The sequence below is a fragment of the Pseudomonas sp. MAG002Y genome (assembly GCF_019400845.1).
Classification (GTDB): Bacteria; Pseudomonadota; Gammaproteobacteria; order Pseudomonadales; family Pseudomonadaceae; genus Chryseomonas; species Chryseomonas luteola.
In genome coordinates, this window is record NZ_WOEJ01000013.1 from 57,306 (window position 1) to 114,029 (window position 56,724).

The 56,724-nt window shown below is 53.8% G+C and carries 58 protein-coding genes (2 of these 58 running past the window's edge); 48 read left to right on the forward strand and 10 right to left on the reverse strand.

The features are described 5' to 3' along the window. The 6 genes from fadB to GM154_RS18185 all read left to right on the forward strand — a co-directional run. Positions 1-841, forward strand: the 3' portion of a protein-coding gene (fadB, locus tag GM154_RS18160) for a fatty acid oxidation complex subunit alpha FadB (RefSeq protein WP_219652985.1). The gene continues 1,307 nt to the left of window position 1, outside the view; 841 of the gene's 2,148 nt are visible here — the last part of the coding sequence; its start codon lies beyond the left edge, outside the window; its stop codon occupies positions 839-841. 27 nt (positions 842-868) lie between these two features. Further along, positions 869-2,044 (forward strand): acetyl-CoA C-acyltransferase FadA, encoded by a 1,176-nt coding sequence (fadA, locus tag GM154_RS18165; protein WP_219652986.1) that lies wholly within the window; start codon positions 869-871, stop codon positions 2,042-2,044. Positions 2,045-2,104: 60 nt separating this feature from the next. Continuing rightward, positions 2,105-2,356, forward strand: coding sequence for a DUF1653 domain-containing protein (locus GM154_RS18170; RefSeq protein ID WP_010797696.1), 252 nt, complete (start codon positions 2,105-2,107; stop codon positions 2,354-2,356). A 144-nt stretch (positions 2,357-2,500) separates the two neighbouring features. Beyond that, on the forward strand, positions 2,501-5,113 hold the full coding sequence (topA, locus tag GM154_RS18175; protein WP_219652987.1) for a type I DNA topoisomerase: 2,613 nt from the start codon (positions 2,501-2,503) through the stop codon (positions 5,111-5,113). A 93-nt stretch (positions 5,114-5,206) separates the two neighbouring features. Beyond that, positions 5,207-5,725, forward strand: coding sequence for a DUF6586 family protein (locus GM154_RS18180; RefSeq protein ID WP_125888970.1), 519 nt, complete (start codon positions 5,207-5,209; stop codon positions 5,723-5,725). Positions 5,726-5,871: 146 nt separating this feature from the next. Next, positions 5,872-6,108, forward strand: coding sequence for a hypothetical protein (locus GM154_RS18185; RefSeq protein ID WP_010797699.1), 237 nt, complete (start codon positions 5,872-5,874; stop codon positions 6,106-6,108). Here the strand turns inward: GM154_RS18185 and sulA are convergent, their stop codons facing one another. Continuing rightward, on the reverse strand, positions 6,109-6,579 hold the full coding sequence (gene sulA, locus GM154_RS18190) for an SOS-induced cell division inhibitor SulA (RefSeq protein ID WP_010797700.1): 471 nt from the start codon (positions 6,577-6,579) through the stop codon (positions 6,109-6,111). A gap of 30 nt (positions 6,580-6,609) precedes the next feature. After that, a complete protein-coding gene (gene lexA / locus GM154_RS18195) occupies positions 6,610-7,221 on the reverse strand; it encodes a transcriptional repressor LexA (protein WP_010797701.1) in 612 nt (203 codons plus the stop codon). A 170-nt stretch (positions 7,222-7,391) separates the two neighbouring features. Here lexA and GM154_RS18200 point away from each other — a divergent pair, with 170 nt between their 5' ends. The 3 genes from GM154_RS18200 to GM154_RS18210 all read left to right on the forward strand — a co-directional run bounded on the left by GM154_RS18200 (position 7,392) and on the right by GM154_RS18210 (position 9,950). After that, the gene (locus GM154_RS18200; protein ID WP_019365906.1) at positions 7,392-8,099 is read left to right on the forward strand and encodes a TetR/AcrR family transcriptional regulator; all 708 of its coding nucleotides are present in this window, start codon (positions 7,392-7,394) and stop codon (positions 8,097-8,099) included. A gap of 105 nt (positions 8,100-8,204) precedes the next feature. After that, positions 8,205-9,203, forward strand: a complete 999-nt coding sequence (nagZ, locus tag GM154_RS18205; protein WP_219652988.1) for a beta-N-acetylhexosaminidase — start codon at positions 8,205-8,207, stop codon at positions 9,201-9,203. 9 nt (positions 9,204-9,212) lie between these two features. Further along, entirely contained in the window at positions 9,213-9,950 is a 738-nt protein-coding gene (locus tag GM154_RS18210) for an S-methyl-5'-thioinosine phosphorylase (protein ID WP_010797704.1), read from the forward strand. A gap of 46 nt (positions 9,951-9,996) precedes the next feature. Here GM154_RS18210 and mfd read toward each other — a convergent pair whose 3' ends face one another. Continuing rightward, entirely contained in the window at positions 9,997-13,446 is a 3,450-nt protein-coding gene (gene mfd, locus GM154_RS18215; RefSeq protein ID WP_219652989.1) for a transcription-repair coupling factor, read from the reverse strand. Between the two features lie 139 nt (positions 13,447-13,585). Here mfd and GM154_RS18220 point away from each other — a divergent pair, with 139 nt between their 5' ends. Beyond that, positions 13,586-15,046: a glyceraldehyde-3-phosphate dehydrogenase gene (locus tag GM154_RS18220; protein WP_181123845.1), complete on the forward strand. Its 1,461-nt coding sequence runs from the start codon at positions 13,586-13,588 to the stop codon at positions 15,044-15,046. 206 nt (positions 15,047-15,252) lie between these two features. Beyond that, positions 15,253-16,647: a Si-specific NAD(P)(+) transhydrogenase gene (gene sthA, locus GM154_RS18225; protein ID WP_010797707.1), complete on the forward strand. Its 1,395-nt coding sequence runs from the start codon at positions 15,253-15,255 to the stop codon at positions 16,645-16,647. Here sthA and GM154_RS18230 read toward each other — a convergent pair. From GM154_RS18230 to GM154_RS18240, 3 genes are read right to left on the reverse strand one after another with little or no spacing between them, the layout of a single operon-like run. Then, a complete protein-coding gene (locus tag GM154_RS18230; protein ID WP_219652990.1) occupies positions 16,644-17,387 on the reverse strand; it encodes a glycerophosphodiester phosphodiesterase in 744 nt (247 codons plus the stop codon). The genes sthA and GM154_RS18230 overlap by 4 nt on opposite strands. Next, complete coding sequence (locus GM154_RS18235) at positions 17,384-17,677, reverse strand: phosphodiesterase (protein WP_219652991.1); 294 nt, start codon at positions 17,675-17,677, stop codon at positions 17,384-17,386. Before GM154_RS18235 ends, GM154_RS18230 begins: the two co-directional genes overlap by 4 nt. Further along, the gene (locus GM154_RS18240; protein WP_219652992.1) at positions 17,677-18,252 is read right to left on the reverse strand and encodes a PilZ domain-containing protein; all 576 of its coding nucleotides are present in this window, start codon (positions 18,250-18,252) and stop codon (positions 17,677-17,679) included. The genes GM154_RS18235 and GM154_RS18240 overlap by 1 nt, the downstream gene beginning before the upstream one ends. Positions 18,253-18,493: 241 nt before the next feature. Here GM154_RS18240 and GM154_RS18245 point away from each other — a divergent pair, with 241 nt between their 5' ends. Genes GM154_RS18245 through murB form a run of 12 tightly spaced genes read left to right on the forward strand, consistent with a single transcriptional unit; the run spans position 18,494 to position 29,249 of the window. Next, a complete protein-coding gene (locus tag GM154_RS18245) occupies positions 18,494-19,750 on the forward strand; it encodes a lipoprotein-releasing ABC transporter permease subunit (RefSeq protein WP_037030120.1) in 1,257 nt (418 codons plus the stop codon). Then, on the forward strand, positions 19,743-20,426 hold the full coding sequence (gene lolD, locus GM154_RS18250; protein WP_219652993.1) for a lipoprotein-releasing ABC transporter ATP-binding protein LolD: 684 nt from the start codon (positions 19,743-19,745) through the stop codon (positions 20,424-20,426). Before GM154_RS18245 ends, lolD (GM154_RS18250) begins: the two co-directional genes overlap by 8 nt. Positions 20,427-20,460: 34 nt before the next feature. Next, entirely contained in the window at positions 20,461-21,705 is a 1,245-nt protein-coding gene (locus tag GM154_RS18255; protein ID WP_219652994.1) for a lipoprotein-releasing ABC transporter permease subunit, read from the forward strand. Further along, a complete protein-coding gene (lolD, locus tag GM154_RS18260) occupies positions 21,698-22,381 on the forward strand; it encodes a lipoprotein-releasing ABC transporter ATP-binding protein LolD (RefSeq protein ID WP_219652995.1) in 684 nt (227 codons plus the stop codon). Before GM154_RS18255 ends, lolD (GM154_RS18260) begins: the two co-directional genes overlap by 8 nt. Before the next feature lie 56 nt (positions 22,382-22,437). Beyond that, a complete protein-coding gene (locus tag GM154_RS18265; RefSeq protein ID WP_219652996.1) occupies positions 22,438-24,669 on the forward strand; it encodes a DNA internalization-related competence protein ComEC/Rec2 in 2,232 nt (743 codons plus the stop codon). A 49-nt stretch (positions 24,670-24,718) separates the two neighbouring features. After that, positions 24,719-25,357 (forward strand): MotA/TolQ/ExbB proton channel family protein, encoded by a 639-nt coding sequence (locus GM154_RS18270; protein WP_019365918.1) that lies wholly within the window; start codon positions 24,719-24,721, stop codon positions 25,355-25,357. After that, complete coding sequence (locus GM154_RS18275) at positions 25,354-25,794, forward strand: biopolymer transporter ExbD (protein ID WP_010797717.1); 441 nt, start codon at positions 25,354-25,356, stop codon at positions 25,792-25,794. The genes GM154_RS18270 and GM154_RS18275 overlap by 4 nt, the downstream gene beginning before the upstream one ends. Beyond that, positions 25,791-26,789, forward strand: coding sequence for a tetraacyldisaccharide 4'-kinase (gene lpxK / locus GM154_RS18280; protein ID WP_219652997.1), 999 nt, complete (start codon positions 25,791-25,793; stop codon positions 26,787-26,789). Before GM154_RS18275 ends, lpxK begins: the two co-directional genes overlap by 4 nt. A 25-nt stretch (positions 26,790-26,814) precedes the next feature. Continuing rightward, on the forward strand, positions 26,815-27,000 hold the full coding sequence (locus GM154_RS18285; RefSeq protein WP_010797719.1) for a Trm112 family protein: 186 nt from the start codon (positions 26,815-26,817) through the stop codon (positions 26,998-27,000). After that, entirely contained in the window at positions 26,997-27,764 is a 768-nt protein-coding gene (gene kdsB, locus GM154_RS18290; RefSeq protein ID WP_010797720.1) for a 3-deoxy-manno-octulosonate cytidylyltransferase, read from the forward strand. The genes GM154_RS18285 and kdsB overlap by 4 nt, the downstream gene beginning before the upstream one ends. Beyond that, positions 27,764-28,243 (forward strand): low molecular weight protein-tyrosine-phosphatase, encoded by a 480-nt coding sequence (locus GM154_RS18295; RefSeq protein ID WP_010797721.1) that lies wholly within the window; start codon positions 27,764-27,766, stop codon positions 28,241-28,243. Before kdsB ends, GM154_RS18295 begins: the two co-directional genes overlap by 1 nt. Continuing rightward, positions 28,224-29,249 (forward strand): UDP-N-acetylmuramate dehydrogenase, encoded by a 1,026-nt coding sequence (gene murB / locus GM154_RS18300; protein WP_219652998.1) that lies wholly within the window; start codon positions 28,224-28,226, stop codon positions 29,247-29,249. The genes GM154_RS18295 and murB overlap by 20 nt, the downstream gene beginning before the upstream one ends. A gap of 56 nt (positions 29,250-29,305) precedes the next feature. Here murB and rne read toward each other — a convergent pair whose 3' ends face one another. After that, positions 29,306-32,632, reverse strand: coding sequence for a ribonuclease E (gene rne, locus GM154_RS18305; protein WP_219652999.1), 3,327 nt, complete (start codon positions 32,630-32,632; stop codon positions 29,306-29,308). A gap of 566 nt (positions 32,633-33,198) precedes the next feature. Here rne and rluC point away from each other — a divergent pair. The 3 genes from rluC to GM154_RS18320 are packed head-to-tail and all read left to right on the forward strand — an operon-like array spanning position 33,199 to position 35,801. Continuing rightward, complete coding sequence (gene rluC / locus GM154_RS18310) at positions 33,199-34,152, forward strand: 23S rRNA pseudouridine(955/2504/2580) synthase RluC (protein ID WP_010797724.1); 954 nt, start codon at positions 33,199-33,201, stop codon at positions 34,150-34,152. Further along, positions 34,145-34,795: an HAD-IA family hydrolase gene (locus tag GM154_RS18315; protein ID WP_219653000.1), complete on the forward strand. Its 651-nt coding sequence runs from the start codon at positions 34,145-34,147 to the stop codon at positions 34,793-34,795. Before rluC ends, GM154_RS18315 begins: the two co-directional genes overlap by 8 nt. A 28-nt stretch (positions 34,796-34,823) precedes the next feature. Next, entirely contained in the window at positions 34,824-35,801 is a 978-nt protein-coding gene (locus GM154_RS18320) for a S49 family peptidase (protein ID WP_219653001.1), read from the forward strand. Between the two features lie 15 nt (positions 35,802-35,816). On the opposite strand, the gene GM154_RS18325 is transcribed toward GM154_RS18320, so the two are convergent. Next, entirely contained in the window at positions 35,817-36,395 is a 579-nt protein-coding gene (locus tag GM154_RS18325; RefSeq protein ID WP_219653002.1) for a nucleoside triphosphate pyrophosphatase, read from the reverse strand. Between the two features lie 120 nt (positions 36,396-36,515). Between GM154_RS18325 and GM154_RS18330 the strand changes: the two genes are divergently transcribed. The 13 genes from GM154_RS18330 (at position 36,516) to GM154_RS18390 (ending at position 46,517) form a co-directional block, all read left to right on the forward strand. Then, positions 36,516-37,052, forward strand: coding sequence for a YceD family protein (locus GM154_RS18330; protein WP_010797728.1), 537 nt, complete (start codon positions 36,516-36,518; stop codon positions 37,050-37,052). A gap of 13 nt (positions 37,053-37,065) precedes the next feature. Next, on the forward strand, positions 37,066-37,248 hold the full coding sequence (gene rpmF / locus GM154_RS18335; RefSeq protein ID WP_010797729.1) for a 50S ribosomal protein L32: 183 nt from the start codon (positions 37,066-37,068) through the stop codon (positions 37,246-37,248). Between the two features lie 3 nt (positions 37,249-37,251). After that, a complete protein-coding gene (gene plsX / locus GM154_RS18340) occupies positions 37,252-38,262 on the forward strand; it encodes a phosphate acyltransferase PlsX (RefSeq protein WP_219653003.1) in 1,011 nt (336 codons plus the stop codon). An 85-nt stretch (positions 38,263-38,347) separates the two neighbouring features. After that, entirely contained in the window at positions 38,348-39,286 is a 939-nt protein-coding gene (gene fabD / locus GM154_RS18345; RefSeq protein ID WP_219653004.1) for an ACP S-malonyltransferase, read from the forward strand. 14 nt (positions 39,287-39,300) lie between these two features. Next, a complete protein-coding gene (gene fabG, locus GM154_RS18350; RefSeq protein ID WP_074827461.1) occupies positions 39,301-40,044 on the forward strand; it encodes a 3-oxoacyl-ACP reductase FabG in 744 nt (247 codons plus the stop codon). 163 nt (positions 40,045-40,207) lie between these two features. Beyond that, positions 40,208-40,444 (forward strand): acyl carrier protein, encoded by a 237-nt coding sequence (gene acpP / locus GM154_RS18355; protein WP_007160597.1) that lies wholly within the window; start codon positions 40,208-40,210, stop codon positions 40,442-40,444. A 120-nt stretch (positions 40,445-40,564) separates the two neighbouring features. Continuing rightward, positions 40,565-41,809 (forward strand): beta-ketoacyl-ACP synthase II, encoded by a 1,245-nt coding sequence (fabF, locus tag GM154_RS18360; RefSeq protein ID WP_074827562.1) that lies wholly within the window; start codon positions 40,565-40,567, stop codon positions 41,807-41,809. Beyond that, a complete protein-coding gene (pabC, locus tag GM154_RS18365) occupies positions 41,809-42,627 on the forward strand; it encodes an aminodeoxychorismate lyase (protein ID WP_219653005.1) in 819 nt (272 codons plus the stop codon). The genes fabF and pabC overlap by 1 nt, the downstream gene beginning before the upstream one ends. Beyond that, entirely contained in the window at positions 42,627-43,676 is a 1,050-nt protein-coding gene (gene mltG / locus GM154_RS18370) for an endolytic transglycosylase MltG (protein WP_219653006.1), read from the forward strand. The genes pabC and mltG overlap by 1 nt, the downstream gene beginning before the upstream one ends. Beyond that, positions 43,673-44,305: a dTMP kinase gene (tmk, locus tag GM154_RS18375; protein ID WP_219653007.1), complete on the forward strand. Its 633-nt coding sequence runs from the start codon at positions 43,673-43,675 to the stop codon at positions 44,303-44,305. The genes mltG and tmk overlap by 4 nt, the downstream gene beginning before the upstream one ends. Beyond that, positions 44,298-45,284: a DNA polymerase III subunit delta' gene (locus GM154_RS18380; RefSeq protein WP_219653008.1), complete on the forward strand. Its 987-nt coding sequence runs from the start codon at positions 44,298-44,300 to the stop codon at positions 45,282-45,284. The genes tmk and GM154_RS18380 overlap by 8 nt, the downstream gene beginning before the upstream one ends. 31 nt (positions 45,285-45,315) lie before the next feature. Beyond that, positions 45,316-45,672 (forward strand): PilZ domain-containing protein, encoded by a 357-nt coding sequence (locus tag GM154_RS18385; RefSeq protein WP_010797738.1) that lies wholly within the window; start codon positions 45,316-45,318, stop codon positions 45,670-45,672. A gap of 59 nt (positions 45,673-45,731) precedes the next feature. Then, positions 45,732-46,517 carry a TatD family hydrolase gene (locus GM154_RS18390; RefSeq protein ID WP_219653009.1) on the forward strand — a complete coding sequence of 262 codons (786 nt, stop codon included), beginning with the start codon at positions 45,732-45,734 and terminating at the stop codon, positions 46,515-46,517. 212 nt (positions 46,518-46,729) lie between these two features. On the opposite strand, the gene GM154_RS18395 is transcribed toward GM154_RS18390, so the two are convergent. Further along, positions 46,730-47,860 carry an aminotransferase class V-fold PLP-dependent enzyme gene (locus GM154_RS18395; RefSeq protein ID WP_219653010.1) on the reverse strand — a complete coding sequence of 377 codons (1,131 nt, stop codon included), beginning with the start codon at positions 47,858-47,860 and terminating at the stop codon, positions 46,730-46,732. A 166-nt stretch (positions 47,861-48,026) separates the two neighbouring features. Here GM154_RS18395 and GM154_RS18400 point away from each other — a divergent pair, with 166 nt between their 5' ends. The 4 genes from GM154_RS18400 (at position 48,027) to GM154_RS18415 (ending at position 50,966) form a co-directional block, all read left to right on the forward strand. Beyond that, positions 48,027-48,668: a TetR/AcrR family transcriptional regulator gene (locus tag GM154_RS18400; protein ID WP_010797741.1), complete on the forward strand. Its 642-nt coding sequence runs from the start codon at positions 48,027-48,029 to the stop codon at positions 48,666-48,668. 78 nt (positions 48,669-48,746) lie between these two features. Next, positions 48,747-49,715 carry a GTP 3',8-cyclase MoaA gene (locus GM154_RS18405; RefSeq protein WP_010797742.1) on the forward strand — a complete coding sequence of 323 codons (969 nt, stop codon included), beginning with the start codon at positions 48,747-48,749 and terminating at the stop codon, positions 49,713-49,715. 72 nt (positions 49,716-49,787) lie between these two features. Further along, the gene (locus tag GM154_RS18410; RefSeq protein ID WP_074827447.1) at positions 49,788-50,390 is read left to right on the forward strand and encodes a DUF4823 domain-containing protein; all 603 of its coding nucleotides are present in this window, start codon (positions 49,788-49,790) and stop codon (positions 50,388-50,390) included. A 9-nt stretch (positions 50,391-50,399) separates the two neighbouring features. After that, positions 50,400-50,966: a DUF1285 domain-containing protein gene (locus GM154_RS18415; protein WP_122043044.1), complete on the forward strand. Its 567-nt coding sequence runs from the start codon at positions 50,400-50,402 to the stop codon at positions 50,964-50,966. A 33-nt stretch (positions 50,967-50,999) separates the two neighbouring features. Here the strand turns inward: GM154_RS18415 and GM154_RS18420 are convergent, their stop codons facing one another. Further along, positions 51,000-52,652 (reverse strand): electron transfer flavoprotein-ubiquinone oxidoreductase, encoded by a 1,653-nt coding sequence (locus GM154_RS18420; protein ID WP_219653011.1) that lies wholly within the window; start codon positions 52,650-52,652, stop codon positions 51,000-51,002. A gap of 440 nt (positions 52,653-53,092) precedes the next feature. Between GM154_RS18420 and GM154_RS18425 the strand changes: the two genes are divergently transcribed. The 5 genes from GM154_RS18425 to GM154_RS18445 form a co-directional block, all read left to right on the forward strand. Next, positions 53,093-53,842 carry an electron transfer flavoprotein subunit beta/FixA family protein gene (locus GM154_RS18425; protein ID WP_010797746.1) on the forward strand — a complete coding sequence of 250 codons (750 nt, stop codon included), beginning with the start codon at positions 53,093-53,095 and terminating at the stop codon, positions 53,840-53,842. Further along, positions 53,842-54,777: an electron transfer flavoprotein subunit alpha/FixB family protein gene (locus GM154_RS18430; protein ID WP_010797747.1), complete on the forward strand. Its 936-nt coding sequence runs from the start codon at positions 53,842-53,844 to the stop codon at positions 54,775-54,777. The genes GM154_RS18425 and GM154_RS18430 overlap by 1 nt, the downstream gene beginning before the upstream one ends. Before the next feature lie 146 nt (positions 54,778-54,923). Continuing rightward, positions 54,924-55,280 (forward strand): DUF4398 domain-containing protein, encoded by a 357-nt coding sequence (locus tag GM154_RS18435; RefSeq protein ID WP_010797748.1) that lies wholly within the window; start codon positions 54,924-54,926, stop codon positions 55,278-55,280. Next, the gene (locus GM154_RS18440) at positions 55,277-56,089 is read left to right on the forward strand and encodes an OmpA family protein (RefSeq protein ID WP_219653012.1); all 813 of its coding nucleotides are present in this window, start codon (positions 55,277-55,279) and stop codon (positions 56,087-56,089) included. The genes GM154_RS18435 and GM154_RS18440 overlap by 4 nt, the downstream gene beginning before the upstream one ends. Positions 56,090-56,274: 185 nt before the next feature. Then, positions 56,275-56,724: the start of a PLP-dependent aminotransferase family protein gene (locus GM154_RS18445; protein ID WP_010797750.1), read on the forward strand. It continues 990 nt past the right edge of the window; 450 of the gene's 1,440 nt are visible here — the first part of the coding sequence; the start codon lies at positions 56,275-56,277; its stop codon lies off the right edge, out of view.

Consider the following 56,724-nt stretch of genomic DNA (forward strand, 5'->3'; position numbering starts at 1 on the left):
GCTTGCACAAGCCCTGAAGCGTCCTGAAAATTTCTGCGGTATGCACTTCTTCAATCCGGTGCACATGATGCCTCTGGTTGAAGTAATCCGCGGCGAAAAGACCAGCGAAAAAACGATTGCGACCACTGTGGCCTATGCCAAAAAAATGGGTAAGAACCCTATCGTGGTCAATGATTGTCCGGGCTTTCTGGTCAATCGGGTGCTGTTCCCTTATTTCGGTGGTTTTGCTGGCCTGATCGGGCAGGGCGCTGATTTCCAGCGTATCGACAAACTCATGGAAAAGTTTGGCTGGCCTATGGGGCCGGCTTACTTGATGGATGTTGTAGGGATGGATACGGCGCATCATGCCCGTGATGTGATGGCGGAAGGCTTCCCTGACCGGATGAAAGAGTCCCGCAAGACCGCTGTTGATGCGCTGTACGAGGCTAAACGTCTTGGACAGAAGAACGGCAAAGGGTTCTATGTGTACGAGACCGATAAAAAGGGCAAGCCAAAGAAAGTCGCTGATGCAGAAACCTACGCCTTGCTCAAGCCTGTCGTGTATGAGCAGCGCGATTTCACGGATGATGAAATCGTTCAGCGCATGATGATTCCGCTGTGCCTGGAAACGGTTCGTTGCCTGGAAGATGGCATTGTCGAGTCGGCTGCAGAGGCGGACATGGGATTGATCTATGGCATTGGCTTCCCTCCCTTCCGAGGCGGTGCGCTGCGTTATATCGATTCCCTGGGCGTTGCCGAGTTCGTGGCACTGGCCGACCAGTATGCAGACCTGGGGCCGCTGTATCACCCGACTGAAAAGCTGCGCGAAATGGCCCGTAACGGCCAGTCCTTCTTTGGTTAACGCAGACAGTACAGAGCGAGAATTCTTATGAGCCTGAATCCAAGAGACGTTGTTATCGTCGACTTTGGCCGCACACCGATGGGTCGCTCCAAGGGTGGCATGCACCGTAATACCCGGGCAGAAAACATGTCTGCCCATCTGATTACCCAGCTTCTGGCACGCAATCCGCAAATCAACCCGGCAGAAGTGGAAGATGTGATCTGGGGGTGCGTAAACCAGACGCTCGAGCAAGGCTGGAACATTGCGCGAATGGCGTCCTTGATGACGCCCATCCCTCATACTAGCGCAGGGCAGACCGTAAGCCGGCTCTGCGGGTCTTCGATGAGCGCACTGCATACAGCGGCGCAGGCCATCATGACCGGTAATGGGGATGTGTTCGTGGTAGGTGGCGTCGAGCATATGGGACATGTCAGCATGATGCATGGCGTTGACCCTAACCCGCATCTGTCGCTTTATGCTGCAAAGGCCTCTGGCATGATGGGGCTCACAGCAGAGCTGCTGGGCAAGATGCACGGCATTACCCGGGAGGCACAGGATAAGTTCGGCTACCGTTCGCACCAGTTGGCTTGGAAGGCCACTCAGGAGGGTGCGTTCAAGGACGAAATCATCCCCATGGAAGGACATGATGAAAATGGCTTCCTGAAGATGTTTAACTATGACGAGACCATCCGTCCTGATACAACAGTGGAAGGCTTGGCTGAGCTCAGACCTGCGTTTAATCCAAAGGATGGTACAGTAACTGCAGGTACGTCATCCCAGATCACCGACGGCGCCTCCTGTATGATTGTGATGTCCGGCCAGCGGGCAATGGACCTTGGCCTGCAGCCACTGGCGCGTATTCGAGCCATGGCGGTTGCTGGTGTAGACCCTGCGATCATGGGTTATGGTCCTGTTCCGGCTACCCAGAAGGCCCTCAAGCGTGCAGGGCTGTCGATGGGCGACATTGACTATGTCGAACTCAATGAGGCTTTCGCAGCCCAAGCATTACCGGTGCTGAAAGACCTCAAGCTCCTCGATAAGATGGACGAAAAGGTCAATCTTCATGGTGGGGCCATCGCGTTAGGTCATCCCTTTGGTTGCTCTGGAGCCCGTATTTCCGGCACGCTATTAAATGTCATGAAACAAAAGGGTGGTGCACTGGGCGTAGCAACCATGTGTATCGGCCTGGGTCAAGGCATTACGACGGTGTTCGAACGCGTCTGAGAATGGCGTTTATGCTACCGAAACCGGGGCCTGGCCCCGGTTTTTCTTTCTGGAGGGAACATGTCCTTACAACCTGGGCTCTATCGGCATTACAAGGGGCAGGAGTACCGTGTCCTGGGCGTAGCCAAACATTCTGAAACGGAAGAGGAGCTTGTTTTTTACCAGGCGTTGTATGGTGAATACGGCCTTTGGGCGCGTCCGCTCAGCATGTTTCTGGAAAGCGTCGAGGTGGACAGCGAGCGTGTTCCCCGCTTTGCTTTAGTAAAGGTTGAGGAGAATCCGTTAGGGCTTGCCGATAACGCGCAGCCTTGACCTTGCTCCAACAGCCACTATATATAGCGGGGCCGTACAGCCACGCTGTCATGGTTCGTCAGTCACTGCCTCACTGCCAAATGTCTGTCAGACTGTCTCGCCTTTCTCTTTACATCTTTTAATAACGCAGGAATCAACCGATACATGGGCAAATCGCTGGTCATCGTGGAATCCCCGGCCAAGGCCAAGACCATCAACAAGTATTTGGGCAACCAGTACGTGGTGAAGTCGAGTATCGGCCATATCCGTGACCTGCCTACCAGTGGGTCGGCAGGCGCGTCAAAAGAGTCCGCCACGAAAGGACGCAAGTCTGCTGCCGAAGCTCCAGCCCTTTCTCCAAAGGAAAAGGCCAAGCGCCAGCTTATCGCTCGCATGGGGGTCGACCCTGAGCATGGCTGGAAGGCGCACTACGAGATCCTGCCTGGAAAGGAAAAGGTGATCGAAGAGCTCAAGCGTCTGGCTAAGGAAGCTGACACTGTTTATCTCGCAACCGACTTGGACCGCGAAGGGGAAGCCATTGCCTGGCATCTTCGTGAGGCCATCGGCGGAGACGAAAGCCGATTCAAGCGGGTCGTCTTCAACGAAATCACTAAAAAAGCGATTCAGGATGCGTTCTCCAAGCCGGGCGAGCTGGATATCAATCGAGTCAATGCTCAGCAGGCCAGGCGCTTTCTGGACCGTGTAGTAGGCTACATGGTCTCGCCTCTGCTATGGCAGAAGATCGCCCGAGGGCTTTCGGCTGGACGTGTTCAGTCCGTTGCGGTCAAGCTGCTTGTGGAGCGTGAGCGGGAAATTCGTGCCTTCGTCCCTGAAGAGTACTGGGAAGTTCACGCCGATTTGGCGAACCCCAAGAATGCCAAGGCGCGTTTTGAGGTCGTCCGGCAAAACGGCGAAGCATTCAAGCCGTTGAACGAGGCGCAGGCAAGTGCTGCCGTCGAGAAGTTAAAGGCTTCCAGCTACAGCATTAGCAAGCGTGAAGACAAGCCTACCAGCAGCCGACCTTCCGCTCCGTTCATTACATCGACTTTACAACAGGCTGCCAGCAATCGGCTGGGCTTTGGTGTAAAGAAAACCATGATGATGGCCCAGCGTCTTTACGAGGCGGGTTATATCACTTACATGCGTACCGATTCGACGAACCTGTCCAACGATGCCATTACCATGGCTCGGGCGTTTATCGAAAATGAATTCGGCGACAAATACTTGCCGGCCAAGCCTAATTTCTACAGCAGCAAGGAAGGTGCGCAGGAGGCTCACGAAGCAATTCGTCCGTCTGACGTAAACACGCGTCCTGACCAGCTGTCTGGCATGGAGCGAGACGCCGAACGCTTGTACGATTTGATCTGGCGTCAGTTCATTGCCTGTCAGATGCCTCCTGCGGAATATCTTTCTACGACCGTTACGGCAAAGGCCGGTGAGTTTGAGTTGCGCGCCAAAGGGCGAATCCTCAAGTTCGATGGCTTTACCCGAGTTCTATCGCAACAGAGCAAGCCTGGCGAAGACGACGTACTGCCCGAAATGAACCAGGGCGATGCCATGAAGCTGCTGAAGCTGGATCCCACTCAGCACTTTACCAAGCCGCCGGCACGTTTCTCCGAGGCCAGTTTGGTCAAGGAGCTGGAAAAGCGCGGTATTGGTCGTCCGTCTACCTATGCAGCCATTATTTCCACGATTCAGGATCGCGGCTATGCCACTGTGCATAATCGCCGTTTCTACGCGGAAAAGATGGGTGACATTGTTACTGACCGGCTGGGCGAGAGCTTCTCTGACCTCATGGATTATGGTTTTACCGCCAGCATGGAAGGTGATCTCGATACCGTAGCGCAGGGCGAGCTTGACTGGAAAAACCTGCTGGATGAGTTCTATAGCGATTTCAAGAAAAAGCTAGAAGCCGCCGAGAGCGCTGAAGGGGGGATGCGTGCAAATGTGCCGACTCTCACGGATATCCCTTGTCCGACGTGTAGCCGGCCGATGATGATTCGTACCGCTTCAACGGGTGTATTCCTTGGATGCTCGGGTTATAGCCTGCCGCCCAAAGAGCGTTGCAAAGGAACGATCAACCTTGTTCCGGGTGATGAAATTGCTGAGGACGACGAAGGCGAGTCGGAATCGCGTGTGCTGCGCGGCAAGCACCGCTGCGATATTTGCGGAACCGCGATGGATGCTTACCTGATTGACGAGCATCGCAAGCTCCACATCTGTGGCAATAACCCAGATTGCTCGGGTTATGAAGTTGAAACCGGTAACTATCGCATCAAGGGCTATGAAGGGCCCTCACTGGAGTGTGACAAGTGCGGCAGTGAAATGCAGCTCAAGACGGGTCGTTTCGGCAAATTCTTTGGATGTACCAATCCTGAGTGCAAGAATACGCGCAAGCTGCTGAAGAACGGCGAGCCGGCTCCGCCCAAGATGGATGCCATTGCAATGCCTGAGCTCAAGTGCGAGAAAGTCAACGATACGTATGTATTGCGAGACGGAGCTTCAGGTCTGTTCCTGGCGGCCAGCCAGTTTCCAAAGAATCGCGAGACTCGCGCACCGTTGGTCAGCGAGCTGTTGCCGCACAAGGATGAAATCGATCCGAAATACCATTATCTATTAAGTGCACCGGCCAAAGACCCGGACGGCCGCTCTGCTGTTATTCGCTTTAGTCGCAAGACGAAGGAGCAATACGTACAGACAGAAGAGAATGGTAAGCCGACCGGTTGGAAAGCCTATTTCGATAATGGGAAGTGGAAGGTAGAAGACAAGCGTAGCTGATGCGCTGTATCTGGTTGCCAGGCCTGCAAGCCTGGCAATCGGTGTCTGTGTAGCGGGGCAGCTGGCACCACTTTGCCTTGGGAGGATTCAGGCATGTCTCATGAGATCTATACTCGTACCAACCAGAAGTTGTACTTCGCCGGTTTAAGCCTTGAATCGTGGCGCAGGGCGGAGCACGAGCAGAGCATGAATGCCCAGGGGCAGATTCAGGCCGAGCGAGAGGCAACGTTGTTTCATTTGTATGGTGCTGTTTTGGGGTTGTGTCACGAAGTGGCAGGTTATTACCGCCTGCCTAACGCCCAGGCTGCCTCAATCGATCAGTTTTTAAATCCACAAGCTTTGAAAGATTCGCCAAGTCCTGAGTTGGCTGAATTGTTTGAGTTGGCAAGTCATCAGCAAACATGGCTGGCTCAATTGCTGGATGGGTTCTCCGCATTGCAAAAACCACCGCAGCCTATCAAGCAAGCTAAGGTTGATCCTGGTCTGCCGCTGATTGAGTCGGTTACGCTTGATGAAGAGAAGAGGCTGCTGAGCCATACTGAGCTCGAGGCCTGGAGAAAAAACATCAAGGAGTTGGCGCTGCGCTTTCGTGGTTCATTGACCGAATGGTGAGGCACAGACGCCAAAAATGTGTAGATTTTCTTGATTGAAGAGCTGTCTTGCAACATTTTAGTCTTTATTGCATTACGTTAATCGATAGAGCCTAGGGAAGGGCAGGTGCGACTGCTACAATGCCAGCGCCTGCTGGAGATGCACATATGTCTACGTCTTATCTTGAAATTGTCGAACTGGCTGATGGCCGTATCGTTCTTCGCCGTGCCGATGGTGAAGAGGCACTGGTGACATTGGAGTTTTCTTCCGATGCAAAGGATTTTCTGCATGGCCAGCAAGTTGAAGTGGCTAAAGCCATGTTCAATTTGGGTGTGCAGATGGCGGGGCGTCTAGCCGAAGGAGATATGATAGAACGCGAAGATACTCCCCGCGTTCTTCATTGATCAGCCCAAGCGAATGTTAAGGCTTTGGGCGTTGCCTGTCTGAGCGGCCAAAGCCAGCTTTTTCTTCTCGGAAGTCTTCATGCCGTGGAGCCAGCTCACCACGGTATGGCTTCTTCCTGAACGTAAGGCTTCACAAGCAAGCTCTAGTGTTTGCATGCTCTGACGTGGTTGCAGCAGCAGGATTCTATTTAGATTCAAATCCCTTGAGCGCAGCCACTTTGTCGTTAGCAGCGTCGGAGGTGCTATCAGTGTCAGCCACCGGGGATCCTGTTCGTCACTCAACTCCCGCAGCATGGGTGCTAGCAAATGCAGGCAATGGTCTTGAGCGCCGTTTAGAGTCACTTCACTAAAGCAATCAGGCAAAGTCGCCGCCTGAATAGGTCCAGCCAAAAAAGGATTGAGCGACGGTTGAACCAGTGCGTCGTGAAACAACGGCAACTGTCCATGATCCGGCGGCAATAAAGATTGCACTGAACACCTCCTTATAGATACGTTGACTCGTTAACGCCTGATGACACCTACGCTCAGGCCTTCGATTACTAGATCCTGCTTATTGAGGTCCACCTCAATAGGCTGGAAATCAGGGTTTTCAGCAATCAGCCAAACCTTGTTGCCCTCACGTTTGAACCGCTTGACCGTAACTTCTTCTCCGACACGAGCAACCACGACTTGCCCGTTGCGTGCCTCACGAGTGACGTGAACCGCCAGAAGGTCACCATCAAGAATACCAATGTTCTTCATGCTCATGCCTTCTACCTTGAGAAGGTAATCCGCACGTGGTTGGAAGAAGTCAGGGTTAATATTGCAATTTTCTTCCACGTGCTGCTGGGCCAGGATTGGCGCGCCTGCAGCGACACGACCGATGACAGGGAGTTCACTGTCAGAAGGTTTCTGTGTTTCCAGTCCAGGAATGCGGATTCCGCGAGAGGCACCAGGCGTCATTTCAATAGCGCCTTTACGTGCAAGCGCCTTGAGGTGCTCCTCTGCCGCATTCGGGGATTTGAAGCCAAGCTCCTGAGCGATTTCCGCACGGGTGGGCGGGAATCCGTTTTCTTCAAGGCAGCGCTTGATGAAGCTCAGGATTTCAGACTGTCTCGGAGTTAGTTTTAGCATGATAGGTGTCTGGCTTTATATACAGTTCCTGGGATTATATACAGTATTGGTTTGAGGGCAACCGACTTTTTATCAGCCAAATGCCATTACGGCACTTAGCTATCCCAGGCATTGACTCAGGAATGTTTTAAACATATGTTTAAAACATTTTATGATCAGGTAGTTAAGCGATGGCTCAATCTGAAACGGTCGAGCGGATATTGGATGCCGCTGAACAACTTTTTGCTGAGCGTGGCTTTGCTGAAACATCGCTCCGCCTGATAACCAGCAAGGCGAATGTAAACCTTGCAGCAGTGAATTATCACTTCGGCTCGAAGAAATCCCTTATCCAGGCGGTATTCTCTCGTTTTCTGGACCCTTATTGCGCGTGTCTGGAAAATGAGCTGGACCGACGGTACGGCAAGTCTGGGACCAAGGCAGACCTTGAGGAGCTTCTTTATCTGCTGGTAGATCAGGCGTTAGCCATCAAACCGCGTCACGGTAATGATCTTTCCATTTTCATGCGGCTTTTAGGGCTGGCATTCAGTGAGAGCCAGGGGCATCTGAAGAAATACCTCGAAGAGGCATACGGACGCGTTTTTCGTCGCTACATGGAGCTGGTTGCCATGGCTGCGCCTGCCATTCCTCCGCTGGAGCTGTTCTGGCGCGCTCACTTCATGATAGGGGTGGCTGCATTCAGCATGTCAGGTATCAAGGCTTTGAAGGCCATGGCTGATAATGATTTTGGTGTACATACGTCAACGGAGCAGGTATTGCGTTTGATGGTGCCTTTCATGGCCAGTGGCATGCTGGCGGAGAGTGCAATGACGGATCAGGCTCTGGCATCTGCGCAATTCAAGCCCCGCAAGCCTGTCAGTCAGGATGCTCAGCGCTTCTGAGTGAGGATATGCCAGCGCTTTCAGCAAAGGCATTACTGACACATTGATTGAAACGAGTTGAAAGGGCACCATGCCGCACTTGTTTTCTGTGCCTCAGGAATGCCTATGCAAGGCTCATTAATGGTGGACATTGGCGGCACATGGCTGACCGCTGAAGACCGACTTCTCCTACGCCAGCCCGAAGTGGGTGGGCTCATTCTTTTTGCTCGCAATATCGAGCATCCTCGCCAAGTGCGTGAGCTATGTGAAGCCATACGCGCCGAGCGGCCGGAGTTGCTATTGGCTGTCGACCAGGAGGGCGGCCGCGTCCAGCGACTTCGACAGGGCTTTGTACGTCTGCCTGCCATGCGGCGATTTGCCGATCATCTAGAGGCCGATCGCCTTGCCGAGGCATGCGGGTGGATAATGGCAACCGAAGTGCTGGCCGTCGGGCTCGACTTCAGCTTTGCTCCGGTTCTGGATCTTGATCATGGCCGTAGCGCGGTAATCGGTCAGCGAGCCTTCGAGGGGGCGCCGGACAGGGCGACCGATCTGGCGGGCGCCTTCGTTCGCGGCATGCATGCTGCCGGCATGGCTGCAACCGGCAAGCATTTCCCGGGGCATGGATGGGCAGAAGCCGACTCGCATGTGGCCATTCCCCGTGACGAGCGTAGCCTGGAAGACATCAAGGCCGTTGATCTTGTACCTTTCAAGCGTCTGAGTGGGCAGCTGGAAGCGATCATGCCTGCTCATGTGATCTATCCCTGCGTAGATGAGCAGCCAGCCGGGTTTTCGCGGCAGTGGCTGCAGGACGTGCTTCGCGGCGAGTTGGGTTTCAAGGGTGTTATTTTTAGCGACGATCTATCCATGGCCGGTGCGCATGTTGCTGGTGACGCGGCAGGACGCATAGAGGCTGCCTTGAGTGCTGGCTGTGACATGGGGCTCGTTTGTAATGACCGTGCCGCGGCTGAGCTGGCGCTAACCGCGCTGCAGCGCTTGAAAGCCAAGCCTTCGCAGCGGTTGAAACGCATGAGTGCAAAAGCATTTCCGTCCATTGAATACCGTCAGCATCCTCGCTGGCTTGCGGCTTTATCTACTCTGCGCCAAGCAGGTTTGATTGATTAAGGAGTTTATATGACCGTTTACGCCATTATCGGCGGGACTGGCCTGACGCAGCTGGAAGGTCTGACGCTGGATGAGTCCCTCAGAATAAACACGCCCTATGGCGCGCCTTCGGCGGACATTCTCAAAGGCCATTATGCAGGGCGTGAAGTATTGTTCCTGGCGCGCCATGGTCATCCGCATCGCATCCCGCCTCATCAGGTCAATTATCGCGCCAATATATGGGCGCTCAAGCATGCCGGTGCAGAAGCAATCCTGGCCGTTAATGCGGTAGGCGGTATCCATTCAGCAATGGGTAGCGGGCATCTATGTGTGCCTCACCAGATCGTCGACTATACATGGGGTCGTGAACACACCTTTTTTGAAGGGTCTCTGGAAGCGGTAACCCATATCGATTTCAGCTACCCCTATGATGAGGCGCTTCGCCAGCAATTGATCAGTGCGCTGCGTCAACACGGCTATGCCCACAGTGATCAGGGCGTCTATGCCTGTACACAAGGGCCGCGCCTGGAAACGGCAGGAGAGATCGTTCGCCTGGAGCGTGATGGATGTGACATCGTGGGGATGACAGCCATGCCAGAAGCCGCACTGGCTCGGGAGCAGGATTTGGCTTATGCCTGTTTGGCGTTGGTCGTTAATCCAGCTGCAGGTAAGGTAACTGGCGTTATCACCATGGCTGAAATAGAGCAGGCGCTGCATGAGGGTATAGGTAGGGTTAAAGCAGTACTGGCAACAGTACTGGCAGGTTAAGCCCGACTGGCCGGGCACCTCCTGAGTGCCCGGCCGGTTACCTGGACTAGACGTTTTCCGGGGTCAAGCGCTCGAAAAGTGCCTCAATGATATTGAAACGCTCTTCAGGACGCTCCATCGGTACCTGGAATTTAAAGATGGTTGCACCCTCAAGGCGATACTTGTTGGGCTGGCTTTGTATCATTTTGACCAGTACCAACGGATCAACCTTCGTATCATGAGTGAACTCGATGCGACCGCCTTGCGGGCCGGCATCAACCTTCACAACACCTAGGGCTTCTGCCTTGATCTTCATAAGTGTCAGGCGGACCAGGTTTTTGACGGCATTGGGTAAAAGGCCAAAGCGGTCAATCATTTCGACCTGTAGCTCCTTGAGTGCATCTTCATCGGCTGCAGAAGCAATACGCTTGTACAGAATCAGGCGAGTATGGACGTCTGGCAGATAGTCCTCTGGAATGAGCGCGGGTACCCGCAGATTGATATCCGGACCACCGCCAAGGGGCTGTTCTAGGTTCGGTTGTTCACCTTTGCGAATAGCCTTGACCGCCCGTTCCAGCATTTCCATGTACAGCGTAAAGCCTACAGCCTGGATCTGGCCGCTTTGACCTTCGCCCAGGAGTTCGCCGGCGCCCCGTATTTCAAGGTCATGGGTGGCCAGAATGAAGCCTGCGCCCAGGTCCTGCGCACCAGCAATCGCCTCAAGACGTTTTTCAGCATCAGGCGTCATGCTTTTTCGTGGCGGTGTTAGCAGGTAGGCATACGCCTGGTGGTGACTTCGTCCCACGCGTCCACGCAACTGATGCAGTTGCGCCAGGCCAAACTTGTCTGCACGCTCGATAATGATGGTATTGGCGCTGGGAACGTCAATACCGGTCTCGATAATAGTTGACGCTACCAGCACGTTGAAGCGCTTGTGGTAGAAGTCGCTCATGACCTGTTCCAGTTCCCGTTCGCGCATCTGTCCATGACCAATGCCAATACGGGCCTCCGGCACCAGCTCCGCAAGGTCCCGGGCGCACTTTTCAATGGTCTTTACTTCGTTGTGAAGGTAGTAGACCTGTCCGCCGCGTAGCAGCTCGCGAAGAAGGGCTTCCTTGATAACCGCGTTCTGCTGCTCCATGACGAACGTCCGGACCGACAAACGTCGAGCCGGCGGAGTGGCGATGATGGAAAGATCGCGCATACCTGCAACAGCCATGTTGAGCGTGCGCGGAATCGGTGTGGCCGTAAGGGTCAGAATATCGACTTCGCTACGTAGCGCTTTGAATTGCTCCTTCTGACGCACGCCGAATCGGTGCTCCTCATCAATGATGACGAGTCCCAGATTCTTGAGCTTCACGTCGTCCTGCAGCAGTTTGTGTGTGCCGATAATAATGTCGATATTACCGTCAGCCAGTTCCTGTACGGCCTTTTCACCATCCTTGGCAGACTTGAAGCGAGACATCACCTCGACGCGCACAGGCCAGTCGGCAAAGCGGTCGCGAAAGCTGTTGTAATGCTGCTGCGCCAACAGTGTCGTAGGAACCAGGACGGCCACCTGCTTGCCGCTGTGTACCGCTACAAACGCCGCCCGCATGGCGACTTCGGTCTTGCCAAAGCCTACATCCCCGCAGACCAGACGATCCATGGGCTTGCCTGACAGCATATCCTTGAGTACAGCATCGATAGTAACTTGCTGGTCAGGTGTTTCTTCAAACGGAAAGCCTGCTGCGAAGGTTTCGTAATCCGCCTTGGGATCAGTAAACGCAAATCCTTCCCGAGCGGCTCGACGGGCATATACATCCAGCAGCTCGGCTGCAACATCGCGCACCTGCTCAGCTGCCTTGCGTTTGGCTTTCTGCCAGGTTTCAGAACCTAGTTTGTGTAGTGGAGCAAGCGCGTCGTCAGCGCCTGAATAACGGGCAATCAGGTGCAGGTTGGCAACCGGAACATAGAGCTTCGCTTCGTCTGCATATTCCAATAGTAGAAATTCTTGCGCCTGGCCCTCCAACTCAAGCGTTACCAGACCCATATAACGCCCAACGCCGTGATCGATATGCACGACCGGCGCGCCCTCGCGTAGCTCGGTCAGGTTCTTGACGACGTTGTCACCATGCTCGTTGCGCTTTTCCCGGCGACGACGCTGCATGATACGCTGACCAAACAACGGACTTTCGGCAATGAGGGCTACATCGGGTTTTTCGAGTAGCAAGCCTTCGTCGAGCGGCGCGACTGTAATCAACAAACGCTCGTCAGTTTCCTGAAAATCTTCCCATCCCTCGACCGATGTAGGACGCAAGTTGATACGTGCCAGCAACTCAAGCAGCACCTCCCGACGGCCGGCAGATTCTGCTGTAAACAGGATGCGTCCATCAAACTCAGCCAGGAAATTTTGCAAGGCCGCCAATGGCTGATTAGCCTTGGCCTCAATGGCAAGATTGGGCAGAGGCCGAGCTGAAAAACGCTCACGACCCACGCCCGGCTCGATATCATCGCCACTGATAACAATGCGTGGCCATTGCTTGAGACGAGCGAAGCACTCTTCTACCGGGAGGAAAACTTCAGCCGGTGGTAATAGAGGACGCTCCGGGTCAACGCGACGGTCTTCATAACGGGTCCGTACGTCCGTCCAGAACTGTTCAGATGCCTGCTCGATGCCTGGTAACGAAAAAACCTGTGCGCTCTGGGGCAGGTAATCAAACAGCGTCGACGTCTCATCAAAGAACAGCGGCAAGTAATACTCGATGCCCGCGGGCGTCAAGCCACTCGCCAGATCCTGATAAAGAGGGCTGCGACGATAATCCACATCAAAACGCTCTCGAAAGCGCGCCCTGAACCCTGTGACGGCTTCTTTATGCAGCGGAAATTCTCGAGCAGGAAGCAGTCGGATCGAATCTACCTTGTCGATTGATCGCTGCGTCTCTGGATCAAATGTGCGTAATGTCTCAATTTCGTCATCGAATAAGTCGATTCGGTACGGGAGACTACTGCCCATCGGGAAGAGATCAATCAGTGCTCCACGGACTGTAAATTCGCCATGCTCGTAGACGGTATCGACATAGCGGTATCCGGCTGCCTCCAGGCGAGCCCGCGTAGCCTCTACATCCAGACGTTGTCCCACATCCAGCACAAGACTGCTGCCTAACAGGAAGCGTGTAGGTGCCATACGATGTAGGGCTGTTGCGATAGGCACTACCAAAATGCCGTGATCAAGCTCTGGTAGGCGATAGAGCGCCGCTACGCGTTGGGAAATAATGTCTTGATGCGGCGAGAAAATATCGTAAGGCAACGTTTCCCAATCAGGGAAATGCAGTACGGGAAGCCTCGGGGCAAAGAAGCGCAGTTCTTGCTCCAGGCGTTCGGCGCTCTGGCTGTCCGGCGTTAAAAGTAGGGTGAAGCGTTGGCTGGCAGCGCTTGCAGCCTCGGCAATAGCCAGACTTAGCGCGGCTCCGGGGAGATTTCCCCAATGCTGTCGTCCGGCGGTATCAGGAATTGATGGAATGCGCAAAACGGGCACGCTGGTTAGGCTCCGTTGAAAAAAATCTGAGTTGGGATTGTAACGACGGTCTCGTCTCGCTGTCAGTGCATCGACGCGCGAAGATTGCCGGTTCAGGCAGGTGCGGTCATAATGTAGTTCCTTTTGTTAGCCCCTACATATGGAAGGTATCACCGTGAGTCAGAACTCCGACCAGTGTCTTGGTGAATGGATCGATCGTGAGGCGATTGCGGAGGCAATGATTCCGCTGATCGGTCAGCTCTACCGTAATAATAATGTTGTGACCTCTATATATGGGCGTGGTTTGGTTAATCGTTCAGTGATCGCCATTCTCAAGGCGCATCGCTTTGCACGTCAGGTCGATGATGTCGCATTGTCTGTACACGATACCTATCCGCTGCTTAAGGCTATTAGTGAACTTGAGCTAGGTGCCGCTTCCATTGATTTGGCGCGTCTGAGCTTGAAATTCAAGCAGGCGGGGGCAGGGCGTGATCTAAAAGAGTTCCTACGCGAAGAACTGGCTGCCGTTGTAGGTAAGCAGGGCACCGAAAAGCGCCAGGGAACCGATGTGGTTCTGTATGGCTTTGGCCGTATCGGACGTTTGCTTGCACGTATCCTTATCGAGCACTCTGGAAGCGGCGATGGCCTGCGTCTACGTGCCATTGTGGTGCGTAAAGGCGCTGAAAACGATCTGGTCAAGCGCGCCAGCCTGTTGCGTCGCGACTCGGTACATGGCTCCTTCGAAGGCACCATCACCGTTGACGAGACCAACAACACAATTTGTGCAAATGGCACCCTGATTCAGGTGATTTATTCCAACGATCCGACCACAGTCGACTACACCCAGTACGGTATCAATAATGCGATCATTGTTGATAACACCGGTAAATGGCGTGATGCAGAAGGCCTGTCGCAACATCTGAAGTGCCCGGGTGCTGCGCGTGTTGTGCTGACGGCGCCTGGCAAGGGGTCGCTCAAGAATATCGTTCACGGTATCAACCACAACACTATCAGCCCGGAAGACAGCATTGTTACGGCGGCTTCCTGCACCACCAATGCTATCGTGCCCGTGCTGAAGGCCATCAATGACAAGTACGGCATCATCAGCGGTCATGTAGAAACGGTTCACTCCTTCACCAATGATCAAAACCTGATCGACAACTTCCACAAAGGTGATCGTCGCGGTCGTAGTGCACCGTTGAACATGGTGATTACCGAGACGGGCGCCGCCAAAGCGGTCGCCAAGGCGCTGCCAGAATTGGCTGGCAAGCTGACAGGTAATGCCATTCGCGTTCCAACGCCCAACGTGTCGATGGCTATCCTGAACCTGAACCTTGAAAAAGGCACCAATAAGGAAGAGATCAACGATTATCTGCGTTATATGGCGCTGCACTCTGATCTTCACAAGCAGATCGATTTCGTCAACTCGCCTGAAGTGGTATCCAGCGACTTCGTTGGCTCTCGTCATGCTGGCATAGTAGACGCAGGTGCTACCATTTGCAGCGATAACCGTGTCGTTCTCTATGTGTGGTATGACAACGAGTTCGGCTATAGCTGCCAGGTTGTTCGTGTGCTTGAGGAAATGGCTGGTGTAAACCCACCGGCTTATCCAGCGGTTTAAGCATTGTTCATATGAAGACGGGAGCTTAGGCTCCCGTTTTTATTTATCGCTTTAAATTGAAAAGATTTTCTAGTGTGACGAAAGGTCGCAACGAGAGGATAGGTGTAACCTATATAGAGATCATCGCTTAAATCGGGTTGCCGTAGAGCCGGTGATGATGTGCTCGACGCTCATGAGCGATCGGTTCGTTTTTTCGAGGAGTAATCATGGCTGTCTATAACTATGACGTAGTGGTGCTGGGATCGGGCCCGGCAGGCGAGGGGGCTGCAATCAATGCAGCCAAGCACGGACGCAAGGTGGCGGTCGTGGACAGTCGCCAGGTCATCGGTGGAAATTGCATTCACCTTGGCACCATTCCGTCAAAGGCTCTGCGTAACTCAGTCAAGCAGATCATCCATTTCAACAATAATCCGATGTTCCGCACGATTGGCGAGCCTCGCTGGTTTTCCTTTCCTGACGTGCTCAAGAGTGCTGAGCGCGTCATTGGAAAGCAGGTTAATTCACACACATCCTATTTTGCTCGTAACCGGGTCGATGTGTACTTCGGAACCGCAAGCTTTATCGACGAGCACACGATCAACGTCATAAATCCCAATGGCGGTACCGAACAACTGGTTGGCAAGCAGGTGGTTATTGCAACGGGCTCGCGTCCTTACCGCCCAGCTGATGTTGATTTCTCCCACCCGCGTGTTTATGACAGCGATACCATCCTGACCTTGAGCCATACACCACGGCGCCTGATCATTTATGGAGCAGGTGTCATTGGGTGTGAATACGCCTCCATCTTCAGTGGCCTGGGTGTGCTCGTCGATCTGATCGATACGCGCGATCAGCTGCTGAGCTTCCTGGATGATGAAATCTCCGATGCGCTTAGCTACCACTTGCGCACCAATAATGTGCTCATTCGTCACAATGAAGAGTATGAGCGTATTGAAGGCCTGGAGCATGGGGTCGTTCTTCACCTTAAGTCAGGCAAGAAGCTGCGAGCTGACGCGCTTCTGTGGTGTAACGGGCGCACCGGCAATACCGACCAGCTGGCGTTGGAGAATGTTGGTATCGAGGTGAACAGCCGCGGCCAAATTAACGTGGATGAGAATTACCGCACCAGTTGCCCTAATATCCTGGCGGCTGGAGATGTCATTGGTTGGCCTAGCCTTGCCAGTGCAGCGTTTGACCAAGGTCGTTCAGCTGCCGGTAATATTCTGGATGATGATTCCGCGCGCTATGTCGATGATATTCCTACTGGAATTTATACCATTCCCGAAATCAGTTCTTTGGGTAAAAACGAGCGCGATTTGACGCAGGCTAGAGTACCCTACGAAGTTGGCAAAGCGTTCTTCAAAAGCATGGCGCGAGCGCAGATTTCAGGCGAGCCGGTAGGCATGCTCAAAATCCTGTTCCATCGCGAGACTCTGGAAGTCCTTGGTGTTCACTGCTTTGGCGATCAGGCGTCCGAGATTCTTCACATCGGACAAGCCATCATGAACCAGAAAGGTCCTGGCAATAACATCAAGTACTTCATCAATACGACGTTTAATTATCCCACCATGGCTGAGGCGTACCGCGTAGCTGCCTTTGATGGGTTGAACCGGCTTTTCTAAGCCGGCTTAGCCTGTGGTTTGTGATCATCCAGCACGGTTCTGGCCAGTGCTGGATAATCCGTAATTAAACTGTCTGCACCGAAGTCGATTAGGCGTCGCATCAAGGAAGGCTCATTTACCGTCCATACCGATACATGCAGGCCTTGGCGCTGGGCCTTCAAGAGTCGCTCAGGGGTGCACAGCGTCCAATTGAGCGCAAGTAAATGGCAGCCGTAGTTAGCAGCCACTTTCAGCGGATCCAGCCAGGCATATTCTGCCACCAGCCCACGTTGAAGCCAGGGAGTGTCACGGTTAAGCGCCCTTAATACTTCCCGTGAGCTGGACGTTACCGTAATGCGATTGCTGAGATTGAAGCGTTTCGCCAGCTCATCAATGGCTTTGATGGTGCGTGCAGCCCGGACGCGTGAAGCGCTTTTGACTTCAAGCTGCCAATGCTCGAAATCCACTTGCTCGAAAAGATCCTCAAGGCGTGGAATAGGGCAGGGTCGAGGCCATGAGGGACCTGCCAAGCGTGCGTCATAGGTAACCAGCGTATCGGCAGGTAACTCGGCAACCTTACCTCGACGTCCCGTAGTACGCTTGAGGGTAGGGTCGTGAATGACCATCAATTCTCCATCACTGGACAGGTGGAGGTCCAGCTCGCAGCGGGTTACGCCCACCTGCAGGCACTGTTCAAAACTGGCTAGCGTGTTTTCCGGGGCCTCGCCTTTGGCTCCTCGATGGCCGTAGATGACTGTCATGGCGTTTCCCTGCGATTAAGTGGCTGATGGTCACGAACCGCATCGATGACACGGTCATTCTCAAAATAGACGCTGAAGTTGCGATAGTCCCAGCGAGTAATGGGCGGCTTACCTACGGCTGGATGTTCTTCGTCCGGCAAACCAAATCGATTCAGCACCTCGGTGCGAAGTTGCCCAGGTTGGGGCAGGGCCGTGTGGGTGTCACCTTGACGACTAATAGGGATCGAGAGCGTATCGGCGAAAACAGCTGTTGGGCCGAGCAACAGTAAAAAACTCAGCCAGTAGTTCACTATTGCTCACCCTTGGGCTGTGCTCTGAGCGTACGGCGCTCATGGGCCTGCTTCTTGAAGATATGCCGAGCAAGCAGCTGGCGTTGTGCATCGCTGATGTCTACGAAGCTGGTGCCTATCTCATAACTGTCTGGCGTAGCCGGCTGGCAGTGAATCACTTCAGCTTTCAATTCAAGGCCCAGTGCCTGAGGCATCAGTATCATGCGCAGGCTTAGCTGGCTACCCAGTGAAAACGCCTCTGAATGCTGAAAGCTGATGCCACCCTCGGACAGCACTACAGGTCTGGGTTCTCCGACTTCATGAATCAAATTCCAGGTCAGTGCCTGACCCAGTAAATCGATTCGCTTGTTGAGCAGCTTTATACAGACGGCAATTGGGCGGTCACGCTCATTGACGCTGCGCAAAAGGTGCTGTGATTCGAACTCCAGAAGATGCATTTCACTTAGCAGATCGAACAAAGGTGACACATTAGGCGTGGCGGATTGTTCTGTCCCGGCAAGTGGGGTGATTTCCAGTGCGATCGAGTCTGTGATGCGATAGTATTCGCGGCGTTCATCCGCGTCTGGTGCGGTCATGGTAAACCCACGGCGATGATCGAAGCGTTGAGTGTAATGCCTGCTGATGGGGGCTTGCCAGTCTGTAAGCTGGCGCTTCGTCAGGGCTGTGAAGCAACAGGGATTCGCTCCGCCTGAAGTGGCGAACGCTACATATATGAGTGTAGTCGAGCTTGGGACTATAACGGCCAGTTCTGTATTGTTTGCCGTTTCCCTTGTCCATAAGGACTCGCTTGCGTCCCATTCCTGCTTAAGCCTGGATATGTTTAGACCACTACCTATCTACATCGGCATGCGTTATGTGCGTGCCAAGCGAAGAAATCACTTCGTTTCATTTATTTCCCTGACCTCCATGGTTGGGCTGGCGCTGGGTGTGCTGGTCATGATCGTAGTGCTTTCGGTCATGAATGGATTCGACCGTGAAATGCGCGACCGCGTCTTGGGGATGATTCCCCATGCCACTGTAGAGTCCTACCAGCCGATTAATGATTGGCGGACTATTGCCGATCAGGCCAGAAAAAATCCTCAAGTGGCCGCGGTTGCGCCGTTTACCCAGCTGCAAGGCATGCTGACCCAGGACAAGGCCGTTCAGACCGTACTTCTCAACGCCATTGATCCGGATGAGGAGCCGAAGGTTTCGATCATCAGTGACTTCATGCGTGAAGGTAAGCTGACGGATCTCAAACCGGGCGGTTTCGGCGTTATTATCGGAACGCTGGCTGCGCAGAAACTGGGCGTTAAAGTGGGTGATAAGGTTACCTATATCGCCCCGGAAGTAGCCGTGACGCCTGCCGGTATGTTTCCCCGGATGAAGCGGCTTACCGTCGTAGGTATTTTTAGCGTCGGGGCCGGAGAGCTGGATGGTTCGGTGGGTCTGATCCATGTTGAGGATGCGGCGCGCCTGCAGCGGTGGCAGCCCAGTCAGGTCCAGGGCATCCGCCTAAAACTGCACGATCTGTTCAAGGCACCCCAGGTCTCATGGGATATTGTCCGGTCGCTGGCAAGTGACAACGAAGACTTCTATGCACGTGATTGGACTCGCACCCATGGCAACCTGTATCAAGCCATCGGTATGGAGAAGACCATGATTGGCCTTCTCCTTCTTCTGATCGTGGCGGTAGCTGCCTTCAATATCATCTCGACATTGGTCATGGTGGTAACTGACAAGACGTCCGACATTGCCATTTTACGGACGTTGGGTGCCACGCCTCGCCAGATCATGTTTGTGTTCATGGTTCAGGGTACTTTCATCGGCGTAATCGGAACCCTGCTTGGCTGCGCCTTGGGAGTTGTCGCTGCGCTTAATGTCAGCGGCTTCATTGCTTGGCTGGAACGTACGACAGGACATCAGTTCCTGAACGCTCAAGTGTATTTCATCAATTATTTGCCGTCCCAGTTGCAGCTCAATGATGTCTTGTGGGTGTGTGGTGCCTCGCTGCTGCTGAGTTTCCTTGCCACCCTGTACCCTTCCTGGAGTGCTGCTCGCACCCAGCCTGCCGAGGCGTTGCGTTATGAGTGATAAAGCCGTACTGCGTTGCCAGAACCTGGGCAAGCGCTACGAAGAGGGACCGCAAACGGTCGACGTCCTGACCGGCGTAGAGTTGGAGCTGCTTCCAGGAGAGCGTGTTTCGATCGTAGGCAGTTCCGGTTCAGGAAAAACTACGTTGCTGAACCTGTTGGGCGGACTGGACACCCCAAGTCAGGGCAGTGTATGGCTGGATGGGGAGGAGCTTTCGGCGCTCAATGAGAAGGCACGCGGCCTGTTGCGTAACCGTGCCATGGGCTTCGTTTATCAATTTCATCACTTGCTCCCTGAGTTCAGCGCACTGGAAAACGTCTGCATGCCATTGCTTATCGGTCGAACGTCGATAGCTGAAGCCCGCAGGAAAGCTTCTGCATTGCTGGAGCGGGTGGGGCTGGGACATCGACTAAGCCATAAGCCGGCTGAGTTATCCGGAGGCGAGCGCCAGCGGGTAGCCATCGCACGTGCATTGGTCAATGAACCCAAGCTGGTTTTACTGGACGAGCCTACAGGCAATTTGGATCAGCATACGGCCCATGGAATTCAGCAAATGATGCTTGAACTTTCAACGTCTTTGCGTACGTCCTTTCTTGTAGTAACCCACGACCAGGCGCTGGCCGCTCAGATGGATCGTACGCTGCGCCTGGAAGATGGCCGCCTGGTTCCGGCCTGACGGCCGTTCTCCTCCTGAAACAGTGTAAGGCGAAATGTTCAGACCTTTATCTCTTTTCATTGGATTGCGATATACACGGGCAAAGCGCCGTAAATCGTTTATCTCATTCTTCTCGCTGGTCTCCATGATCGGGCTGACGCTGGGCGTATTGGCCATGATTCTGGTGCTATCAGTCATGAACGGCTTTCAGCGGGAGATGCGTACCCGAATCCTGGGAATGGTGCCTCACGCAACCATTAATGCAGAGCAGCCATTCTCGGACTGGAAAAGCGTAGCGGACAAGGCGGTGCAGCAGCCTCATGTATTGGCTGCGGTTCCCTATACTCAGCTGCAGGGCATGCTATCCCAGCGCGGACGCATGCAGCCGCTGTTGGTGGATGGCATTGATCCTGAGCTGGAGCCCAAGGTCTCGATCATCGGTGATCGCATGGTTCAAGGGCAGCTGGATAACCTGAGGGCGGGTGAGTTTGGCATCGTTATTGGGGAGATCACGGCTCATCGCTTCCAGCTGGGTATGGGTGACAAGGTCACTGTTATTGTTCCTGAGGTAACCTCTGCGGCAGGCAACATCACGCCACGGATGCGCCGCTTTACTGTGGTAGGTATCTTCAAGGTCGGTGCAGAGCTTGATGGTTCCCTAGGGCTTATCAATGTAGCGGACGCCGCTCCATTGAAAGGATGGGAGCCAGGGCTCGTTCAGAGCGTTCGTCTGGCATTCGATGATCTGTTCAAGGCGCCACAGTATTCCCGTCAAGTAGCTAATGCCATGGGGCCGGGTTATCAGTCGCAGGACTGGACCAGTACTCAGGGAAGTCTGTTCCAAGCAATGAACATGGAAAAGACCATGATTGGTCTGCTGCTTCTACTGATCGTAGCGGTAGCGGCCTTTAACATCATCGCCACGCTGATCATGGTTGTTGCCGACAAGAAGGCAGATATTGCGATCTTGCGTACATTGGGCGCTACGCCTCGCCAGATCATGTTTGTTTTCATGGTGCAGGGGACGGTGATTGGAGTTATCGGCACGCTTGTTGGCGGTGTCCTGGGTGTTATTGCTGCGCTTAATGTAAGCCAGTGGATTTCAGCCCTTGAACGTATTGTCGGGCATAAGATATTTGGCTCTGACATGTACTTCATCAGTAACCTGCCGTCTGAGCTCCAGCTAGAAGATGTAGCGCTAATCTGTTGCGCCGCGTTGTGCATGAGTTTTTTGGCTACGCTTTACCCTGCCTGGCGTGCGTCGCGCACAGAGCCTGCCGAGGCCTTGCGATATGATTAACGAGGCCGTGCTGCGTTGCGTTGATCTGGGCAAACGCTATGTCGAAGGCCCTGAGATCGTCGAGGTTCTTTCAGGAGTCAATCTGGATCTTCAGCCAGGTGAGCGCATTTCCATTGTAGGCAGCTCTGGTTCAGGCAAAACCACATTACTGAACCTATTGGGTGGCCTGGATACACCGTCTCAGGGCGGTGTTTGGTTGGCAGGCGAAGAGCTTTCCCGGCTGGGTGAGAAAGCGCGCGGTCTATTGCGCAATCGTGCCATGGGCTTCGTCTATCAGTTTCATCACTTGCTCCCGGAATTCAGTGCATTGGAAAACGTCTGCATGCCGCTGCTTATTGGCGCTACGCCAATCTCGGAGGCGCGGGAGCGTGCCGCTCAACTGCTTAAGCGGGTGGGGCTGGGGCATCGGTTGAGTCACAAGCCTGCTGAATTATCGGGTGGTGAAAGGCAGCGGGTCGCGATAGCCAGGGCCCTTATCAATCAGCCCAAGGTTGTTTTGCTGGACGAGCCTACAGGCAATCTGGATCAGCATACTGCACACAGTATCCAAGAGTTGATGCTTGAGTTGAGTGACTCGCTGAGCACAGCCTTCCTCATAGTGACGCATGATTTGGCGCTCGCAGCGCAGATGGATCGGTGTTTGAAATTAGCTGACGGACAATTGGCTGACGTATAAGGTTGAACCCGGCAGGATGCCGGGTTGTTGTTCTTGGGCTTCGATGGAGCGGAGTCATGCGCACAGGGATCGTTGCGTTCATTGCAGGCCTATTGGTGCTGCGCTTTCTACCCGAATTGCCTGATCGAGAGGCTCTTGTTGCCTGCTTGATAGTGGCATTCGGTCTGATGTTCCTGCCCCGTGTCTACGTGGCAGGTGCCTTCTTGATAGGCTTTGGCTGGGCCTGTCTGTCGGCTCATTGGGCGCTGGATGAGCGACTGGATGATGGTCTGGACGGAAGAATAGTCTGGCTTGAGGGAACAGTTGTAGGGCTTCCTGAATTGCGCGAAGGTTCGACGCGTTTTCTTGTGGAAGATGCGCAGAGCCGTCGAGGGGCTTTACCAAGCCGTATCCGGGTCTCCTGGTCAAATGCGCCTGCCGTACGATCAGGTGAGCAATGGCGTCTCGCTGTAGAGTTGCAAAAGCCGGGCGGGCTCCACAATCTCCGGGGAATGGATGGCGAAGCCTGGATGCTGGCTCATCGAATCGGTGCAAGCGGTGTCGTTAAGGCAGGGCAACGACTTTCCCGTCAGGCCACCTTGGATGCCTGGCGAGACGCATTAAGGCAGCGGTTATTGCATCTTGACGCCTTTCAGCGAAACGGTGGGCTGGCTGCATTGGTTCTGGGCGACAGCTCAGGCGTTTCGACTCGGGATTGGCAGCTTTTACAGGCCACAGGCACTACGCATCTGATGGTTATTTCCGGTCAGCACATTACGCTGCTTTCGGGATTTGTATTTGCGCTGATCGCCGGATTGGCGCGTCTGGGCTACTGGCCTGTCCGGATACCGTGGTTTCCTGTTGCTTGCCTGTCTGCGCTTGTATCGGCGGTAGGATACGGATTTCTGGCAGGCTTTGACGTTCCTGTAAGACGAGCCTGCGTCATGATCGCGCTGATTACACTATGGCGATTACGGTTTCGTCACCTGGGGGCATGGGTACCGGTAGGTATTGCCTTGGCGGCTGTGCTGGTGGCTGAGCCGCTGGCAAGCCTTACGGCAGGCTTTTGGTTGTCTTTTATCGCTGTAGGTCTCTTGATATGGATCTTTGGCGGCCGTTTGGGTCAATGGAATCCTTGGCGCAGTTGGGGGCGGGCCCAATGGATGATGGCAGTCGGGCTAGCGCCGGTTTTACTGGCTCTGGATCTGCCTGTCAGTCTGTCGGGGCCGATCGCTAACCTTGTTGCCGTGCCTTGGGTAGACTTTTTAGTGGTGCCAGCCGCCTTGCTGGGTACCGTGTTTCTTCTGATCATTCCTCCCCTAGGCGAGTTGCTACTGTGGTGTTCAGGCGCGGCCCTTGATGATTTATTCGCATTTCTCGGGTACGTGTCGGCACTGGTTCCTGCGTGGCAGGGAGCATGGGTGCCTGCGTGGGCTGTCGCTTTAGGCATGCTAGGTGTGTTGCTATGGCTGGCCCCCGATGGGGTGCCGGTCAGGCCTTTGGCAGTATTTCTGCTGATTCCGTTGTTCTGGCCGCCAGTGACCCGACCAGCGTCAGGACTGGCAAAGGTAACCGTGCTCGACGTCGGACAGGGGTTGTCTGTATTCATACAGACCAAAGGCCACGCCATGCTATACGACGCCGGGCCGCTTAGCGGAAGCTATGATGCTGGCGAAAGGGTGGTAGTCCCCAACCTGAAAGCTACAGGCGTCAGTCATCTAGACATGATGTTGATCAGTCATGGGGACGCAGATCATGCAGGAGGCGCCGCTGCTGTTTTCAGTGCCTTGAAGGTGGACAAGGTGGTGAGCGGGGAAGTGAAGCGGCTTCCTCCTGGCTTGCATCCGACACCCTGCGAAGATAATCAGCGCTGGGTGTGGGAGGGAGTCTTATTTACTGTCTGGCAGCCTAGCCCCTTGATGAAGGGAAACGCTGCATCGTGCGTGCTGATGGTAGAAGCAGCAGGCGAGCGCCTTTTGCTAACCGGTGATATAGACGAAAAGGCCGAGCGTCGCCTCGTTGAATCTGGGCGGGATATACGGGCTCAATGGTTATTGGCACCTCATCATGGCAGTCGAACGGCTTCGAGCGAGCGTTTCGTCAGTCTGGTAAAACCTGAATATGCCTTGATCTCGAGGGGAATTCACAACAACTTTGGCCATCCACATGCACAAGTGATCAGTCGTTATGAACGTCATGGCGTCCGGATTTACGATACAGCCTTGAACGGTGCAATATCATTTACCCTCGGTAAGCATGATTTGCCGCAAGGCGCTCGTCAGAAGCGTTATTTTTGGCAAGAAAAATAATTGGCGCTTCATGATAGAGTTGCGCACTTTTAAGGAAAGGGTTCAGGGCGTGTTCGAACTGGTCAAAGCAGGCGGCTGGATGATGCTGCCAATTATTCTAAGTTCTATTGTAGGCATGGCTATCGTAGCCGAGCGGTTATGGACACTGCGCCGTGCACGTGTCGTTCCGCCGCAACTGTTGGCTCAGGTATGGAAGTGGCTGCAAGATAATTCGCTCACAAGCGAGAAGCTTAAGGAGTTGCGCGCCAATTCGCCTTTGGGTGAGGTAATGGCTGCAGGGCTTGCCAATTCCCGTCATGGCCGTGAAGTCATGAAAGAGGCCATTGAAGAGGCTGGTAGCCGCATCGTGCATGATCTGGAGCGCTATCTGAATACCCTAGGTACGATTGCTGCCATGGCACCCTTGATGGGACTGCTAGGCACAGTGTTTGGCATGATCGAGATCTTCAGTTCTTTCATGGAAAGCGGTCTGGCCAACGCTCCGGTTCTGGCTGGCGGTATTTCCAAGGCCTTGCTGACCACGGCGGCTGGTCTGATCGTGGCTATTCCTGCCGTATTCTTCCATCGCTTCCTGCTGCGTCGTGTCGATGAACTGATTGTCTCTATGGAACAAGAGTCCATCAAGCTGGTTGAAGTCGTTCAGGGTGATCGTGAAGTAGACTTCGTCACGGAAGGTACCAAAGCGTGAAGTTTCGGCGTAGATCCGGCGGGGCAGCTAGAGACGAGGCCTACGTCAACCTGACATCACTGATCGATGTTGTATTCGTGTTGCTGCTGTTCTTTGTCGTAACCACCACTTTCAACAAGCCGAGCCAGTTGAAACTGGAGCTGCCTGAGGCGCAAAGTGCAGAACCTGCCGAAGCAGCTGCCAAGGACTTGGAAATCAGCATTTCAGCAGACGGCGTCTTTTCTCTGAACGATCAAACGTTGGCTAAAGGTGATCTGACTTCGCTCATGACTGCATTGCAGCGTGAGTCGGGTGGGGATAACAGCGTGCCACTGATCATCTCTGCTGATGGCCGCACGCCTCACCAATCAGTGGTGACGGCAATGGATGCCGCTGGAAAGCTGGGCTTTTCACGAATCCGCATCACAACGGTTGAGGCTCAGGCAGACAAACAGTGAGTATTTCCTCACGGCTTCTCAGGGCTTGGTATCGTGGTCATCCGGCCCTGAATGTACTGAAACCCTTGGAGGCCCTGTATTGTCACGTTGCTCGACGAAAGCGTAGGCGCTTTCTGGAGAGCGACAAGGGTGTTTTCGTTTCACCTGTTCCTGTGCTGGTCGTGGGAAACCTCACAATAGGTGGAACGGGCAAAACTCCGATGATCCTTTGGCTCATCGAGCACTGCCGCGGTCGTGGATTGCGAGTCGGTGTGGTGAGCCGGGGCTATGGTGCAAAACCTCCACATTTTCCCTGGCGGGTAATGCCGGAGCAGCTGCCTGCGGTAACGGGTGATGAGCCTTTGCTTGTTGTTCAACGGACCCGGGTTCCGCTTGTCATCGCTCCGAATCGTCCTGCTGCGGTTCAGGAGTTGCTGCGAACCGAGTCGCTGGATCTCATCCTCAGTGATGACGGTCTACAACACTATGCGCTTGCACGTGACCTTGAGCTTGTCATGGTTGACGCGGCAAGGGGCTTTGGCAACAAGCGCTGTCTTCCGGCGGGGCCACTTAGAGAGCCTATTGAGCGACTGCTAAGCGTTGACGCCATTCTTTATAATGGTGGCACCGGCGATACGGAAGATGGCTACTCGGTTCAATTGAAACCAACGGCCTTGATCAATCTAGTATCAGGTGAGCGCCGGCCTCTCAATTATTTTTCTCCTGGCCAGGAGGTTCACGCACTGGCTGGGATTGGTAATCCTGATCGCTTCTTCAAGACGCTCGAAGCATTGCAGTGGCGACCCATTGCCCACCCATTCGCCGACCATGCAGTTTATACCTCTGAGCGACTACGCTTTCAGCCGGCTTTACCATTGATAATGACTGAGAAAGATGCCGTCAAATGCAGAGCCTTTGCCGCTCCTGATTGGTGGTATCTTGCGGTTGATGCTCAGCCTTCAGCAGCTTTTGTTTCGTGGCTGGACAGACGGCTAGACCTGTTACAGGCTCAATAACTTATTTACCCAACAAGGATTCCTTATGGATCTCAAGCTTCTCGACATCCTGGCTTGTCCTATTACCAAAAGTCCGCTCAAGCTAAGCGAAGACAAGACTGAGTTGATTAGCAAGGCCGCAGGGCTTGCGTATCCTATCCGGGATGGCATCCCGGTCATGCTGGAAAGCGAAGCCCGTGTCCTCAGCGTTGATGAGCGTCTGGATAAATGACTGTCTCCTATACCGTAGTCATTCCTGCGCGTTTTGCTTCGAGCCGTTTGCCCGGCAAGCCGTTGCAGGATATTGCAGGCAAGCCCATGATTCAGCATGTATGGGAACAGGCCAGTAAGAGCGCAGCCGGTCAGGTGGTTGTGGCTACAGATCATTCCGACATCATGGCAGCCTGCGAGCGTTTCGGTGCACATGCGCTGCTGACGCGTACTGATCACGCTTCAGGTACGGACAGGCTGGCAGAGGTAGCCGAACTTATTGGCCTCCCGGACGATGCCATTATCGTGAATGTTCAGGGGGATGAGCCGCTTGTTCCGCCTGCCATTATCGATCAGGTTGCTCAGAATCTTGCCGCTCATTCCGAGGCGGGCATAGCCACATTGGCTGAGCCCATTCATGATATCGCCGCGTTATTCAACCCGAATGTTGTTAAGGTTGTCAGCGACAAGAATGGTCTGGCCTTGTCATTTAGTCGAGCGCCTATGCCTTGGGCGCGTGATGCGTTTGTCACAAGCCGCGATATCTTGCCCTCAAGCGTGCCGTACCGACGTCATATCGGTATCTATGCCTATCGAGTAGCATTTCTGAAGGACTTTGTGCGCTGGGGTGCATGCTGGCTTGAAAATGCTGAAGCCTTGGAGCAGCTACGTGCACTTTGGCATGGCGTGCGTATCCATGTAGCAGATGCCATTGAGTCACCAGAGGCCGGAGTAGATACAGCTGAAGATCTGGAGCGGGTTCGCCGAGTCTTGGGAGGCGAATAATGCGTGTTCTGTTTGTCTGCATGGGCAACATTTGCCGCTCCCCTACGGCCGAGGCCATCTTTCGCGACAAGCTTGTCAAGGCTGGCCTATTTGACCGTATTGTTGTCGACTCGGCGGGAACAGGCGACTGGCATGTCGGTAAAGCCCCCGATCCTCGCTCGATCCAGGAAGGTGCTAAGCGAGGATATGATCTTTCAGGTCTGCGGGCTCGACAGATTACGGCTGAAGATTTTCGCTCATTTGACCTTATCTTGGCGATGGACCATGAGAACATGGCCTTTTTGTCCAGGCTTCGTCCTTCCAACGCTTCAGCTGAAGTGGATCTTTTGCTTCGCCGTTATGGTCTTGAGCAGGATGAAGTGCCGGATCCCTATTTTGGCGGAGTTGCTGGCTTCAAGCATGTTATTGACTTGCTTGAAAAGGCATGTGAAGCGCTTGTGCATGAGGTAAGGGGGCCACTTGAGCCTTACTGTACGTGAGTGGGTTTGTCTTAAACCTTTTAATACATTTGGTTTCGATGTGCGGGCACGCTTCTATGCAGAGGCTTACACGGATAATGATGTTCGTGAGGCTATGGCGTTTGCCGACAAGCAGGATGTGCCGCTCTATATCTTGGGCGGAGGCAGCAATCTGGTGCTTACGGAAGATGTTCAGGCTCTGGTGCTGCACATGCGTAGTCAGGGGATCCGACTTCTTGAGGAGGGCTCCTCAGGCCGTGTGATCGTTGAGGCTGAAGCAGGCGAGTCATGGCATGGGCTAGTCGAGACTTCATTGAGTATGGGGCTGAGCGGGCTGGAGAACCTGAGCCTCATACCGGGTACTGTGGGCGCCTCTCCCATGCAGAATATCGGTGCCTATGGTGTTGAGCTAAAGGATGTGTTTCATGGCTTAACGGCATTGGATCGCAAAACTGGCCAGACTTGCGAGTTTACCCTTGAAGAGTGCTGTTTTGGGTATCGAGAAAGCCGATTCAAGCAGGAGCCTGGCCGTTGGGTCATATTGCGGGTTCGTTTCAATCTAAATCGACACGGTACTTTGCGTCTGGATTACGGTCCTGTTCGCCAGCGCTTGGTGGAACAGGGCGTTGATGATCCGTCTCCCCAGGCAGTAAGCAAGGCCATTATTAGTATTCGACGGGAAAAACTGCCTGACCCTGCCATGTTGGGCAATGCGGGCAGTTTCTTCAAAAATCCTGTGGTTTCAAATCAATTGGCTACAAGACTTAAGGAGTGCTATAGCGATCTGGTCGTTTACCCAGTCACGGATGATCAGGTAAAGCTTGCAGCGGGTTGGTTAATTGATAAGGCTGGCTGGAAGGGCTTTCGGGAAGGGGACGCAGGCGTTCATGCGCAGCAGGCGCTTGTCCTGGTTAATTACGGTACAGCGTCGGGTAAGGATATTCTTGATCTTGCTCAGCAAATTCGCACTGATATCGAGAGTCGGTTTTCTGTCCTGTTGGAGATGGAGCCCGGAGCGCTGAATTAGCGGTAACGGCATAATAAAAAGGGATGCATATGCATCCCTTTTTATTTGTTGAGGTATCAGGGCTGCGGTTTAGGCGCCTGCTTTTCCTCTTCGCTTTCAGATGGCTTTTGCTCTTCCACAGCATCCTGCTGAGGTTGTTGCTGCTCTACTGTTGGCTTTGGCAGGGCAAGCTCTGCAGGAATTTCGGCAGACTCAACCCTTTGTGCTGGCAGTTGATTCAAGCTTTCCGAGCTTGGCATAACAATCTCGGCCGTCATGGCAGGCTGGCTTTCTTTCGAGGGCTCATCCAGTGGTTTTTCCACATGTACATTCTCCAAGCGCTCTTGTGCCTGAGTAATGCCAGAGGGGAGGGCGGCTTCAACAACGGGTTCTGAGTCGGCAGCCAGGACCGGAGAGGCGTGCTCTACAGGCGCTGGGGTTTCAGTTGGCAAGGAAGCTGCCGGAGGAGTAGTCAGGCTGACAGATGTTGCGGCCTGTGCTGCTGCAGCTTCCTCCTGTTCACGCGCCAAGCGCTCGGCCTCACGCTGACGGCGGCGACGCTCACGGGGATCGTTAGGCGCACGTCCAACGGCCGGTGGGGTTAACTTAGGCTGTGCTCCAATGTCAGGCGTGTCTTCGCTTGCCTGAACGAGGGGCTGAGCCTCGGAAGAGACCTCCACGGGGGATGCGGCTTTCTCTTTCTGCACAGGCGCCGTTTCATTGACTGCCTGGGTAGGCTCCTCGGCTTGAGGAGCTTCAACCCCTACTACCGCTACCGTCTGATGAGTTTTCAAAGTAGTCTCGTGCGAGACTACCGCAACGACAGGCTGCTCTTCAGTGTGGTTAGGTGCAGAAACATCCTGGGCAACGATTGCTTCTGCTTCCGCCTGGGTCTGATTTTCCTGTTTGGGCCCGTTTCTTTCCGTTACGGTTGTGGCTTCAGCTGCTTGGGCATTGACCACTTCGGCAACCACAGCGGCGTTGGCAAGAGATTCAGTGTTGGATTCTCCCGTCAAGGCAACAGATTCGTTGTCGTTTGACTCGCCATGAGTGTCACGCTGACGTTCACGGCGATTGCTGCGACGACGCTGGCCGCGGGAGCGACGGCGTGGACGCTCATCGCTGTCTTGATCATCATTCTGATCGTTCAGCTCTTCGTCGTTCAGTTGCTCGGCGTCAACTGTTGCATCCTGACGTGTTTCGGCCTCTTCTCTGGTCTGACGGCGTTCGGCGCGGGAAGGACGTTCGCTGCGGCTGGGTTGTTCCTCGCGGGCAGGGCGCTCGTCCTTGTTTGCACGCTCTTCACGGGCAGGACGCTCTTCGCGTGGTTGGCGTTCCTCACGGGCGGGACGCTCTTCGCGTGGCTGACGTTCCTCGCGGGCAGGGCGTTCTTCACGGCTCTGACGCTCTGCTCGTGGCTGACGCTCTTCACGTGGTTGGCGCTCTTCACGGGTGGGACGTTCTTCTCGAGCGGCCTGGCGCTCTTCGCGTGGAGGGCGCTCGGTACGCGGTTGGCGCTCTTCACGGGTCGGACGCTCTTCGCGATTGTCACGGGCCTGCGACTGACGTTCTTCGCGAGGCTTGCGTTCTTCATCGCGACGGTTGTCACGGCGACGATTCTGCTGACGACCATTGCGACGCTCATCAGTACGACGTGCTTCGCCATTGGGCTGGGTAGTTTCGGCTACAGCAGCAGGCTCTTCCGTCTTGCCAGCAAACAGACTAACCAGGGAGCGCACCAAGCCCTTAAAAAGGCTTGGCTCCGGCTGATGAGCAGGTTTGCTGGGTGCTTCGACCTGAGGTGCCGGAGTGCGCTCGGGTGCGACCTTGACTGCAGCTTCTTGGCGAACAAGGGTTCGTGTAGCGCTTGCGGGCTGGATCTCTTCGGCCTCGCTGTGAGTCATTTCATAGCTGGACTGGCCGTTCAGAAGATCCGGGTTGTCATCACGCAGGCGTATTACTTCAAAATGCGGGGTTTCGATGTGATCATCCGGCAGAATGATGATGCGAACCCGTGTGCGTAGTTCAATCTTGGTGATGCTGTTGCGCTTTTCATTCAATAGGAACGAGGCGACCTGTAAGGGTACGCGTGCTCGAACCTCTGCTGTCCGATCCTTGAGTGCTTCCTCTTCAATCAGACGCAGAATGGCAAGCGACAAGGACTCGACGTCTCGGATAATGCCCTGACCATTACAACGTGGGCAGACGATGCCGCTCGTCTCGCGTAAAGAGGGGCGTAGCCGCTGGCGGGACATCTCTAGAAGGCCAAATCGAGAAATGCGACCGATCTGTACTCGAGCACGATCAGCCTCAAGCGCTTCCCGCATGCGATCTTCAACGGCGCGCTGGTTTTTTACCGGTGTCATGTCGATGAAATCAATAACGATCAAGCCGCCGATATCCCGTAAACGCAACTGGCGAGCGATTTCCTCGGCCGCTTCTAGGTTCGTTTGCAGGGCTGTCTCTTCAATATCGCCACCTTTGGTAGCGCGTGCAGAGTTGATATCGATCGAAACAAGCGCTTCAGTAGGGTCGATAACAATCGAGCCGCCAGAGGGCAGCTTTACTTCACGTTGAAAGGCAGTTTCGATCTGACTTTCGATCTGGAATCGATTGAATAGCGGTACGCTGTCCTGATAGAGCTTGATCTTGCTCTGGTACTGAGGCATGACCTGACGAATGAAGCTTAGTGCTTCTTCCTGAGCCTCTACGCTATCAATAAGCACTTCGCCGATATCCTGGCGAAGATAATCACGAATGGCTCGAATGATGACGTTGCTTTCCTGATAGATCAGGAAAGGCGCACTACGCTCGACAGAGGCTTCCTTGATAGCGGACCAGAGCTGCAGTAGGTAGTCCAGATCCCACTGCAGCTCTTCGGTGCTGCGGCCAAGGCCCGCTGTGCGGACAATCAGTCCCATGTCGGCTGGGGCATCCAGTCCATTCAGGGCTTCGCGCAGCTCGTTGCGCTCTTCACCCTCGATGCGGCGGGAAATGCCACCTGCACGTGGGTTGTTTGGCATCAGAACCAGATAGCGACCAGCCAGGCTGATAAAGGTAGTTAACGCAGCGCCCTTGTTGCCACGCTCTTCCTTTTCAACCTGAACAATGACTTCCTGCCCTTCGGACAGAACTTCCTTGATGTTGATGCGACCTTCTGGCGCTTTCTTGAAGTATTCGCGAGAGATTTCTTTGAGAGGGAGAAAGCCGTGACGCTCTGAACCGAAGTCGACAAATGCGGCCTCGAGGCTGGGCTCGATACGAGTGATGCGGCCTTTATAGATATTGGCCTTTTTCTGTTCACGAGCCCCTGACTCGATATCCAGATCAAATAGTTTTTGGCCATCTACTAACGCAACACGTAGCTCTTCAGGCTGCGTGGCATTGATGAGCATTCTTTTCATGTAATACCGTCGGTTTCCGGGCTACCGGAAACGGCGTGCGGCACACACGACTCGCCGAGGGTCGGTGCTTGGGGTCGTATCAAAGGCGGAGCCATCCGCCTTCGTGTCCAGCAGTACTCGGTTGTATGCCGAGCCGCGACTACGTCTCCTGCTTGCTGTCGTAACAGCAGCAACGTCAAACAGTCAGGAGGAGGAATAAGCTGTCAAAAGCGGACGAATAAGCGTCTAAGCCAGGCATTACCGGCTACACAGTTCAACAGCGGTACATCTCCACCCTTCACGTATCCTTCAGGAATCCTGGTGCCGCTCGCAGAATCCGGAGCGGTTGTTTTTTGTACTCACCTTCAACAGTGGGCACGGTGTTTTTATAAGGCTTTTGTTTTAAGTGGCACGTGTACTGCTTATAGCCATACGAACCACTCGAAGGACGGCCTGACGTCCACTGAACATGTTTATGACAGGGAGCTTATTTACAAGCGCTGTGTCATGCCAGGGTTATTGGCTTCCGGGACTATAACAGCAACCATTAAGTGCTTCAATTAAGTGGAAATTGCTATTATGTAGCAATGACTAATCCTACTTCTTCCAACAATGGCGTACAGCTCTTCGAAGTTTCTTCAGAGCTGGCTGGCCAGCGTATCGATAACTATCTGCGTACTTTGCTCAAAGGTGCGCCGAAAACCTTCATTTATAGAATACTTCGCAAGGGTGAAGTACGTGTTAATAAGGGGCGTATAAAGCCGGATTATCGGCTGCAAGCCGGCGATATCATTCGTGTCCCTCCTATGCGTTTGCCTGAAAAAGATGAACCTGCACCTGTCTCCCAGGCGCTTGCCGAGTTGATGGAGGCTGCGATTGTCTATGAAGACAAGACACTGATCGTTATTAATAAGCCTGCAGGTATTGCCGTTCACGGAGGGAGTGGTGTCAGCCTAGGCGTTATAGAGGTCTTTCGTCAGATTCGTCCAGATGCCAAAGACCTTGAGCTGGTTCATCGCCTGGATCGGGATACCTCGGGTCTGCTCATGATTGCCAAGAGGCGCAGCATGCTGCGTCATTTGCATGAGGCCTTGCGTGGAGATGGAGTCGACAAACGCTACCATGCGCTGGTTCGTGGTCACTGGCCTGCAGCAAAAAAACAGATTCGAGCGCCTTTGATGAAAAATAACTTGCGTTCCGGTGAGCGGATGGTTGAAGTCAATGTAGAGGGTAAGGACGCTCTCACGGAATTTCGAGTGCTCAGACGCTACGGTGATTTCGCTACTCTAGTAGAGGCAAAGCCGGTCACAGGACGTACTCACCAGATTCGTGTTCATGCCAAGCACGCAGGTCATTCCATTGCAGGGGATCCTAAGTACGGTGATGAGGCGTTTTCCAGGGAGATTCGGGATTTGGGCGGGAAGCGGCTGTTTCTTCATGCTGCCAGTCTTAATGTACCGCTCCCCGATGGGGAAACATTGCAACTGACTGCTCCTGTTGATGAGACCTGGGCGGCTACATTGAGTCGATTGGATGCCTAGTTACGACTTGCTGGTATTTGACTGGGACGGGACGCTCTCTGACTCGGTTGGTCGCATCGTGGACGTTATGCAGGCAGCTGCCGCCGACCTTCGGCTCCCCGTTCGAAGCGATCGATCGATTAAGTCCATTATCGGGCTGGGCTTGCCAGAGGCCATCCAGACGCTTTACCCGGAGATGACGCCAGGAGCTGTGGAGCGTTTTCGTCAGTGTTATAGCGATCATTTCGTTATGCGTGAGCAAGAGCCTTCTCCGTTTTTCGAGGGTGTGGCTGAAGGCTTGGCAGCGTTTCGGCGCAAAGGCTATCGTTTGGCTGTTGCTACCGGTAAAAGCCGAAGAGGGCTGGATAGGGTGCTTGCAGCCAAGGGGCTGGCTGACTTCTTTGACGTAACGCGTTGCGCTGATGAAACGGCCAGCAAGCCGGATCCGTTAATGCTTAACGAGATCTTGGCGCATTGTCAGGTGCATCCGTCAAAGGCGCTGATGATCGGGGATGCACCATTCGACCTTGAAATGGCTCGCAGAGCGCAAATGGCCTCGGTTGCAGTCAGTTACGGTGCTCAGCCAGTTGAGGTGCTGCGTAATTACGAGCCAACGCTTGTGGTTGATCGTTTTGAGGAGTTGCGTGTCTGGTTGGATGCGTAACGATTAATTGAACCAAGCAGGACTACCAATGGCAGATGATTGGAAAGCGTCGGATCGCCCGGCGGATGAAAAAAGCTGGAAGCTCATCGAAAAGGCGATGCTGGCCAGCGTGCATGAGCAAAGAAGGGCACGTCGTTGGGGAATCTTTTTTAAATTCCTAACGTTTACTTATCTTTTTATCATGCTGGCGCTCTTTGTTCCTTTTTCCGGGCTCAAGGGAGAAGCCTCGCGTGAGGGCTCCCATACGGCGCTTATTGAGGTGAAGGGAACCATTGCGGCTGATGAGAAGGCGAGTGCCGACAATATTGTTGGAGCACTGCGCGATGCCTTTAAAGACGAAGGTACCAAAGCCGTTATCCTTCGTATCAATAGCCCAGGAGGCAGTCCTGTGCAGTCAGGTTATGTCTATGACGAGATCAAGCGTCTGCGTGGATTGCATCCTGACATCAAGCTTTATGCCGTGATTTCTGATCTGGGAGCTTCGGGCGCCTATTACATCGCCAGTGCTGCCGATGCCATCTATGCTGACAAGGCCAGTCTTGTGGGCTCAATCGGCGTAACGGCAGCATCCTTTGGCTTTGTCGGAACCATGGATAAGCTAGGCGTTGAGCGTCGCGTTTACACATCCGGTGAGCACAAGGCCTTTTTGGACCCCTTCCAGCCTGCTAAAGAAGAGGAGACCCGCTTCTGGCAACAGGTGCTCGATACTACACATCGGCAGTTTATCGATAGCGTGAAAAAGGGGCGTGGTGATCGCTTGAAGGTCGAGGGTCATCCTGAGTTGTTTTCCGGGCTCGTATGGTCTGGAGAGCAAGCGCTTGGGCTGGGGCTAATCGATGGCCTGGGCAGTGCCAGCTTTGTGGCTCGGGAGGTGGTTGGTGAAGAAAAGATTGTGGATTACACCGTTCAGGAAAGCCCATTCGACCGCTTTGCCAAGCGCCTGGGGACCAGTGTGGCGGAGCGCCTGGCATTGCTGGTGGGGTGGCAGGGACCTGTGTTGCGATAAGTTGAGAGGCTGATGCTAGGGTACTACCACGCCCTCATTGAGTAGGAGATCGGTCAGCCGAATAAGCGGCAGGCCGATCAAGCTGGTCACGTCCTCTCCTTCGGTAGAGCGAAAAAGGGTAATTCCCAGTCCCTCGACTTTAAAGCTTCCAGCGCAGTCATAGGGTTGTTCAATATTGAGGTAACGCTCGATTTGATCGCTTTCCAGCGTACGGAAATGAACGGTAAACGGTACGCAATTCAGCTGGCAGGTTCCGGTTTGAGTATTGAGCAGCGCGAGCCCGGTCATGAACGTCACGCTTTTTCCGCTGGCATTCGACAGTTGCTTATGGGCGCGCTCGTATGTCAGAGACTTGCCAAGTATCTGGCCGTCAAGCGAGGCGGTTTGATCGGAGCCAATAATAAGATGGTTGGGGTAATTAGGCGCCAGCGCGCGGGCCTTGGCTTCAGCCAGTCGCATAGCCAAGTGACGAGCGCTTTCGCCTGGATGAGAGCTTTCGTCTATATTAGGTGAAGCGTATGTAAAGTTTAGTTTCAGGCGAGCCAGCAGTTCGCGTCTATAGGGTGAGCTTGAAGCGAGCAGTAACGGAAGCATTATAATGAGTCTCTGTGAACGCAGAATCGTCGGTCTAACCGACCAAAAGTCAGCAAAGGATACTATCCTTTGCCTAATTTCCTTTGACAGGCCTGAGGTCGTCTCTATAATGGCGCGCTTATGTTGAATGGGCCACTTCCACCTCACGTAGATCCACGCAAACTGGCTGATCGCGGTGTCACGCTTCGGGGTGAACTGCCGGTATCTAGTTTGCCACGTCTTTGCGAGCAGCTGTCGAGCACTGAGGGAACGGTGAAGGCCGTCCTCGAGTTCTTCCGTGATGAGCAAAGGCTTGTCGTCATTCATGGCGCACTGGATACTGAAGTGCAAATGGTATGTCAGCGATGCCTGGAGCCGGGCGCGTTTCCTGTACACGGCGAGTACGATTACGCAGTGCTATGGGAAGGGCAGTCGGCGGATGCGTTGCCAAAAGGTTATGACGCACTGGAAGTCGGTGAAGAGCCTTTGGATCTGATTGGTTTGATTGAGGATGAGCTTTTGCTTGCCTTGCCAATCATTCCAACTCATGAGCCCGGCATCTGCCATCATCCAGCAGGATTCGAAGCGCCTGAAGCGCCCGAAGAAAGCGCGGACGAGGAAAAGCGAGCCAACCCGTTCAGCGTACTGGCGCAGTTGAAGCGTGACCCAAACGTTTAGGAGTTAATGAGTTATGGCTGTTCAGCAGAACAAAAAATCCCGTTCCGCCCGTGATATGCGTCGCTCCCACGATGCGCTCGAGCCGAATGCATTGTCTGTAGAAAAGAGCACTGGTGAAGTTCACCTGCGTCACCATGTGTCTCCGGACGGTTTTTACCGTGGTCGTAAAGTGATCGACAAGGGTTCCGACGAGTAATCCTTGTCGTCACCTGTCATCGCTATCGATGCAATGGGCGGGGACTTCGGTCCCCGCTGCATTGTGCCTGCCTGTATTTCCTTCCTCGCTAGTCATCCTGCCGTTACGTTGATCCTTGTTGGTGATCCTGATGTCATCCAAGGCCATGTCGGTCAGTTCTCATTTGATGATTCTCGTCTGCGTATCCATGTAGCCACTCAGGCCGTTGATATGGCGGAAAAGCCTTCTTATGCCCTTCGTAACAAGCCTGACTCTTCCATGAAGGTTGCGCTGGGGCTGGTTGCCAGTGGCGAGGCTGACGCATGCGTTAGTGCAGGTAATACTGGTGCCCTGATGGCCTTTGCTCGACAGACGCTGGATACGCTTCCTTGGATAGAGAGGCCGGCCATCTATACCCATCTGCCTGTGATGGGTCGTCAATGTGTATTGGTGGATCTTGGCGCTAATCTGGACTGTTCCGCTCTCAGTCTTTACCAGTTTGCATGCCTGGGGGCCGCTGCTGCTAAAGCAACAGGGATACATGAACCTCGAGTCGCTCTTTTGAATGTAGGTGTTGAGCCGACCAAGGGTAATAGTGTCGTCCAGCAAGCATCAATCCTGCTGGAGAAGTGCAGGCGCCTTAACTATGTCGGCTTCATCGAGGCGAACGCAGTGTTCCGGTCTGAAGCGGATGTGGTGGTGTGTGACGGATTTGTTGGCAATGTCCTGCTTAAAGGAAGCGAGGGGCTTATTTCCATGCTTTTCAAGCAGTTGGAAGGGGCGCCTGTTTTTCTAAGGCTCCTGGCTGCTCCCCTGTTATATCGTCTGCGAAAAGAGATGATGCCTGCCCGCCATAACGGTGCCGGTTTTCTCGGGTTGCGTGGACTGGTTATTAAAAGTCATGGCAGTGCTGATGAGTTCGGCTTTCAGCGTGCGATAGAGCAAGCGGTGCAGGCAATAGAACTTCGCCTGGATGCCTTGATAAAGGCGAATTTTCTGGACCTTTATGAGGATTCAGTACCTAAGTGTGACTGACCTCGGTTGCCTGACATCAAACCAAGAACCTGCTGCGGCATGCTGTTAGGCTGTGGCTTTTGATGAGACTAAAAAGAGATCGACTATGTCTGCTTCTTTCGCTTTCGTATTTCCAGGCCAAGGCTCACAGTCCTTGGGTATGCTGGCCGATATTGGAGCTCAACATTCGCAGATACGCGATACGTTTGCTGAGGCTTCTGATGCGCTTGGCTACGATATCTGGTCACTGGTTCAGCAAGGTCCGGAAGAGCAGTTGAATCAAACGGACAAGACTCAGCCCGCCATTCTGACGGCGTCTATTGCCTTGTGGCGACTATGGGAGGCAAGGGGAGGCGTACGTCCTTCTTATGTGGCAGGTCATAGTCTTGGCGAATATTCCGCTCTGGTTGCTGCAAGTGCTCTGGCCTTTACTGACGCTGTAAGGCTCGTTGAGCGCCGTGGACAGCTGATGCAGGAGGCTGTGCCAGCGGGCGAGGGCGCAATGGCCGCTATCCTGGGGCTAGAAGATGCAGATATCGTTAACGCCTGTGCTGAAGCGGCCCAGGGTGATGTTGTGAGCGCAGTGAATTATAATGCGCCTGGGCAGGTGGTCATTGCAGGTAACGCAGCTGCAGTGATGCGAGCTGTCGAGCTATGCAAGGCGCGTGGCGCAAAACGTGCGGTTCCGCTTCCGGTAAGTGTGCCCTCCCATTGTGAGTTGATGCGTCCGGCAGCGGAGCGCTTTGCCGAGGCTGTTAACGCAATCCAATGGCAGCAGCCCTCCATTCCGGTCGTTCAGAATGTAAACGCCGGAGTCAGTGCAGATCTTGCAGCGCTGAAGCAGAACCTGCTGGCGCAACTGTACAGTCCGGTGCGCTGGGTTGAGTCCGTTCAACTGCTTGCGGACAAAGGGGTTACTCAACTGGTAGAGTGCGGGCCCGGAAAAGTCCTGGCAGGTTTGAACAAGCGGTGTGTCAAAGGTATAGAGACCTATAGTCTTGACGCGCCTGATGCCTTTGCTGCTACCCAAGCAGCATTGGCTTGATTTAAGGAGAAAACATGAGCCTCCAAGGTAAAGTCGCATTGGTAACCGGTGCAACACGTGGCATCGGACAGGCCATTGCTCTTGAGCTCGGACGCCTCGGGGCTACCGTGATCGGTACGGCTACCAGCGAAAGCGGTGCCTTCCGTATCAGCGAAAGCCTGAAGGCCAATGGTATAGAGGGCACCGGACTGGTGCTGAACGTTGCAGACAACGCTTCGGTGACGGCGGCGTTGGAACAGATTCAGCAGCAATATGGTGCGCCTGCTATTCTGGTCAATAATGCGGGCATCACGCGAGATAATCTGATGCTGCGCATGAAAGACGACGAGTGGTTCGATGTAATCGATACCAACCTGAACAGCCTGTTCCGTTTGTCGAAAGCCGTATTGCGTGGGATGACCAAAGCTCGTTGGGGGCGCATCATCAGCATAGGCTCTGTTGTCGGGGCTATGGGTAATGTTGGCCAGGCCAATTATGCTGCCGCCAAGGCCGGTCTTGAGGGGTTTACTCGGGCGTTGGCTCGTGAAGTAGGTTCCAGAGCGATCACGGTAAATGCCGTGGCTCCAGGGTTTATTGATACTGATATGACGCGTGAGCTGCCAGATGCTCAGCGTGAAGCGCTTTTGACTCAAATTCCACTGGGTCGATTAGGGCAAGCTGAAGAAATTGCAAAAGTTGTCGCCTTTTTAGCAACGGACAGTGCTGCGTACGTTACAGGTGCTACTGTTCCAGTTAACGGCGGAATGTATATGAGTTAAGCGATTTTTGACGGGTTGAACGACTTTTTGTGAATTTTCAAGACTAGCAAAAAGTCAGTTCAGAGGTCAGGATGTCGCGTCAGCTTGAAATATTGAAAACCCTTTCTATACACTTACGCGCAGTCCGGCTGCACGGATTATTCCATAGGAGTGAAAACACGGTATGAGCACCATCGAAGAACGCGTTAAGAAGATCGTCGCTGAACAACTCGGCGTGAAAGAAGAGGAAGTAACCAACAGCGCTTCCTTCGTCGAGGATCTGGGCGCCGACTCCCTTGACACCGTTGAGCTGGTGATGGCTCTGGAAGAGGAATTCGAAACTGAAATCCCGGACGAACAAGCCGAAAAGATCACCACTGTTCAGGAAGCTATCGACTACATCGTTGCTCACCAGCAATAAGTCGGTTCTTCTGTAGAACACGAAAGCCGCACGCCTGTCCAGGCGTGCGGCTTTTCTATATAACGGTCATCAATGTAATAACTTTAGATGATCGAACAAACGAGCTATGAGGAAATCGTTGTGTCACGTAGACGCGTCGTGATCACGGGCATGGGCATGGTATCGCCGCTGGGCGGGGACGTGCAAAGCAGCTGGGAAGGCATTCTTGCTGGTCGCAGCGGTATTGCCCCGATTGAACACATGGACGTTTCTGCCTTTGCTACCCGCTTTGGGGGATCAGTCAAAGGATTCAACGTAGAAGATTATCTCTCTGCGAAAGAAGCTCGGAAACTCGACCTCTTTATTCAATATGGCCTGGCGGCTAGCTTCCAGGCTATGCGTGATTCCGGACTTGAAGTGACAGATGCCAATCGGGATCGAATTGGTGTCGCCATGGGGTCTGGTATTGGTGGTCTCTCCAATATCGAGAACAACTGCAAGGCCTTGTTTGATCAAGGTCCCCGCCGTATTTCGCCATTTTTTGTCCCTGGCTCGATCATTAACATGGTTTCCGGCTTCCTTTCCATCCACTTGGGATTGAAGGGGCCTAATTATGCAATTGCTACAGCATGTACAACCTCCACGCATTGTGTAGGTATGGCTGCACGTAACATTGCCTATGGTGATGCTGATGTCATGGTGGCTGGCGGTGCCGAAATGGCTACCTGCGGGCTAGGGTTGGGTGGTTTTGGTGCTGCACGGGCACTTTCTACCCGAAATGAAGAGCCTACTAAGGCCAGCAGACCTTGGGATCGTCAGCGAGACGGCTTTGTGCTGTCTGATGGCGCGGGTGCATTGATTCTGGAAGAGCTAGAGCATGCTCAAGCGCGTGGCGCCCATATTTATGCTGAGCTTATTGGGTTTGGCATGAGCGCTGATGCGTTTCATATGACGGCCCCCCCTGAAGATGGCGCTGGCGCAGCACAGTGCATGAGCAATGCATTGAAAGATGCGCGAATCGATCCATCCCAGGTCGATTACATCAATGCGCACGGTACGTCCACGCCTGCTGGTGATATGGCAGAGGCTTCTGCGGTCAAGCGGATCTTTGGTGAGCATGCCTACAAATTGTCGGTGAGCTCTACCAAGTCAATGACTGGGCATCTGTTAGGGGCTGCCGGGGCTGTTGAAGCCATTTTCAGCATCCTGGCCATTCGTGACCAACTGGCGCCACCTACCATCAACCTGGATGATCCGGATGATGGCTGTGATCTGGACTTTGTGCCGCATAAGCCAAAGGCAATGCCTATCGAGATCAGCCTGTCCAACTCCTTCGGCTTCGGTGGTACTAATGGTAGTTTGATCTTCCGTCGCTTTTCTGAGTGATGAAAGACTGGGTTAATGGTCAGCCGGATGAGGCTGGCCTTTCCTTCCGGGATCGTGGTTTGGCATATGGCCATGGGCTTTTCGAAACGATAGGCGTCCATAACGGCCAACCACGATTCCTTGATGATCACCTGAGGCGGCTGCTTGATGGATGTCGTCGTCTGGCAATTCCCTTGGAGCTTGATGCAGTCAGGCTTGAAATTCTTGAGTATGCTGCGTTGCTACGCAACGGTGTAGCCAAGCTGATCATTACGGCCGGCCTCGGTGAACGGGGTTATGCGGCTCCGTCGAATCCACTTCCGCAACGTCTTCTGCTGGCCTCTCCTGTGCCTCGCTATCCATCTGAGAATGCTGAGCAGGGGATCCGTCTGTTTCCCTGCCAGACACGTCTGGCTTGCCAACCGCTATTGGCTGGACTCAAGCACCTGAACCGTCTTGAGCAGGTATTAGCGCGGGGAGAGTGGCAGGGAGCAAACTATGCTGAAGGCCTTATGTGTGATGCATTTGGGCATGTTGTAGAAGGCGTTTTCAGTAACCTTTTCATCGTGTCCAGGAACACATTGATAACGCCCGTGCTTGATAGGTGTGGTGTTGCTGGCGTGATGCGCTCCTATCTTCTTCGTTGCGCAGATGGGCTTGGCGTCATGACCGAAATCAGGCCGGTGACGTTGAGTGAGTTCATGGCCGCTGATGAGGTATTTATGTGCAACAGTCAGTATGGTGTTTGGCCAGTATGTACGTATGCTGAGCATGAATGGCCAATAGGCCCGTTGACACGTCAATTTCAACAGATTGCCTCGAAGGCTCTGGATTCGTAATGCGAAAATTATTGGTTCTGCTCGAGGGCGGCTTGCTCTTGATGGGGCTGGCGCTAGCCGGAATGGGCTGGTTGCAACACAAGGCACTCGAGCAGCCTGTGGCGGTTGGTCAGGAACAGCTTGTCGAAATACCCAAGGGCGCTACGCCGGGCGGTATGCTCCGGCATCTTGAGGAGGAGAAGTTACTGAGCGGATCCTTCTGGTTGCGTTTGTATTGGCGTTTCAATCTTTCCGGACAGGCTCTGCACAGCGGTGAGTACCGAGTAACGCCAGGGATGAGTGTTCGTGAATTACTTGCCCTCTGGCAAAAAGGCGAGGTGGTCCAATACAACGTTACGCTCGTTGAAGGCTGGAACTTCCATCAGGTTCGGGATGCCTTGGCTCGTCAGGAAAAGCTGGAGCAAACATTGGCTGGACTGAGTGACGAAGACGTCATGGCGCGTTTAGGCAAGCCTGGTATGCATCCTGAGGGGCGTTTCTTTCCCGACACCTATCGTTATGTAAAAGGAATGCGCGACGTCGAAATTCTGAAGCAGGCCAGTCAACGTTTGGAGCAGGTTCTTGCCGAGGAGTGGGAGGCGCGCGCCGCGGATGTGCCCTATCAGGAGCCGTATCAGGCTCTGATCATGGCCTCTTTAGTGGAGAAGGAAACAGGGGTTCCGCAAGAGCGGCCTCAAATAGCAGGCGTTTTTGTTCGCCGTCTAGCGTTGAATATGCTCTTGCAGACAGATCCTACGGTTATCTACGGGCTGGGTGACAATTACAAGGGCAAGTTGACCCGAGAATATCTCCGCCAACCTACGCCTTACAATACCTACGTGAACCCTGGTTTACCTCCTACGCCTATCTCCATGGTAGGGCGGGAAGCGATTCATGCCGCGCTGCATCCTGAGCCAGGTAAAAGTCTTTACTTTGTAGCGCGTGGAGACGGGACGCATGTGTTTTCTGATGACATCGATGCACATAACCGCGCTGTTCGTGAGTACCAACTTAAACGCCGAGCCGATTACCGTTCGAGTCCGGCACCTATTAACAAGGAGTCTGAGTGAGCGGGTTGTTTATTACGTTGGAGGGGCCGGAAGGGGCAGGTAAAAGCACTAACCGTGACTATCTGGCAAGGCAATTACAATCGCATGGCCTTGAAGTGGTGCTGACACGTGAGCCTGGTGGAACGCCATTGGCCGAGCGCATCCGCGGACTTTTGCTTGACCCCTGCGATGAGGGCATGCATGCGGATACTGAGCTGCTGCTTGTGTTTGCTGCACGTGCACAGCATTTAAACACTATAATTAAGCCTGCGCTTGATCGTGGTGCGGTTGTCCTGTGTGATCGATTCACTGATGCGACCTACGCGTATCAGGGCGGGGGGCGTGGGCTTTCGGAAGCACGCATTGCCACCTTGGAGCACTTTGTTCAGTCAGGCCTGCAGCCTGATCTTACCTTGGTGTTCGATTTACCTATCGAAATAGGACTTGAAAGAGCAGCCAAACGAGGTCGCCTCGACCGGTTTGAGCGGGAACAACACAGCTTTTTCGAGGCCGTAAGGCAGACTTATCTCTCCCGTGCCGCGGCTAGTACCGACCGCTATCGGGTGATTGACGCAGCCCAGTCGCTTGCCGATGTACAGCAACAACTTGATCAGCTTGTACCTGAGTTGTTGGAGCGCGCCCGTGGTTAAGCGGTACCCGTGGCAATCGGAACTATGGGAGCGGCTGACTCATCGTAAGCGGCATGCCCATGCTTATCTATTTCATGGGCCAGCGGGTATTGGCAAGCGGGCGCTGGCCGAGCGGCTTGTAGGGCGTTTGCTTTGCCAGAACGTAGCAGCAGGGGAGGCATGCGGCCAGTGTAAGGCTTGTCTTTTGTTAAGGGCTGGAACGCATCCTGACTATTTTCTTGTAGAGCCGGAAGAGGTGGAAAAGCCTATCCGCGTTGATCAAATCAGGAGCCTGGTTGACTTCGTTGCCCAAACCGCACAGTTGGGCGGCCGCAAGGTCATTCTGCTGGAACCAGCTGAGGCGATGAACCTCAATGCCTCAAATGCTTTACTGAAAAGCCTGGAAGAACCTTCCGGTGACACGGTCCTGGTGTTGATCAGTCATCAGCCGAGTCGACTATTGCCTACCATCAAAAGTCGTTGTGTGCAGCAGGCCTGCCCCGTACCTCGTCCAGAAGAAAGCCTGGCTTGGCTAGCGCAGGCCTTGCCCGATCTCTCCTCGGAAGATCTCAATGATGTGCTGACGCTGGCTGGTGGTTCGCCTTTAACGGCTGCTCGTTTGCATGCGATGGGCGTTCAGGCTTACCGGTCACATGTTGTAGACGGCTTGAAAAAGCTCTTGAAGCGGCAGATCGCGCCAAGTCCATTAGCCGAAAGCTGGAACAGCATTCCGTTACTGCTATTGATGGACTGGTTCTGTGAGTGGGCATTGTTGATCCTGCGCTATCAAATGACTCGGGATCAAGCGGTGACCGGTTTGGCCGATATGAGCAAAGTAATCCAGTATCTGGGTGATAAGGCCGATTCCACTCAGGTCATAAACCTGCAGAACTGGCTGCTCGAGCAGCGGCAGAAAGTAATGGGTAAGGCTAATCTGAACCGCGTACTGCTACTTGAAGCGCTGTTGATACGGTGGGCAAGCCTACCGCAGCAGGGCTAGAATTCACTTAATAATGGTTGAGTGCTGTCGTATGAGTTTGCCTCCGAATCTGGGTCCTCGAAACGGAATTCTGTCCCTTACGATCAAGGACAAATCAGTACTGTATGCCGCCTATATGCCTTTCATCCGTAATGGTGGCCTGTTTATTCCAACAAACAAGTCATACAAGCTAGGGGATGAAGTATTCATGCTGCTCAACCTGATGGATGAGCCTGAAAAAATCCCTGTTGCCGGAAAGGTCGTCTGGATAACGCCCCGGGGCGCACAGGGAAATCGTGCTGCTGGGGTTGGCGTTCAATTCAATGACGGCGATAACACGGCTCGAAACAAGATCGAGACCTATCTGGCGGGTACGCTCAAGTCGGACCGCCCTACGCATACCATGTAATTCTTTCTTTCGTGCAAGCATGGCCTTGCTGAAAGCGCACGTTTTTACCAGGAAAACCCATGAAACTGATCGACTCCCATTGTCATCTAGATCGCCTTGATCTAACGGCTCATAATGGATCGCTGGACGCGGCGCTTGAGGCGGCAAGGGAGAGAGGCGTAGGGCACTTTCTATGCATTGGTGTAAGCGCCGAAAATGCTGGCGATGTGAAGACTGTTGCCAAGCGTTACCCGGACGTGCATTGCTCTGTTGGAATTCATCCATTGGATGTTTCTGCTGAAAAGGAGCCTGCGCTGGAGTGGCTGTTGCGCGAGCTGGATCATCCTCGTGTGGTCGCCATCGGAGAAACCGGGCTGGACTATCATTACGAGCCTGAAAGCGCTGAGCTGCAGAAGCAGTCCTTTCGGTTGCATCTTGAGGCGGGGCGGATTACCGGTAAACCTGTCATTGTGCATACCCGTGAAGCCAGAGCTGACACGTTGGCCTTGCTCAGAGAGGCTGATCTGACTGCGGCAGGAGTATTGCACTGTTTTACCGAGGACTGGGAAATGGCCAAGGCTGCCCTGGACCTGGGTTTTTATATCTCTCTTTCAGGAATCGTGACGTTCCGAAATGCCGAGGCATTGCGTGAAGTGGCTCGTCAGGTGCCAGCCAATCGGCTTCTTGTGGAAACCGATTCGCCTTATCTGGCGCCTATTCCTTATCGTGGCAAACCGAACCTCCCTCAATATGTGCGTGAAGTGGCTGAGTTTTTAGCTTCGGTTCGTGGTGTCGAGCTGGAAGCACTGGCCGAGCAAACTACAGAAAATTTCTACCGGCTCTTTCCTCTGGCAAAAGCTGTATAAAACCAATAGTCAAAAAAAACCCGGTTTTTTCTAACCGGGCCAAGACCATTAGGAGTTTAACGGGATGCACCAATAGCGATGTATCCCACCGATAACGCCTCGGGGGAGTGGCGCTGCCGGTAAGTAGAAGTATTGATCAGTCATGGGGAACATCCAGTCGGGATTGATCATTTTTTAAACAGATTTGGAATAGGCAGCCTTTCATTGAGCACTTATCGCGACAACTTCCGGATGATGTCCAGCGTCTCATCCAGTACCTGTTGCGGTGTGTAAAAGTGTGGCGAAAGACGGATGCCAGCACCGCGTTGAGCGCAGATAATGTTCTCGCGCTTCAGGCCTTCAAAAAGAGTCGTATTGTCTTTGCCATCCAGCGTAAACGTTAGAATACCAGCTCTGCGATTGGGATCTGTCGCACTGTGGACATGAGCGCCGGGAAGTGCTTTCAGTCCTTCAATCAACATGTGCATTCTGGTATGTAATTCCTGCGCAACTTGCACCATGCCTATCTCATCGAGCAATGAGAGACTGGCTTTCAAGGCGACAGCGCCGAGCATGTTGGGGCTACCACATTCGAAGCGGCGGGCGGTGCGTGCTGGTTTCCATTCGCGACTGTTATAATTACCTGCGTTATCGAGCATATGCCAGCCATATTCGTTTAGCGTCAGCTGCTCTCTAAGATCACTCCGACAATAAAAAACGCCAAGCCCTTCTGGGCCTAGCATCCATTTATGCCCGTCCGCCATGGCAAAGGCGCACCCGCAGGCTTGTACGTCCAGAGGAAGTGCGCCTAGCTGTTGAATTGCATCAACACACAACAGTACGCCGTTCTGGCGGCAGCCCTGGCCTAATTTGACCAAGTCCAGGCGCAGGCCGCTTGCATATTGCACTGCGCTGATCGCCAGCAGGCGTGTCCGGGACGTACAGGCCTCTAGCAGCGCCTGTTCAGGATCTGTCCCAGCCAGATTGACCTCAATGACTTCGACTCCAAAGCGGGACAGTGCCTCCCAAACGATTCGGTTCGATGGGAATTCTTCATTGCTGATGACCACTTGATCGCCGGCCCGCCAGTCCAGACCAAACGCAACAAATGACAGGGCCTCTGACGTATTCTTGACCAGGGCGATATCTGCCGTGCTGGGCGCGTTAAGCAGCTTCATCAGGTGTGTTCTCAGCTGCTGCTCAATCTCAAGCCAGGCGGGGTAATCCTTGGCTCCCTGGATAACATTTTCCTGTGCAAACGCCGCTACGGCCTGCGATGCACGCGCTGGCCAAGGCGCTACTGCGGCATGGTTGAGGTAGCGCAGGGTTTCATGATGCGGAAACTCGTTCATCCAGGTGTTCATAAGAGGCTCATCCATACAAAAATATGTATTTTTAGGCATAATGCCGTAATCAATGTGACATCGCCTGTCAGATGCGTATCGTCCATCTCGCGTTGTGCCAGCCGATGGTAATAGCTTCCCCTACCGATACCTTCCGCATTCAGACTCTAAAAAGAAACTTATTTCTATGCAGAAAGAACCTCGAAAGGTCCGTGAATTTCGCCGCCGTGAGCAGGAGATTCTAGACACAGCCCTCAAGCTTTTCCTGGAAGAAGGGGAGGACAGTGTTACTGTAGAGATGATCGCTGACGCGGTCGGGATTGGAAAAGGAACGATTTATAAACATTTCCGATCCAAAGCCGAGATCTATCTTCGCCTGATGCTGGATTACGAGCGAGACCTGGCTTCGCTGTTTCACTCGGAAGACGTGGCACGTGATCGGGAAGCTCTGTCCCGGGACTACTTTGAGTTTCGTATGCGCGACCCTCAGCGCTACAGGCTTTTTGACCGGCTGGAAGAAAAGGTGGTCAAAGCTAATCAGGTTCCTGAGTTGGTCGAACAATTGCATAAGATCAGAGCGTCAAACTTCGATCGTTTGACTCAGCTGATCAAGGGACGAATCGCTGAAGGGAAGCTGGAAGATGTTCCTCCTTATTTTCACTATTGCGCTGCCTGGGCGCTGGTGCACGGGGCGGTAGCCTTGTACCACTCTCCCTTCTGGCGAGATGTCATTGAAGATCAGGACGGATTTTTTCAGTTTCTTATGGACATCGGCGTGCGTATGGGTAACCGCCGTAAGCGAGACACGGAAATACCGGCTTCCCGGTGAGGTCCGAAAGTCTGAGCTTGAATAAATCGTTCTCGACCCAGATATCTTTTTTCTCTGTTAAGCAGTTGGAGTTCAAGCATGATCGTTGACCGTCAGGGTCGAGCCTTTCGCAACCTACGGATCAGCTTAACCGCTGCATGCAATTATGCATGTACATATTGTGTTCCCAATGGGAAACGCCTCGTAGCGGCTCAAGATGAGTTATCGGCTGATGCTATGGCTCGTGGTGTTGAATACCTTATTGAGGCTGCAGGCATCGAGCGTCTGCGTATTACTGGTGGTGAGCCACTGGTCACTCCCAAGTTCGAGCCTTTCTTGCAGGCGGTTTCCGCCTTAAAGCTCAAAGACATTAGTCTTACCACTAACGGCCAGCTGCTGGCTAAAAAGCTGCCCATTATCATCGACAACGGGGTTCGCCGTCTGAACGTCTCTCTGGATACGCTCGATGCGGAAGCCTTCCCTGTACTCGCGCGGGGAGGCGACCTGAAGACGGTGCTTGCAGGTCTTGAAGAAGCCCGTCAGGCAGGACTTAAAATCAAGGTCAATATGGTCCCATTGCGTGGCCAGAACCTTGATCAGATATTGCCGCTGCTCGAATACTGTCTCGAGCGCGGCTTCGAGTTACGGTTTATCGAGCTGATGAGGATGGGGCATCTCGCGCGTGATCCCAACGGCTTCCAGCAGCAGTTCGTACGGTTGGCAGAGCTTTTAGAGATCATCGGTGCGGTCCATCCCTTTGTACAGGCTGATGCGCCTGTAGACGCCACTGCCTTGCGTTATCAGGTAGAGGGTGGGGGCTACTTCGGCGTTATTGCGAATGAAAGCGTACCTTTCTGCCGTAGCTGTTCGCGTCTACGCTTGTCTTCAACAGGTTGGCTGCATGGCTGCTTGTCATCCAGTAATCGCCACTTTGTTGGTGATTTGCTGGACAAGCCCCGTCATCTAGCGCTTCCGGCGCTACAGCGGTTGCTGGTCAAGGCCTTGGGCGATAAGCAGGACGTTGCGTTCTCTGGTGGTGTAACGGTGATGAAGATCATCGGGGGCTAGCATATAGATTGGCCTGGAAACTGCTAGACGCGTGTCAGCGCCGGTTTTTCGTCGCCGGTTCAGGAGAAAGAGATGCGTCGTTTCCTCGCCATTTGTGCGATTGTATTGTTGTCCGGTTGTATGAATGTCAGCGATATGGCTGCTGGTACTACTTATCACCTACGGGATGCTGGGTTTCTTGACTACAGCCATACACAGCGATTGAACAACTTCCGGTTGCAGCCGGACTCTTATATCTATATCGCACAAGGCGCGTTCGTGCCGCCAGGGCATCCATATGCCAGGCCCAATGTCGTAGCGGAACAGGCCTTCAATGGTTTCGTGGAATATTTTCCACGGGTACGTCGTGCCAAAGGGCCCATTGGATTGGACGAAGCCATACTCGAGGCACGTAACCTGGGGGCTCACTATCTGCTGTATACCCGCTTTGCAGCCGCTGATGATGCCATTGGCAACTGGCAGGAGTGGGAAGATCAGGAAGCGTTGGATCGAGTAGGTCGGGACCGCAGTGTGGTTCAGGTCATGCTGATCGAAACGGCAACTTATTATCTGGTGGATACGGCCCGTATTCGCAGCCGGGGCGGTTTCCTGACATTTTACAACGAGAAACCCGAAGACCTGCTAGCGCCTCCGCTTGCGGAGTATGCTCAGCATCTGTTGGGTTTGACGCGATAAGGAGTGTTCATGAGTGAGTCGCATAAGGTTGATGACCTGATCGCCCAGTTACCGAACGGGGAGGGTAAGGCATTGCCGCCGGTTCATTCATGGAATCCCCCCTTCTGCGGCGATATCGACATGCGTATCGCGCGCGATGGCACTTGGTTTTACCAAGGCTCTGCTATAAATCGACCTGCCATGGTCCGGCTGTTTTCAACCATCCTGCGTAAGGATGAGCAAGGCTATGTGTTAGTGACGCCTGTTGAGAAGGTAGGTATTCAGGTTGAGGATGCTCCCTTTGTGGCCATTGATTGTGATGTACAAGGTCAAAGGCAAAATCAGGTTTTGTGCTTTACAACCCAAGTAGGCGATACGGTGGAAGCCAATGCTGATCATCCCCTGCGCGTGGTCATTGATCCTAGTACGCAAGAGCCTTCGCCATACGTGCTTGTAAGGGATCGCCTCGAAGCCTTGATTCATCGCAATGTCTTCTATCGGCTCGTCGAATGTATGTCGCTGGAACATTATGAGGGGGCGATGTGGCAGGGCCTATGGAGTGGCGGGGCGTTTTTCCCGGTGGCTCGGCAGGACTGAAATAAGAAAAGGCTCCCTGGGGAGCCCTTTTTGTTACATGTTAGGGTAGTTGGGGCCGCCAGTGCCTTCTGGCGGTACCCAGGTGATGTTTTGGGAAGGATCCTTGATATCACACGTCTTACAATGCACACAGTTTTGGGCATTGATCTGGAAGCGTTTCTCGCCGTCTTCCTGCGTCACAACTTCGTATACACCAGCGGGGCAATAACGCTGCGCAGGCTCGTCGTAGAGCGGAAGATTGCGGTCGATCGGAATGGACGGGTCCTTGAGCTTCAGGTGAACAGGTTGGTCCTCTTCATGGTTGGTGTTGGAGAGGAACACCGAGGACAGTTTGTCGAAGCTGATCTTGCCGTCAGGCTTGGGATAATCGATCCGTTTGGATTCAGACGCCTTTTTCAGGCAAGCGTAGTCGGGCGTTGTATCGTGCAGCGTAATGGGCAGCTTGCCGCCAAACAGGTTCTGCTCGATAAAGTTGAAGGCGTTGCCCTTTATTGCTCCATATTTATGGATGGCGGCGCCGAAGTTGCGGCTCTTGTAGAGTTCCTCGTATACCCAACTGTTCTTGAACGTATCCAGATAACAGGTCAGCTCATCGGCTTCACGCCCGGCTACCAGGGCTTCGGCAATGGCTTCAGCGGCCAGCATGCCGGTTTTCATCGCCGTGTGGCTGCCCTTGATCTTCGAGAAGTTGAGCGTACCGCCGTCACAACCGATCAATGCACCGCCTGGGAACGTCAGTTTGGGAAGTGAGTTCAGGCCGCCCTTAGTAATGGCGCGAGCGCCATAAGATACACGCTTGCCGCCTTCCAGATATTGCTTGATTACCGGGTGATGCTTGTAGCGCTGAAATTCATCAAAGGGCGAGAGGTAAGGGTTGCTGTAGGACAGATCCACGATCAGGCCCACTACGACCTGGTTGTTTTCCAGGTGATAGAGGAATGAGCCACCCGGGTTATCATCGTCTAGCGGCCAGCCTGCTGTATGCACAACAAGGCCCTGCTCATGCTTGGCAGGGTCGACATCCCAGATTTCCTTGATGCCTATCGCGTAGTGCTGCACATCGGCATGGGCGCCCAGGTTGAAACGCTGGCTCAATTGCTTGCCAATATGCCCACGACTACCTTCGGCGAATAGGGTGTATTTGGCACGTAGTTCCATGCCGGGCGTGTAGTAGCCTTCCTTGGGGTTTCCTTCGCGGTCTACGCCCAGGTCGCCGGTTACGATACCGCGCACAATACCGTTCTCATCAATCAGGGCTTCCTGCGCAGCGAAGCCTGGATAGATTTCTACACCCAGTCCTTCAGCCTGCTGGGCTAGCCAGCGGCACAGGTTCCCTAGGGAAATGATGTAGTTGCCTTGGTTGTGCATGGTCTTGGGGACAAGAAAGTCAGGCAGCTTCCTGGCACGTTCGGCGTCCTTGAGCAGGTAGATATCGTCGCGCTTGACTGGCGTATTCAGCGGGGCATCCAGTTCCTTCCAGTTGGGGAACAGTTCATCGAGTGCGCGCGGCTCGAACACGGCGCCAGAGAGAATATGAGCACCGACCTCGGAGCCTTTCTCTACAACGCAGACGCTGATTTCCTGACCGGTCTCAGCCGCCTTTTGCTTCAATCGGCAGGCAGCGGAAAGGCCTGCCGGGCCGGCGCCGACAATAACAACGTCGAACTCCATAAATTCGCGTTCCACGGACAGTCTCCTCAAGGCATTGATGCTAGTTATATTTTGGCGGCTGTAATAAAGAAAAACATTATATAGGGGTCTTTCCAGAGGTCCAATACAAACGTTTGTTTGAATTTTCTCTCGGACTGGTACATTCTGCTTGTGCTGCCTCCAGAAGCGGCTAGGGTTATGTCGGGTAACTGCCTGTTTGCATTATGGCTTGGTTAAAAAAGCGTTCGGACGGCCTTTGCTAAAGGCAAGTACCCTTTAACTGTGATGCCTTTAGCCTATCGCATTTCCTTCTGGCAGCACGCCGACTTGCCTTGGAGCGTTGACCCTCTCGACTGATGCAGTCAACATACGGCGGTTAATGGTTATTTGTAAGCCGAGAGCCGTTATTTGGTCGATTCGATCGGCTAGGCCTGCCTGGCTACCGTATTTATTCACTACAGAATAATGAGGAACTCATGAAGGTTCTTGTAGCTGTAAAAAGAGTGGTGGACTACAACGTCAAGGTCCGCGTCAAACCCGATAACTCCGGTGTTGACCTGGCCAACGTCAAGATGTCCATGAACCCCTTCTGTGAGATCGCCGTTGAAGAAGCGGTGCGCCTGAAGGAAAAAGGTATCGCTACCGAAATCGTGGCCGTGTCTGTAGGTCCGACTGCTGCACAGGAGCAATTGCGTACTGCGTTGGCTTTGGGAGCGGACCGTGCCGTTCTGGTCGAGACCAATGAAGAGTTGAGCTCGCTGGCGATTGCGAAGCTGCTCAAGGCGGTTGTCGACAAAGAACAACCCCAGCTGGTTATCATGGGCAAGCAGGCTATTGACAGTGATAACAACCAGACGGGTCAGATGTTGGGTGCACTGACCGGCTTTGCCCAGGGAACCTTCGCTTCTAAGGTCGAGCGTGACGGTGACGTATTGAACGTGACCCGCGAAATCGATGGAGGGCTGCAGACCGTTGCTCTGAACCTGCCTGCTATCGTGACCACTGACCTGCGCTTGAACGAGCCGCGTTATGCCTCGCTGCCAAACATCATGAAGGCCAAGAAAAAGCCACTGGATGTCTTAACGCCGGACGCTCTGGGTGTTAGCACGGCTTCGACTGTCAAGACGCTGAAGGTGGAAGCACCGGCTGGCCGTCAGGCAGGTATCAAGGTGAAGTCGGTTGCTGAACTGGTCGAAAAACTCAAGAACGAAGCGAAGGTGATCTGATGGCTATTCTGGTCATTGCCGAACACAGTAATGCTGCGCTCAATGGCGCAACGCTCAATACCGTGGCTGCAGCCAAAGCCATCGGTGGTGATATTCATGTTCTGATCGCCGGTCAGAGCTGCGGTGGTGCGGCTGAAGCTGCTGCCAAAGCCGAGGGCGTTTCCAAGGTGCTGGTTGCCGATAATGCTGCTTACGCCTACCAGTTGCCAGAAAACGTGGCGCCGTTGGTTGTTGAGCTGGTTAAAGGCAATGGGTACACCCACGTACTATCGCCAGCCGGTTCGAACGGCAAGAATTTCATGCCACGTATTGCTGCGCTACTAGACGTGGATCAGATTTCCGAGATCATTTCGGTCGAAAGTCCGGATACCTTCAAGCGGCCCATCTATGCCGGTAATGCGATCGCAACCGTGCAGTCATCCGCTCCGGTAAAAGTTATTACCGTGCGCGCTACTGGTTTTGATCCGGTTGCTGCCGAAGGTGGTTCTGCCGCTATCGAAGCGGTTTCTTCCGTACAGGATGCAGGTATTTCCCGCTTCGTGAACGAAGAATTGGCCACGACAGGTCGCCCGGACTTGGGCGCTGCGAAAGTGGTGGTATCGGGCGGTCGTGGTTTGCAGAACGGTGATAATTTCAAGATTCTGTACTCCCTGGCAGACAAGCTGGGTGCTGCCGTAGGCGCTTCTCGCGCAGCAGTGGACGCAGGCTTCGTACCCAATGACATGCAGGTTGGTCAAACGGGCAAGATCGTTGCGCCGCAGTTGTACATTGCGGTAGGCATCTCCGGTGCGATTCAACACCTGGCCGGTATGAAAGACTCGAAAGTCATTGTGGCCATCAACAAGGATGAAGAGGCGCCAATCTTCCAGGTGGCTGATTATGGACTGGTAGGTGACCTGTTCGAGTTAATCCCTGAGCTTGAAAAGTCGATATAAGCAATAGCCTCTTAAAAACCCGCTCGATCGAGCGGGTTTTTTATTGGGTAGATTTTTGTTGACGGACAAATGCCTTTCAACATGACAAAATTCTGGTTTTAGGCAGCGTCATAGAGCTGTCGCCTGACTCTGCAGGAAACCAGATAGTGAAAAAATCTTATTGTTGGGCAGCTTCTGTTTTGGCCCTGTTGCTTGCCGGGTGCGCCAACGATCCCGCACCATCCGAGCAAATGAAACTGACCACCCAGGCATTCGACCAAGCCCATGACATTGGGGCGGATGACTCCATTCCTGAATACAGTCTCGCCAACGACAAGCTTGAACGGGCCCGAAAAGCCATGCGGGTTGAAGATTACAAAAAAGCCCGTGTACTGGCGGAACAGGCTGAACTCGACGCTCGCCTGGCCGAGGCCAAGGTGCTCAATAACAAGAGCCAGACACATGTGGATGAACTCAACAAGCAGATTGCCCGATTACAAAAGCGTTTGGAGAGCACGCCATGATGCGTTCGGTACTGTCGGTGGCTGGACTCGCGCTGGCGTTTTCAATGATCACGGGATGTGCGAGCAGCAGCACTACCCAGCAGGCATTACAGGACGCCAAATCCAGGTATGCCACGGTCAAGACTGATTCCGACGTGCTGCGTAGCGCACCCAAGGATGTAAAGAGAGCTGAGGAAACCCTGGTCAAGGCGGAGCAGCTGGCTGGTTATTGGGGGAGCAGCAAAGATGTACGCCACTTTGCCTACCTGAGCCAACGCTACAGCGATATCGCCCGAGAGCATGCAAGCCTTCGCTTGAGCCAGGACAAGGCGACCCAGTTACAACTGCAGATCGAACGCCTGCAATTGCAGTTGCGGGAAAAAGAACTCCGTTCTGCACGAGAGCGTAACGTATGGCTTACCGATCAGCTGTTTAACCTGGGTACGACTCAGACAGAGCGCGGTCTCGTCATGACGCTGGGCGATGTGTTGTTTGCTCCGGGGCGATCACAACTCAATCCAACGGCTAATGAAACGGTTCTCAAGCTTGCCCAGTTTCTTCAAATCAACCCCAAGCGGGAGATCCGAATCGAAGGCTACACGGATAACTCCGGTGATGAGGATCGCAATCTTTCCCTCTCCAAACAGCGTGCCCATGCCATCGCCAGGGCCTTGAGTGCATTAGGTGTAGAGGCAGGCCGCCTTCAGGTCATTGGATATGGCGAGGATTATCCGGTGACATCCAACGGGACGGCCGAGGGCCGCGCCAAAAATCGCCGAGTCGAAGTGGTGTTTTCTGACGAAAACGGTAATTTCATACCGGCACGTTGAGCGTAAACGGCAGGTTTAAACGGCCTGCCTGTCGCGCTCATGCTTAAAAGCGGCATCCCTTGTTTCATTGCCGACTGATTATCCGTTAGCACTGGCTGTATTGTCCTAAATTTACCAAGCTGTACCGGTGCAATCTGGTAAGACGATGCTACTGTTTCGGTTCAGTGACCAAGGGAATGCGTGCCATGACGAATCTGTTGCTCTATCAACGTATCGCTCATCAGTTGGCTGAAGATATTCGCCGGGGTGTCTACCAACCGGGCGAGCGCGTTCCCTCTGTTCGCAAGATGAGTCAGCAGCTGGGCGTCAGTCACGCAAGTGTTTTGCAAGCTTATGCCACACTGGAAGACCAAGGGCTTATCCGGGCTCGTCCCCAGTCAGGGTTTTACGTACACCAGACGCCTGCCTTGACAGCGCCTACACCTGAAATCGGCAGGGTGGAGCGGCCGACCCTGGTCACTCGCGGTGACATTATCAATCAAGTGCTTCTGGAGTCCCGACGAGATGACGTGGTTCCTTTCGGGGCTGCCATTCCTAATGTGGATTTTCTACCTATCCGGGCCCTGCATCAGCAGATCAGCAAGGTGACGCGCTTTCACAGTCAGCGTGCGTTCAGCTATATGTACAGCCCGGGT

What these genes read in the sequence shown, in the direction of transcription:
- fadA (WP_219652986.1), top strand. Translation starts at nt 869, where the DNA reads ATGAGCCTGAATCCAAGAGACGTTGTTATCGTCGACTTTGGCCGCACA.
- GM154_RS18170 (WP_010797696.1), top strand. Translation starts at nt 2,105, where the DNA reads ATGTCCTTACAACCTGGGCTCTATCGGCATTACAAGGGGCAGGAGTAC.
- topA (WP_219652987.1), top strand. Translation starts at nt 2,501, where the DNA reads ATGGGCAAATCGCTGGTCATCGTGGAATCCCCGGCCAAGGCCAAGACC.
- GM154_RS18180 (WP_125888970.1), top strand. Translation starts at nt 5,207, where the DNA reads ATGTCTCATGAGATCTATACTCGTACCAACCAGAAGTTGTACTTCGCC.
- GM154_RS18185 (WP_010797699.1), top strand. Translation starts at nt 5,872, where the DNA reads ATGTCTACGTCTTATCTTGAAATTGTCGAACTGGCTGATGGCCGTATC.
- lexA (WP_010797701.1), bottom strand. Translation starts at nt 7,221, where the DNA reads ATGCTAAAACTAACTCCGAGACAGTCTGAAATCCTGAGCTTCATCAAG.
- GM154_RS18200 (WP_019365906.1), top strand. Translation starts at nt 7,392, where the DNA reads ATGGCTCAATCTGAAACGGTCGAGCGGATATTGGATGCCGCTGAACAA.
- nagZ (WP_219652988.1), top strand. Translation starts at nt 8,205, where the DNA reads ATGCAAGGCTCATTAATGGTGGACATTGGCGGCACATGGCTGACCGCT.
- GM154_RS18210 (WP_010797704.1), top strand. Translation starts at nt 9,213, where the DNA reads ATGACCGTTTACGCCATTATCGGCGGGACTGGCCTGACGCAGCTGGAA.
- GM154_RS18220 (WP_181123845.1), top strand. Translation starts at nt 13,586, where the DNA reads ATGGAAGGTATCACCGTGAGTCAGAACTCCGACCAGTGTCTTGGTGAA.
- sthA (WP_010797707.1), top strand. Translation starts at nt 15,253, where the DNA reads ATGGCTGTCTATAACTATGACGTAGTGGTGCTGGGATCGGGCCCGGCA.
- GM154_RS18230 (WP_219652990.1), bottom strand. Translation starts at nt 17,387, where the DNA reads ATGACAGTCATCTACGGCCATCGAGGAGCCAAAGGCGAGGCCCCGGAA.
- GM154_RS18240 (WP_219652992.1), bottom strand. Translation starts at nt 18,252, where the DNA reads ATGACCGCACCAGACGCGGATGAACGCCGCGAATACTATCGCATCACA.
- GM154_RS18245 (WP_037030120.1), top strand. Translation starts at nt 18,494, where the DNA reads ATGTTTAGACCACTACCTATCTACATCGGCATGCGTTATGTGCGTGCC.
- lolD (WP_219652993.1), top strand. Translation starts at nt 19,743, where the DNA reads ATGAGTGATAAAGCCGTACTGCGTTGCCAGAACCTGGGCAAGCGCTAC.
- GM154_RS18255 (WP_219652994.1), top strand. Translation starts at nt 20,461, where the DNA reads ATGTTCAGACCTTTATCTCTTTTCATTGGATTGCGATATACACGGGCA.
- lolD (WP_219652995.1), top strand. Translation starts at nt 21,698, where the DNA reads ATGATTAACGAGGCCGTGCTGCGTTGCGTTGATCTGGGCAAACGCTAT.
- GM154_RS18265 (WP_219652996.1), top strand. Translation starts at nt 22,438, where the DNA reads ATGCGCACAGGGATCGTTGCGTTCATTGCAGGCCTATTGGTGCTGCGC.
- GM154_RS18285 (WP_010797719.1), top strand. Translation starts at nt 26,815, where the DNA reads ATGGATCTCAAGCTTCTCGACATCCTGGCTTGTCCTATTACCAAAAGT.
- kdsB (WP_010797720.1), top strand. Translation starts at nt 26,997, where the DNA reads ATGACTGTCTCCTATACCGTAGTCATTCCTGCGCGTTTTGCTTCGAGC.
- GM154_RS18295 (WP_010797721.1), top strand. Translation starts at nt 27,764, where the DNA reads ATGCGTGTTCTGTTTGTCTGCATGGGCAACATTTGCCGCTCCCCTACG.
- rne (WP_219652999.1), bottom strand. Translation starts at nt 32,632, where the DNA reads ATGAAAAGAATGCTCATCAATGCCACGCAGCCTGAAGAGCTACGTGTT.
- rluC (WP_010797724.1), top strand. Translation starts at nt 33,199, where the DNA reads ATGACTAATCCTACTTCTTCCAACAATGGCGTACAGCTCTTCGAAGTT.
- GM154_RS18315 (WP_219653000.1), top strand. Translation starts at nt 34,145, where the DNA reads ATGCCTAGTTACGACTTGCTGGTATTTGACTGGGACGGGACGCTCTCT.
- GM154_RS18320 (WP_219653001.1), top strand. Translation starts at nt 34,824, where the DNA reads ATGGCAGATGATTGGAAAGCGTCGGATCGCCCGGCGGATGAAAAAAGC.
- GM154_RS18325 (WP_219653002.1), bottom strand. Translation starts at nt 36,395, where the DNA reads ATGCTTCCGTTACTGCTCGCTTCAAGCTCACCCTATAGACGCGAACTG.
- GM154_RS18330 (WP_010797728.1), top strand. Translation starts at nt 36,516, where the DNA reads ATGTTGAATGGGCCACTTCCACCTCACGTAGATCCACGCAAACTGGCT.
- rpmF (WP_010797729.1), top strand. Translation starts at nt 37,066, where the DNA reads ATGGCTGTTCAGCAGAACAAAAAATCCCGTTCCGCCCGTGATATGCGT.
- fabD (WP_219653004.1), top strand. Translation starts at nt 38,348, where the DNA reads ATGTCTGCTTCTTTCGCTTTCGTATTTCCAGGCCAAGGCTCACAGTCC.
- fabG (WP_074827461.1), top strand. Translation starts at nt 39,301, where the DNA reads ATGAGCCTCCAAGGTAAAGTCGCATTGGTAACCGGTGCAACACGTGGC.
- acpP (WP_007160597.1), top strand. Translation starts at nt 40,208, where the DNA reads ATGAGCACCATCGAAGAACGCGTTAAGAAGATCGTCGCTGAACAACTC.
- pabC (WP_219653005.1), top strand. Translation starts at nt 41,809, where the DNA reads ATGAAAGACTGGGTTAATGGTCAGCCGGATGAGGCTGGCCTTTCCTTC.
- mltG (WP_219653006.1), top strand. Translation starts at nt 42,627, where the DNA reads ATGCGAAAATTATTGGTTCTGCTCGAGGGCGGCTTGCTCTTGATGGGG.
- GM154_RS18385 (WP_010797738.1), top strand. Translation starts at nt 45,316, where the DNA reads ATGAGTTTGCCTCCGAATCTGGGTCCTCGAAACGGAATTCTGTCCCTT.
- GM154_RS18390 (WP_219653009.1), top strand. Translation starts at nt 45,732, where the DNA reads ATGAAACTGATCGACTCCCATTGTCATCTAGATCGCCTTGATCTAACG.
- GM154_RS18395 (WP_219653010.1), bottom strand. Translation starts at nt 47,860, where the DNA reads ATGAACACCTGGATGAACGAGTTTCCGCATCATGAAACCCTGCGCTAC.
- GM154_RS18400 (WP_010797741.1), top strand. Translation starts at nt 48,027, where the DNA reads ATGCAGAAAGAACCTCGAAAGGTCCGTGAATTTCGCCGCCGTGAGCAG.
- GM154_RS18405 (WP_010797742.1), top strand. Translation starts at nt 48,747, where the DNA reads ATGATCGTTGACCGTCAGGGTCGAGCCTTTCGCAACCTACGGATCAGC.
- GM154_RS18410 (WP_074827447.1), top strand. Translation starts at nt 49,788, where the DNA reads ATGCGTCGTTTCCTCGCCATTTGTGCGATTGTATTGTTGTCCGGTTGT.
- GM154_RS18415 (WP_122043044.1), top strand. Translation starts at nt 50,400, where the DNA reads ATGAGTGAGTCGCATAAGGTTGATGACCTGATCGCCCAGTTACCGAAC.
- GM154_RS18425 (WP_010797746.1), top strand. Translation starts at nt 53,093, where the DNA reads ATGAAGGTTCTTGTAGCTGTAAAAAGAGTGGTGGACTACAACGTCAAG.
- GM154_RS18430 (WP_010797747.1), top strand. Translation starts at nt 53,842, where the DNA reads ATGGCTATTCTGGTCATTGCCGAACACAGTAATGCTGCGCTCAATGGC.
- GM154_RS18440 (WP_219653012.1), top strand. Translation starts at nt 55,277, where the DNA reads ATGATGCGTTCGGTACTGTCGGTGGCTGGACTCGCGCTGGCGTTTTCA.